Annotated in this window: 55 protein-coding genes, 5 pseudogenes and 1 CRISPR repeat array (1 of these 61 only partly in view); of the genes and pseudogenes, 33 read left to right on the top strand and 27 right to left on the bottom strand. The window is 67.8% G+C overall.

Annotation, left to right across the window (positions count from 1 at the left end; translation table 11 throughout):
- Nucleotides 1-74 precede the first annotated feature (74 nt).
- The 3 genes and pseudogenes from AC0693_RS36905 to AC0693_RS36915 all read right to left on the bottom strand — a co-directional run.
- A pseudogene (locus tag AC0693_RS36905) lies at nt 75-674 on the bottom strand (transposase family protein); the annotation flags it as partial.
- Between the two features lie 297 nt (nt 675-971).
- A complete protein-coding gene (locus AC0693_RS36910) occupies nt 972-3,194 on the bottom strand; it encodes a UvrD-helicase domain-containing protein (RefSeq protein WP_478804348.1) in 2,223 nt (740 codons plus the stop codon).
- Nucleotides 3,191-4,021, bottom strand: coding sequence for a hypothetical protein (locus AC0693_RS36915; RefSeq protein WP_478804349.1), 831 nt, complete (start codon nt 4,019-4,021; stop codon nt 3,191-3,193). The genes AC0693_RS36910 and AC0693_RS36915 overlap by 4 nt, the downstream gene beginning before the upstream one ends.
- A 188-nt stretch (nt 4,022-4,209) precedes the next feature.
- Here AC0693_RS36915 and AC0693_RS36920 point away from each other — a divergent pair, with 188 nt between their 5' ends.
- From AC0693_RS36920 to AC0693_RS36945, 6 genes are all read left to right on the top strand, one after another.
- Nucleotides 4,210-4,419: a PadR family transcriptional regulator gene (locus AC0693_RS36920; protein ID WP_478804397.1), complete on the top strand. Its 210-nt coding sequence runs from the start codon at nt 4,210-4,212 to the stop codon at nt 4,417-4,419.
- Between the two features lie 267 nt (nt 4,420-4,686).
- Entirely contained in the window at nt 4,687-5,436 is a 750-nt protein-coding gene (locus tag AC0693_RS36925; protein ID WP_478804350.1) for an aldo-keto reductase family protein, read from the top strand.
- On the top strand, nt 5,417-6,262 hold the full coding sequence (locus tag AC0693_RS36930; RefSeq protein WP_478804351.1) for a hypothetical protein: 846 nt from the start codon (nt 5,417-5,419) through the stop codon (nt 6,260-6,262). Before AC0693_RS36925 ends, AC0693_RS36930 begins: the two co-directional genes overlap by 20 nt.
- 146 nt (nt 6,263-6,408) lie before the next feature.
- Nucleotides 6,409-6,996 carry a hypothetical protein gene (locus AC0693_RS36935; RefSeq protein WP_478804352.1) on the top strand — a complete coding sequence of 196 codons (588 nt, stop codon included), beginning with the start codon at nt 6,409-6,411 and terminating at the stop codon, nt 6,994-6,996.
- A gap of 69 nt (nt 6,997-7,065) precedes the next feature.
- Nucleotides 7,066-7,917: a hypothetical protein gene (locus tag AC0693_RS36940; protein WP_478804353.1), complete on the top strand. Its 852-nt coding sequence runs from the start codon at nt 7,066-7,068 to the stop codon at nt 7,915-7,917.
- 76 nt (nt 7,918-7,993) lie between these two features.
- Nucleotides 7,994-8,659 (top strand): hypothetical protein, encoded by a 666-nt coding sequence (locus tag AC0693_RS36945; protein WP_478804354.1) that lies wholly within the window; start codon nt 7,994-7,996, stop codon nt 8,657-8,659.
- 63 nt (nt 8,660-8,722) lie between these two features.
- On the opposite strand, the gene AC0693_RS36950 is transcribed toward AC0693_RS36945, so the two are convergent.
- From AC0693_RS36950 to AC0693_RS36965, 4 genes and pseudogenes are all read right to left on the bottom strand, one after another.
- The gene (locus AC0693_RS36950; protein WP_478804398.1) at nt 8,723-9,469 is read right to left on the bottom strand and encodes an HNH endonuclease family protein; all 747 of its coding nucleotides are present in this window, start codon (nt 9,467-9,469) and stop codon (nt 8,723-8,725) included.
- A gap of 57 nt (nt 9,470-9,526) precedes the next feature.
- The gene (locus AC0693_RS36955; RefSeq protein WP_478804355.1) at nt 9,527-9,757 is read right to left on the bottom strand and encodes a hypothetical protein; all 231 of its coding nucleotides are present in this window, start codon (nt 9,755-9,757) and stop codon (nt 9,527-9,529) included.
- Nucleotides 9,758-10,231: 474 nt separating this feature from the next.
- Nucleotides 10,232-10,887: pseudogene (locus tag AC0693_RS36960) on the bottom strand (IS5 family transposase); the annotation flags it as partial.
- A 167-nt stretch (nt 10,888-11,054) separates the two neighbouring features.
- The gene (locus tag AC0693_RS36965) at nt 11,055-14,111 is read right to left on the bottom strand and encodes a hypothetical protein (protein WP_478804356.1); all 3,057 of its coding nucleotides are present in this window, start codon (nt 14,109-14,111) and stop codon (nt 11,055-11,057) included.
- Nucleotides 14,112-14,695: 584 nt separating this feature from the next.
- Between AC0693_RS36965 and AC0693_RS36970 the strand changes: the two genes are divergently transcribed.
- From AC0693_RS36970 to AC0693_RS36980, 3 genes are all read left to right on the top strand, one after another.
- A complete protein-coding gene (locus AC0693_RS36970; RefSeq protein ID WP_478804357.1) occupies nt 14,696-15,118 on the top strand; it encodes a hypothetical protein in 423 nt (140 codons plus the stop codon).
- A gap of 168 nt (nt 15,119-15,286) precedes the next feature.
- Nucleotides 15,287-15,586, top strand: a complete 300-nt coding sequence (locus AC0693_RS36975; RefSeq protein ID WP_478804358.1) for a hypothetical protein — start codon at nt 15,287-15,289, stop codon at nt 15,584-15,586.
- A gap of 168 nt (nt 15,587-15,754) precedes the next feature.
- Nucleotides 15,755-16,827, top strand: a protein-coding gene (locus AC0693_RS36980; RefSeq protein ID WP_478804359.1) for an IS630 family transposase whose coding sequence is annotated in 2 segments (ribosomal slippage) — nt 15,755-16,265 and nt 16,265-16,827 — 1,074 coding nt in all. Because the reading frame shifts where the segments join, the coding sequence is not laid out codon by codon here.
- Between the two features lie 105 nt (nt 16,828-16,932).
- Here AC0693_RS36980 and AC0693_RS36985 read toward each other — a convergent pair.
- The 3 genes from AC0693_RS36985 to AC0693_RS36995 form a co-directional block, all read right to left on the bottom strand.
- Nucleotides 16,933-17,196, bottom strand: a complete 264-nt coding sequence (locus tag AC0693_RS36985; RefSeq protein ID WP_478804360.1) for a hypothetical protein — start codon at nt 17,194-17,196, stop codon at nt 16,933-16,935.
- A gap of 97 nt (nt 17,197-17,293) precedes the next feature.
- Nucleotides 17,294-17,938 carry a hypothetical protein gene (locus AC0693_RS36990; protein ID WP_478804361.1) on the bottom strand — a complete coding sequence of 215 codons (645 nt, stop codon included), beginning with the start codon at nt 17,936-17,938 and terminating at the stop codon, nt 17,294-17,296.
- A 425-nt stretch (nt 17,939-18,363) separates the two neighbouring features.
- A complete protein-coding gene (locus AC0693_RS36995) occupies nt 18,364-18,600 on the bottom strand; it encodes a hypothetical protein (RefSeq protein ID WP_478743055.1) in 237 nt (78 codons plus the stop codon).
- A gap of 806 nt (nt 18,601-19,406) precedes the next feature.
- On the opposite strand from AC0693_RS36995, the gene AC0693_RS37000 reads away from it, so the two are divergent.
- On the top strand, nt 19,407-19,619 hold the full coding sequence (locus tag AC0693_RS37000) for a cold-shock protein (protein ID WP_469320827.1): 213 nt from the start codon (nt 19,407-19,409) through the stop codon (nt 19,617-19,619).
- 668 nt (nt 19,620-20,287) lie between these two features.
- Here AC0693_RS37000 and AC0693_RS37005 read toward each other — a convergent pair.
- Complete coding sequence (locus tag AC0693_RS37005; RefSeq protein WP_478804362.1) at nt 20,288-20,470, bottom strand: hypothetical protein; 183 nt, start codon at nt 20,468-20,470, stop codon at nt 20,288-20,290.
- Between the two features lie 97 nt (nt 20,471-20,567).
- On the opposite strand from AC0693_RS37005, the gene AC0693_RS37010 reads away from it, so the two are divergent.
- The 3 genes from AC0693_RS37010 (at nt 20,568) to AC0693_RS37020 (ending at nt 23,708) form a co-directional block, all read left to right on the top strand.
- A complete protein-coding gene (locus AC0693_RS37010; RefSeq protein ID WP_478804363.1) occupies nt 20,568-21,140 on the top strand; it encodes a dihydrofolate reductase family protein in 573 nt (190 codons plus the stop codon).
- 183 nt (nt 21,141-21,323) lie between these two features.
- Nucleotides 21,324-21,890: a YcxB family protein gene (locus AC0693_RS37015; RefSeq protein WP_478804364.1), complete on the top strand. Its 567-nt coding sequence runs from the start codon at nt 21,324-21,326 to the stop codon at nt 21,888-21,890.
- A gap of 192 nt (nt 21,891-22,082) precedes the next feature.
- Nucleotides 22,083-23,708: an ISL3 family transposase gene (locus AC0693_RS37020; protein ID WP_478804365.1), complete on the top strand. Its 1,626-nt coding sequence runs from the start codon at nt 22,083-22,085 to the stop codon at nt 23,706-23,708.
- Between the two features lie 4 nt (nt 23,709-23,712).
- Here the strand turns inward: AC0693_RS37020 and AC0693_RS37025 are convergent, their stop codons facing one another.
- The 4 genes from AC0693_RS37025 to AC0693_RS37040 all read right to left on the bottom strand — a co-directional run bounded on the left by AC0693_RS37025 (nt 23,713) and on the right by AC0693_RS37040 (nt 27,079).
- Nucleotides 23,713-24,501: an SMI1/KNR4 family protein gene (locus tag AC0693_RS37025; protein ID WP_478804366.1), complete on the bottom strand. Its 789-nt coding sequence runs from the start codon at nt 24,499-24,501 to the stop codon at nt 23,713-23,715.
- An 83-nt stretch (nt 24,502-24,584) separates the two neighbouring features.
- Nucleotides 24,585-25,505 (bottom strand): helix-turn-helix domain-containing protein, encoded by a 921-nt coding sequence (locus tag AC0693_RS37030; protein WP_478804367.1) that lies wholly within the window; start codon nt 25,503-25,505, stop codon nt 24,585-24,587.
- Nucleotides 25,502-25,771, bottom strand: coding sequence for a hypothetical protein (locus AC0693_RS37035; protein ID WP_478804368.1), 270 nt, complete (start codon nt 25,769-25,771; stop codon nt 25,502-25,504). The genes AC0693_RS37030 and AC0693_RS37035 overlap by 4 nt, the downstream gene beginning before the upstream one ends.
- 1,041 nt (nt 25,772-26,812) lie before the next feature.
- Nucleotides 26,813-27,079: a hypothetical protein gene (locus AC0693_RS37040; protein ID WP_469320628.1), complete on the bottom strand. Its 267-nt coding sequence runs from the start codon at nt 27,077-27,079 to the stop codon at nt 26,813-26,815.
- Nucleotides 27,080-27,178: 99 nt separating this feature from the next.
- Between AC0693_RS37040 and AC0693_RS37045 the strand changes: the two genes are divergently transcribed.
- Nucleotides 27,179-27,355 (top strand): hypothetical protein, encoded by a 177-nt coding sequence (locus AC0693_RS37045; protein ID WP_478804369.1) that lies wholly within the window; start codon nt 27,179-27,181, stop codon nt 27,353-27,355.
- A 168-nt stretch (nt 27,356-27,523) separates the two neighbouring features.
- Here the strand turns inward: AC0693_RS37045 and AC0693_RS37050 are convergent, their stop codons facing one another.
- Entirely contained in the window at nt 27,524-27,967 is a 444-nt protein-coding gene (locus AC0693_RS37050) for a hypothetical protein (RefSeq protein WP_478804370.1), read from the bottom strand.
- A gap of 13 nt (nt 27,968-27,980) precedes the next feature.
- Between AC0693_RS37050 and AC0693_RS37055 the strand changes: the two are divergent.
- From AC0693_RS37055 to istB, 3 genes and pseudogenes are all read left to right on the top strand, one after another.
- Nucleotides 27,981-28,169, top strand: a pseudogene (locus AC0693_RS37055) (transposase); the annotation flags it as partial.
- Nucleotides 28,170-28,293: 124 nt separating this feature from the next.
- Nucleotides 28,294-29,496, top strand: a pseudogene (locus AC0693_RS37060) (Mu transposase domain-containing protein); the annotation flags it as partial.
- Complete coding sequence (istB, locus tag AC0693_RS37065) at nt 29,496-30,284, top strand: IS21-like element helper ATPase IstB (RefSeq protein ID WP_478804371.1); 789 nt, start codon at nt 29,496-29,498, stop codon at nt 30,282-30,284. The pseudogene AC0693_RS37060 and the gene istB, both read left to right, overlap by 1 nt.
- A 113-nt stretch (nt 30,285-30,397) precedes the next feature.
- Here istB and AC0693_RS37070 read toward each other — a convergent pair.
- The 3 genes and pseudogenes from AC0693_RS37070 to AC0693_RS37080 all read right to left on the bottom strand — a co-directional run.
- Nucleotides 30,398-30,644, bottom strand: a pseudogene (locus tag AC0693_RS37070) (transposase); the annotation flags it as partial.
- Nucleotides 30,645-31,046: 402 nt separating this feature from the next.
- Nucleotides 31,047-32,474, bottom strand: a complete 1,428-nt coding sequence (ltrA, locus tag AC0693_RS37075; RefSeq protein WP_478804372.1) for a group II intron reverse transcriptase/maturase — start codon at nt 32,472-32,474, stop codon at nt 31,047-31,049.
- Between the two features lie 813 nt (nt 32,475-33,287).
- Nucleotides 33,288-33,950, bottom strand: coding sequence for a hypothetical protein (locus AC0693_RS37080; protein WP_478804373.1), 663 nt, complete (start codon nt 33,948-33,950; stop codon nt 33,288-33,290).
- A gap of 309 nt (nt 33,951-34,259) precedes the next feature.
- On the opposite strand from AC0693_RS37080, the gene AC0693_RS37085 reads away from it, so the two are divergent.
- The gene (locus AC0693_RS37085) at nt 34,260-34,619 is read left to right on the top strand and encodes a hypothetical protein (protein ID WP_478804374.1); all 360 of its coding nucleotides are present in this window, start codon (nt 34,260-34,262) and stop codon (nt 34,617-34,619) included.
- Nucleotides 34,620-34,938: 319 nt separating this feature from the next.
- Here the strand turns inward: AC0693_RS37085 and AC0693_RS37090 are convergent, their stop codons facing one another.
- Nucleotides 34,939-35,241: a hypothetical protein gene (locus AC0693_RS37090; protein WP_478804375.1), complete on the bottom strand. Its 303-nt coding sequence runs from the start codon at nt 35,239-35,241 to the stop codon at nt 34,939-34,941.
- Between the two features lie 224 nt (nt 35,242-35,465).
- Nucleotides 35,466-35,645: a hypothetical protein gene (locus tag AC0693_RS37095; RefSeq protein ID WP_478804376.1), complete on the bottom strand. Its 180-nt coding sequence runs from the start codon at nt 35,643-35,645 to the stop codon at nt 35,466-35,468.
- Nucleotides 35,646-35,880: 235 nt separating this feature from the next.
- On the opposite strand from AC0693_RS37095, the gene mobF reads away from it, so the two are divergent.
- The 6 genes from mobF to AC0693_RS37125 all read left to right on the top strand — a co-directional run bounded on the left by mobF (nt 35,881) and on the right by AC0693_RS37125 (nt 41,442).
- A complete protein-coding gene (gene mobF, locus AC0693_RS37100; protein ID WP_478804399.1) occupies nt 35,881-37,620 on the top strand; it encodes a MobF family relaxase in 1,740 nt (579 codons plus the stop codon).
- Complete coding sequence (locus AC0693_RS37105; RefSeq protein WP_478804377.1) at nt 37,617-37,949, top strand: hypothetical protein; 333 nt, start codon at nt 37,617-37,619, stop codon at nt 37,947-37,949. Before mobF ends, AC0693_RS37105 begins: the two co-directional genes overlap by 4 nt.
- 307 nt (nt 37,950-38,256) lie before the next feature.
- Nucleotides 38,257-38,796 carry a P-loop nucleotide/nucleoside kinase family protein gene (locus AC0693_RS37110; protein WP_478804378.1) on the top strand — a complete coding sequence of 180 codons (540 nt, stop codon included), beginning with the start codon at nt 38,257-38,259 and terminating at the stop codon, nt 38,794-38,796.
- Nucleotides 38,797-38,883: 87 nt separating this feature from the next.
- Nucleotides 38,884-39,339 carry a hypothetical protein gene (locus AC0693_RS37115; protein ID WP_478804379.1) on the top strand — a complete coding sequence of 152 codons (456 nt, stop codon included), beginning with the start codon at nt 38,884-38,886 and terminating at the stop codon, nt 39,337-39,339.
- 72 nt (nt 39,340-39,411) lie between these two features.
- Nucleotides 39,412-40,245, top strand: a complete 834-nt coding sequence (locus AC0693_RS37120; protein ID WP_478804380.1) for a transposase family protein — start codon at nt 39,412-39,414, stop codon at nt 40,243-40,245.
- A gap of 681 nt (nt 40,246-40,926) precedes the next feature.
- Complete coding sequence (locus tag AC0693_RS37125) at nt 40,927-41,442, top strand: hypothetical protein (RefSeq protein WP_478804381.1); 516 nt, start codon at nt 40,927-40,929, stop codon at nt 41,440-41,442.
- A gap of 313 nt (nt 41,443-41,755) precedes the next feature.
- Here the strand turns inward: AC0693_RS37125 and AC0693_RS37130 are convergent, their stop codons facing one another.
- The gene (locus AC0693_RS37130; RefSeq protein ID WP_478804382.1) at nt 41,756-41,947 is read right to left on the bottom strand and encodes a hypothetical protein; all 192 of its coding nucleotides are present in this window, start codon (nt 41,945-41,947) and stop codon (nt 41,756-41,758) included.
- 228 nt (nt 41,948-42,175) lie between these two features.
- Between AC0693_RS37130 and AC0693_RS37135 the strand changes: the two genes are divergently transcribed.
- On the top strand, nt 42,176-42,886 hold the full coding sequence (locus AC0693_RS37135) for a replication-relaxation family protein (protein WP_478804383.1): 711 nt from the start codon (nt 42,176-42,178) through the stop codon (nt 42,884-42,886).
- Nucleotides 42,887-43,296: 410 nt separating this feature from the next.
- Complete coding sequence (locus tag AC0693_RS37140) at nt 43,297-43,773, top strand: hypothetical protein (protein ID WP_478804384.1); 477 nt, start codon at nt 43,297-43,299, stop codon at nt 43,771-43,773.
- A gap of 66 nt (nt 43,774-43,839) precedes the next feature.
- Here AC0693_RS37140 and AC0693_RS37145 read toward each other — a convergent pair whose 3' ends face one another.
- Nucleotides 43,840-44,190: a hypothetical protein gene (locus AC0693_RS37145; RefSeq protein WP_478804385.1), complete on the bottom strand. Its 351-nt coding sequence runs from the start codon at nt 44,188-44,190 to the stop codon at nt 43,840-43,842.
- Nucleotides 44,191-44,550: 360 nt separating this feature from the next.
- On the opposite strand from AC0693_RS37145, the gene AC0693_RS37150 reads away from it, so the two are divergent.
- Both AC0693_RS37150 and AC0693_RS37155 read left to right on the top strand, forming a co-directional pair.
- On the top strand, nt 44,551-45,147 hold the full coding sequence (locus AC0693_RS37150) for a hypothetical protein (protein ID WP_478804386.1): 597 nt from the start codon (nt 44,551-44,553) through the stop codon (nt 45,145-45,147).
- A gap of 482 nt (nt 45,148-45,629) precedes the next feature.
- Nucleotides 45,630-46,727 carry a PASTA domain-containing protein gene (locus AC0693_RS37155; RefSeq protein WP_478804387.1) on the top strand — a complete coding sequence of 366 codons (1,098 nt, stop codon included), beginning with the start codon at nt 45,630-45,632 and terminating at the stop codon, nt 46,725-46,727.
- Between the two features lie 416 nt (nt 46,728-47,143).
- Here the strand turns inward: AC0693_RS37155 and AC0693_RS37160 are convergent, their stop codons facing one another.
- Nucleotides 47,144-47,401, bottom strand: a complete 258-nt coding sequence (locus AC0693_RS37160; RefSeq protein WP_388276698.1) for a hypothetical protein — start codon at nt 47,399-47,401, stop codon at nt 47,144-47,146.
- A gap of 297 nt (nt 47,402-47,698) precedes the next feature.
- On the opposite strand from AC0693_RS37160, the gene AC0693_RS37165 reads away from it, so the two are divergent.
- The 4 genes from AC0693_RS37165 (at nt 47,699) to AC0693_RS37180 (ending at nt 52,067) form a co-directional block, all read left to right on the top strand.
- Entirely contained in the window at nt 47,699-49,252 is a 1,554-nt protein-coding gene (locus tag AC0693_RS37165) for an AAA family ATPase (RefSeq protein WP_478804388.1), read from the top strand.
- Complete coding sequence (locus AC0693_RS37170) at nt 49,252-50,100, top strand: HNH endonuclease (protein ID WP_478804389.1); 849 nt, start codon at nt 49,252-49,254, stop codon at nt 50,098-50,100. Before AC0693_RS37165 ends, AC0693_RS37170 begins: the two co-directional genes overlap by 1 nt.
- Before the next feature lie 93 nt (nt 50,101-50,193).
- Nucleotides 50,194-51,462, top strand: coding sequence for an IS256 family transposase (locus AC0693_RS37175; protein ID WP_478804400.1), 1,269 nt, complete (start codon nt 50,194-50,196; stop codon nt 51,460-51,462).
- A gap of 92 nt (nt 51,463-51,554) precedes the next feature.
- Entirely contained in the window at nt 51,555-52,067 is a 513-nt protein-coding gene (locus AC0693_RS37180; protein WP_478804390.1) for a hypothetical protein, read from the top strand.
- 80 nt (nt 52,068-52,147) lie between these two features.
- Here the strand turns inward: AC0693_RS37180 and AC0693_RS37185 are convergent, their stop codons facing one another.
- The 3 genes from AC0693_RS37185 to AC0693_RS37195 all read right to left on the bottom strand — a co-directional run bounded on the left by AC0693_RS37185 (nt 52,148) and on the right by AC0693_RS37195 (nt 54,200).
- Nucleotides 52,148-53,533 carry a hypothetical protein gene (locus tag AC0693_RS37185; RefSeq protein ID WP_478804391.1) on the bottom strand — a complete coding sequence of 462 codons (1,386 nt, stop codon included), beginning with the start codon at nt 53,531-53,533 and terminating at the stop codon, nt 52,148-52,150.
- A 179-nt stretch (nt 53,534-53,712) separates the two neighbouring features.
- Nucleotides 53,713-53,904 carry a hypothetical protein gene (locus AC0693_RS37190; protein WP_478804392.1) on the bottom strand — a complete coding sequence of 64 codons (192 nt, stop codon included), beginning with the start codon at nt 53,902-53,904 and terminating at the stop codon, nt 53,713-53,715.
- A complete protein-coding gene (locus AC0693_RS37195; RefSeq protein ID WP_478804393.1) occupies nt 53,901-54,200 on the bottom strand; it encodes a transposase in 300 nt (99 codons plus the stop codon). The genes AC0693_RS37190 and AC0693_RS37195 overlap by 4 nt, the downstream gene beginning before the upstream one ends.
- A gap of 88 nt (nt 54,201-54,288) precedes the next feature.
- Nucleotides 54,289-54,805: a CRISPR direct-repeat array (repeat unit 28 nt; unit sequence GGATCACCCCCGCGTCGGCGGGGAGCAC).
- A 430-nt stretch (nt 54,806-55,235) separates the two neighbouring features.
- Here AC0693_RS37195 and AC0693_RS37200 point away from each other — a divergent pair.
- Nucleotides 55,236-55,380 carry the 5' portion of a hypothetical protein gene (locus tag AC0693_RS37200; RefSeq protein ID WP_478742657.1) on the top strand. The gene runs 305 nt beyond the window's last position, so 145 of the gene's 450 nt are visible here — the first part of the coding sequence; its start codon is at nt 55,236-55,238; its stop codon lies off the right edge, out of view.

Raw genomic sequence — 55,380 nt, forward strand, 5'->3', positions numbered from 1 at the left:
ACCCGCCAATACCGGGGAATGAACAACATCAACTGACGGACCGGGGGTCAAAACTCAACCGGCCAGGGTGGGTCACGATTCAAGCGCCGCCGACATTCCTGCAGGGGCCTGCGTTTGATGCCCGTGGTCAGCCAGGGCCCGCCGCCTTGGTAGGCGAGGTCGGCCAGGATGGGGACGCCCTGGCGTTCGCAGATCCGAATGATTTGGTGGGTGCGGGCAGCGGTCAGGTCGTGGGCACGGCCCGGTAGCGCAGGTGAGAGCCACAGCAGCCGGCCGTCCGGGTCGGTGACCACCTGCACGTTCACTCCGTGCCGGCGGTGCTTGTGGGAGTAGTCCGCGCGTGAGTCGCCGACCCGGTCGCACTCGGCCAGGGTGCCGTCCAGCAGGACGAAGTCGGGATCGGCCTCGCGCAAAGCCTTCAACAGCCCCGGCGCACGCGCGGCGAGCAGGCGGATGACCGCGCTGGTGTAGGCGTGGGCAGTGGACTCGCTGATCCCGAACCCGGCAGCGATCTTCGCCAAGGTGGCGTGCTCGCGCAGGTACACCAGTGCCACCATCGCTCGCTGAGACGGGCGGAGCTCGCAGCGCCGGTCACCCTCACGGGTGACGACGAGCATGGTCACCCATTCCACAAGCGCATGCGGCAGGTCGAGTGCGGCAGGATAGATGACCAACGAGGCCCCCGAGCAGCGTGGTTGAGACGTCAGACATCTCGATCAACTGCTCGAGGGCCTTGCTCATTGCGGCCCGCGGGCCGTCACCTGATCGGTGGCCATCTCGAAGAAGCTCACTGAACCTTGACCGATCTCACCGAACTGTGACCGACCCCGCTACTGGTCGGCAGGCTCTTGCACCCTGGGACCTGTCGTTAAAGTGATCTTGGCTGGTGGATCATGACTGGGTAGTGCGCAGATTGCGCCAGCAGGGTCCGAAGCCAGGCCGGAGTCGCGGTGGAGCACTGGTATCGAGGGCTAGAGACGACTTCCCTGGTTCGATTCCATCAGTTGGTTGTTGCATGCACGCAGAAGGACTTCCGGCGCTCCGCCATCGTCGTCCTCGTTAACAAAGACACGCACTTCCCTTTGTGCGCGGCTGAGCGCGAGGTAGAGGAGCGACAGGTACCGGATGCGTTCATTGGCGGTTGGTGTGGACGAGTTCAGATCCGGGATCCCCGCGACAAGCACTGCGTCGAACTGCAGCCCCGCCAGATGCTCTGCCGTTCCGACGACCAACCCGCGACGCCGGTAGCCGAGACCCTCGATGTCGGATCGACCAGTGACGGTGGACACATTGAACTTGCCAGACTGCCCGATCCGTGAGGCGAGCCTGCTGAACCTTGACCATTGGCGGAAGTCCACCACCGCGAGCGCTAGCCGGCCTGAGGGATACAAGTTCTGTACCGCGCGGACGATGTCATCCTCCTCACCAGCTCGAGAAGCAGAGGAGATCAGGTACGGCGAGGAGCCGTCCGCCTGCGCAGACTCCACCCTGGAGAAGTCGATGTCCCACTCCTGGCCGAGGTCGAGGGTCGGGAACTCGTGATGCACATGCTTGATGAGTTCGAGGATCTGTGGTGTGAATCTGTGGATGGTGGTGAGTTCGAAGTTCGTCACATCGCCGAGGTCGTCCTCGGGCACACCACTTGACGACTTGGTCCCGTCGGCAGCCAGACCGATGAACGCCTCGGACGGTGACTGCCGAGGGTCCACGGCCATGAATACGCGGGGGTAGACCGACGTATCCCGGGTGAGGTAGTGGAGCACCTGTCGCTCCAGCGGGTTGAATAGATGGAATTCGTCTACGAATACCAAGTCGTATCCATGAACTCGTCGGGCACGGTTCCACGTATTCGTCGACAGGTGGATCAGGAAGTCCGCAAGTACCTGATCGGATGTGGTGAGTGAGCGTTCGTCGAGGCTTGCCCAATACCGTGTGTACAACTCGAAGACGACCCGCTGGTCTTCACGGCTGAGAGGTAGCATCCATGCCGCCCGCGGCAGTTGGTAGTACCGTAGTTCGGCTCCAGCCCCGGGGAAGATTGCCGCAGCGCCGATGACGGAACCGAACTCGATGAGCAGGTCCCAGGCGAGCGCGCGCCGTACGTCATCGTCGTTTGAATCGAACCTCGCCCGCAGCCCTACGCTGACCTGCCCCTTATAGGTGATCCAGTCACCATTGATGAACTCATCCAGCACTTCCTGGATCTCGTCCAACTGGGCCTGCTTGCCGCTAAGGCTGTCCTCTCCAATCAGGCTGAAACCAGAGGATTCATCCTGCACGTACTGAGGGGAAATCATCGTCGCAAGCTCGAGCAGGGGGAAAACGTCGATTTCCTGCAAGAGCCCGAGGCCCATCGAGTCGATTGAGTCTGAGATCTGAGCCGCCAACGCCCAGCTATGGGTCACGATGAGCACACGCACACCCTCTCCAGCTGCGCGTGCGTTGAGTACCTCTCGAATTGCCTTGAGTGTCAAGGCGAGCGTCTTGCCGGAGCCGGCCGGGCCTCGAAGGCGGATCGACTTTTCCGTCTCGGCCTCGATAAATGCGCGCTGCTCGTTGCTGACTGCCTCCAGCCATTGTTGATATGACCAGCCCTTGGTCGTTGACTGTTCGAGCGCCGGAAGGCTCATCTCGACATCTGCGGGTTGGGAGCGTGCCTGGCTGAAGTACTCCTGAGAGGCGGCGACGGCCAGTGGCCATTCTGCTTTGATGTCGGGCGCGGTAGGCCGCGAGGAGTCGAACTGCTCCAGCGTTGATTTGTTGTCCGCTGTAGTGGCCGCCCAGAAGATGATGTCGGCTCTGTGTCCAGGGACAACCTCCGTAATCCATCGACTCCCGTAAGCATCCTTCTTCGATGTTGCCCTGAAAGCGATGTAGTTATTATACTTATATTGGTGCCACTGCTTAGGAAGGGAAAGGGGTCCCGGAGTCCTGGCCCTTTCAGCGAAGCTCTTCATCCGGCTCAGAACTTCTCTTCTTAGGCTTGCGAGATGCTCTGGGACAAAAGGCTCTTTGTTGTTCTGATCGCGCATGATGACGACGCGCTGCGCTTCTTCATCGTCATCCACGGAGAGGATGAAGTCAGCCGCCTCGGTGCTGAATTGGAAGAGAACGGCTGACGAGGAGACGGCGTCGGGGGATAGGCCGGTAGCCAGCTCACTCAGCGCGCGGACGGTCGCAACCAGCGGCTTCACGTGAGATCATCTCCAAGATAGTCAGCGTGCAGATCGCGAAGGTCTTCGTACTGCTCAGGGAGCCCGATGGACATGAACACCATGGCGAACTTCTGTACAAGGGCGTGAGTGAACCGGTCTTGCATACGCGAGATTCGGCGGTATGAGACGTTTTGGTGCGACGGCCCGAGCGAAATCGCGGGCTCCCAGACCTGTTCGATGTGGCGGAGATAGGCGAAGTATCCCGAGTCCTGTCCGGGCCCGATGGCTGTCAGGAACAGTGCGTCGCCAGGGGGCTGGGCGTAGGGCTCCCGAAGTTTCTCTTTCACCCGCTTGACTGCAGTCTCCCGTTTTGGGGAGTTAGCGCCGATGAGTTGAGCCTCTACGAACAGGCGCATGCTCTCCTTGAGGCTATCTGCCTGCGTGTCTATCATGCGGATGGCTTCGAGAGCGGCTTTGGCTCTCTGCGCCTCTGCGGGCTGCAGGGTGAGCGCGCTGACGATGTCCACGGGTTCTTGCTCGCTCGGCCACGCCCTAAGCCGGCGTTCGGTGATGGTGGGGGCGGCAGACTTCGAGAGGATCTGCCGCAACTCTCTCACCTGCTGTTTGGCCAGCTGTTCGCGGAGTTTGGGGATTTGCATCTCCGCCAGGTACTCCTCTTCCGCGAGCATGGGAACGCAGGTGACGCGGCCTTGGTGCTTCGCATGGGCGAAGTCGCAGTCGGCCGTCACGACGAGTAGGTGCCGCTGCCACATCGTTGCATCGGAGGCGACGGCTTCCAGGACGTCACCCTGTCGCAATGGGTCTGTCACGCTGACCTCACGGAATTCAGCGAACGGCTCGTCCACGGCATGCCCCTCCCACCCATCGGTTCACATCGTGCCGCCAACGTATCCGACCGCGGTACCGTGCACGTGAGCTTCCGGAAACCGCGTAGTAGTGCCCAACCCCTCCTCTCTCAGCGTTCCTGGCCGGCCCCGCCAGCGAGCACTACGGGCTCCAGGTCGCCGATGCCGCAGGCCTCCCAGGAGGCACGATCTACCCGATCCTGATCCGCCTGGAACAGTGCGGATGGCTGATCAGCCGTTGGGAAGACATCGATCCTCAGGAGGGAGGGCGTCCGCCCCGCCGCTACTACCGCCTGAGTGATCGCGGGGCGCAGGCTGCCAACACCGCGTTGGCCAAGGTGAACAGCCGCAAGCGCCGTACGATCCTGCCCGCGCACCCTCAGGGCGGCGCTGCGTGAACGAGCTGCTGGAAGTTGCTGCGCTCTCCTTCGCGACTGCTTGGCTCACCGCAGCCGTCGCGGCGGGGCGAGCTGCGAAGAGGGGACAGCCGGATTACCTGCGGTACTTAAGGAAGGACTTCGCGAAGAGTTTCCCGAAGACGTTCATGAAGGAGTACGGCCGGGAGCCGACCCAGGACGAGTTCCAACGAGTATGGGAGCTCATTGCGGAGCCAGTGGAATCTGAGTTCGAAAAGGCGCCGATCAAGGCACAGCGGAAGGTTGCTCTTGCAGTGGCGATTCTGCCCGCCGACGAAGACCGGCTTCTACACCCGCGCCCAGGGCCACGCGGCCGTCGAGGCCGGGGTGCTCCGCGCAGGGCAGGCCGAGGGCAGGTACAGCCTCGCTCCGGACTTCATCGACTGGCAGACCCGCCGCTCCGCAGCCGTTCTCGGCCGCGCCGACATCGTCTTCGCCCACAACCCCGAAACCGTCGGTCACGGCGACCGCGACCGCCTGCACGCCGAACTCCGGACGGCCTTCGAGGCACTCGAAGACCTGGTCGGCTCCGGCATGATCGGCGGATACGGCATCGCGACCTGGTCCGGGTTCACCGAGGACGCCTTCACCGTCCCCGAACTCCTCGCCCTCGCCCGCGACGCGGGCGGCCCCGGTCACCACCTGGCCGCCATCCAGCAGCCGGTCAGTCTGGTCATGGCCCAGCCGATCACCTGCGCACTCGACGGGCGCGGCCCCCTGGTCCAGGCCCGGTCCGCCGGACTCCTCACCTTCGCCTCCGCGCCCCTGCACGGTGGGGAACTCCTGGACCTGATCACCCCCGAACTGGTTGCGTTGATCCGGCCCGGCACCCACCCGGCCGCGGCCTGCCTGCTCGCCGCCGGTTCCTGCCCGAGCCTGGACGTCCTGCTGGTCTCGGCCAGCACGCGCGACCACTGGGACGCCGCCGTATCGGCACTGGACCACCCGCTGACCGACACGGAACTCAGGAAGGTCCTCGATGTACTCGCCCCCCGATGACTCCACCCAGGACCGGATGGAGTCCGCGCACGCCGAAGCGGCCAACCGCCTCGCCATCGCGACGAGCCGGCCGTACGCGTGGGGCTGGAACGGCCGCACCATCAGCTCCCGCGCGGGCACCGACCACTGGCTCCGCATCGAAGCCACCCCCGACGACCGGGCCCACGCCCGCTTACCGCACGAGGGCATCACAGGCGCCGAGCACATCCCCGACGCCGTACCGCGCCCGCGCCTGCACGCCACCGTCCGCTGGACCAAGGACGGCTGGACCTACGACGCCGACCTGATCTCGTACATCCCCCAACCGGCGATCTCACCGGCCACTCCCGAACTTCTCGCCGACCCGGGCCTCACCGACGGCTGGTGGACCGCTCTGCACAAAGCCCTGGACGTACTGGCCGGGGTGCCGACGGAGCGCGAGGCGGTCCGGACTCTGTGGATGCGCCGCTCCTTCCCGCTCTTTCTCGGCATCGACGCCCCAGACCGCATCGAGCGGGTGACCGGGCACGGCGACCTGCACTGGGCCAACCTCACCAGCACCCCACTCACCGTCATGGACTGGGAACGCTGGGGCAGCGTGCCCGTCGGCTTCGACGCGGGCCTCCTCCACGCCTACAGCCTGCGCGTCCCCGACGTCGCGGCACGCGTACGGAACGAGTTCACCAATGTCCTCAGCACTCCGGCCGGAAGGATCGGGGAACTCGCAGCGCTCTGCGAAATGCTCCAGTCCGTCGCCCGCGGCGAATACAGCGACATCGCCGCACCCCTCAAGAGCCGGGCCGAAGCCCTCACCGGCCGCAGACCACCCCTCCCACCCCACCGCTGAGAGGCACGCCGCCTGCAGCCTGAGCCCTCCTCTCCAGCGATGAAGCTCAGGCCGCAGTCGGACGCCAGGTCAAGCGGTCTCTGCCGCAAGGGTGATGACGTCGAAAGCCGCTGCAGGGTGAGCGGCCGCTCTGCTTCACTTCGCCCATGAGCGACACCCGCGAGGCCCTCGACCGCGCCGTCACCGCGCTAGCCACGGGCTCGGACCAGACACAGAGCCAGTCCGTCCGAGCCCTGGTGTCGATCGCACTCAACGAGCCCGCCCACCGCCAGCAGGCGCTCACTGCCCTCGAAGACTTCACCGCGAACGGTGCCCGCTCGGACGCGGTGGTCTCGGCGCGCACCGCGCTCTGCGGCTTCGACCCGAAGCGTGCCGCCCGAGCCCTCCGGACTCTCGAAGGCACAGCAGTCGCATTCCTGACCACCTCAGTCGTGGCCGGGTCCTCCTTCGGCAGCAGCGGCGTAACGCGGGTCCTGATCACCGTGGGCATGTGGATCGTGCTGCTGACGGCGGCATCGGCCTTCCGTCGCCTGTGGCAGCCCTACCTGGGGGCCTGGGTGCTCCTGCCCAGGGAAACCAGATGGCTTCGCGGCCTGCTCGTTGTGCTGCTCACCGTCTTCCTCACCAGCGGCCTCCGAGCCGTGCCGGACTCCTCTGGCGGCGCCCTCCTGTGCGCCGCGGGGGCGGGCCTGACGGGATGGCTCCTCTGGTCGCAGAAGCCGACGGGCCGCTGACAACGGCGCGGTGACAGCAGGCCGCGTGGGCCGTTAAGCAGTTCAACTGCGACAACGAGGTCAACGACCATGCCCACCAGCACCCTGTCCCGCGCCGACGGGACAGAAGAGACGTACACCTACTTCGACGGTGTCATCCGGGCGGTACACGCCGACGGAACCCGCTGCCCCCGCACCGGCAAGGGCCGCCACACCCAGCGCCCGCCCGACCCACGCTGCCCGGGACGCACGAAGTACGTGGCGACCTGCCGCGTCTGCAAGTGGGAGAGCGAATCTCCTTCGCACGCCAAACTGCGGGCCGAATCGAAAGAGCACGCCCGGGAGTGCGATGACCGGCAGCCGTACATGATGACCGCGCAGGAGTTCGTGAACCTCCCGCCAGCCGAGCAGGCCGCCCACCGCGCGTGGAACGAGATGCGCAACGCGCTGCCTCCCGAGCAGCGACCGCCTGCCCTCACCGTCGCACAGCACCGCGAACGCACCATGGCCACGCCCCCCGCCGAGCCCCTGCTCCCGGCGTACACGGCACCGCTTCCCCGGGCACGCGGCCTACTCAGTCAACTGGAACAGGTACCGGACACAACCGATGCGGCAGCCCATTCGGCGGCCGTGGAGGTAGCACGGGCCGCCGGGCGGGTCTACGTCGGCATCAGCCGGACTGACCGCGGCTGGTGCGTCTACGCGCAGCCCGACACCGACCCCGGATTCCGACCCCATCTCGCCGTCACACGGATCCTGGGACAAGCCGTTGCACGGCTGGTTCGCGAGGGCGACGGGCTCGGGGGAGGAAGCACCACGGCCGCGACGGCCGTGACCGGCGTACCCGACGAGTACCGGGCCCGGATCTACGCCCTGGCCTTCCAGAACGCTCTCGCTGGAGACCTCGATCGACTCCTGCGTCTCTGGACGGTCTGGCGCTGACCGGCGCTCGTCCCTGCGGGTTCCGCAGTCCCTCGGATGAGGCGGATTCGGTCGATTGCCCACAGCCGACTCGCGGGTGCGAGATCGTCTCTCCAGGGGCGGGGATCCCGCCCACGGCGCGGTGTGGGAGGTGCTGGTGGAGAAGGACGAGATCTGGACGTCCGAGGAGTACGGCAAGTCGCACAAGGGCCGGGTCGGGACACTCCTGGAAGACGGAAGCGGTCCCAAGCTGGTGTACTTTGACTCAAGCTCCGGCGGCTTCGGCTGGGAGGTCAGCCACTGGTCCGTCTACGACGGCGGAGCGCATCCGCAGCGCCCCCGCGCGCACGCTCTGCAGGGGGAGTGCTCGTGTGGCTGGCGGGGCGAGCCGCGCGTCGTGGACTGGACGACGGCCGGCGATCTGCCCCTGCGCGAGCATGGCTGGGAGACAGCTGGGGAGTGCCGGGACGACTGGGACCGGCACATCACAGCCGTCGCAGCCACCACCGTCCCCCTGCCCGCCGACCTGGAGACGCTTCTCCAGGATGTCGCCGCGGCGATCGAGCGACTTGGCCAGGACGCGCCGACCGCCGCGCTGAAAGCCGCCCGCACCCTGGAGCTGCTCGCCGCGCGCACCGCCCACGACGCCGCCCACGACGCCCGCGGTGAGGACCCGGAGAAGGTCGCCGCCGCCTTGGGGCTGAACGTCGACGACTCCCGTGCACTCATGGCCCGCTATGGCGGCTGGGGCCACTACGGCTGACCGACCCGCGCCTGTCCACAAGCGCCCGCCGGGCCCGAGCACCCTCGGACCCGGCGGGGCCGGTTACGGCGCGGGTTCGTAGACGACGGTGGTGGCAGGGCAGTCCTCGGCGATCCCCAGGAGCGCTTGGACCTCAGCTTCGTCGGCGGTCAGGTCCCAGCGCAGCTTCGTACCCACCCAGCTCGCGGCGTACGTGCAGTGGTACGAGCCGTCCGAGGGCAGCCACTCCGCCGGATCCTTGTCCGCCTTGCTCCTGTTCGAAGCCGCGGAGACCGCGATGAGCGTGTCCGGCGAGGCCTGGTCGTTCGCGTAGGCCTCCCGCCGCCCAGCGCTCCAGGACGCCCGTTCGGAATCGAAAACCTCTGCGAGCGGTACGAAATGATCTACGTCAAGACGTCCCGCGTCGGTAACGACCAGGTTGTCGTAGAGGCTTCGCCAGGACCCGCCGGTCAGTTTGCAGCCCGCCGCTACCTGCGGTGCCACCACCGCCTCGGACAGGATGACTTCCCGCCGCGTGTCGCACCCGTCGGTGGCGTTCAGTCCGCGGTTCCAGTGCTTGTACAAGGTGCGGCTGTAGCCCTCGCGGTGTTCGGCGGCGACGGGGAGCCGGTCGATCGCCTCGAACAACGGCAGCGGTGCCCGCGCCCCGGGCGCTCCGGGCGCGCCGGTTGCACTCCGGCCGGCGACGTAAGCGGGGGAGGAGACCAGGTTCTCCCGCGGGGTGTTGGCGGCGGCCGGTGCAGTGGTGGCGAGGAGCGGGAGGGCGGCGAGAGCGAGCGCGGGCAGCCCGCGGCGCAGGCGGTTAGTGATCACGCCCCGGGTTGTAGCGGGCGCAGTGGTCGGCCTGGAAGGGCAGTCAGGGGCACCTCACCCGACCGGGTGGCCGGATTCACCGGAGAAACGCATCTCTTCCTCATGCTCGGAGTACCCGCCTTCCCCAGGGCTCCGGTGGACATCCGCGTAGACGAGGACTTGCACGCTGTCCTCGCCCGGAGTGCGCCGGAGCCGGCATGGCCCGCTGGAGAGGAAGAGGGCTGAGATCCGGTGGGCCGCCTCGACGGCAGCCTTCTCGTGTCCCCGGATCTCGATCGTGATCACGCTCGTGTCGCTCATGCCTGCGGGAACTGGGCCGAGGGGAAACCGGTTTCACCGCGCCGGAAGGGTCCACTCCATCGAGTGCCGCCTGGCACAACATCCGGCTGCGCAACGGGAGCCGCGACGGTGGACGACGTCGGCGACGTGGAGCGGCCGCCGCGGCCAAGAAGACTCGTCCATCGACAGGTTCCCTCGGCGCTCATCGCGCGGTCGCCCATCGCCCGCGATGCGCCTTCCCTCGGCGCCCGCACCACGTCGGCCTGACGGCTGCGGCGGCAACGCGTGTACGACGCCGCCGACAAACGGGTGAATGCGCAGACTCGTGCATCACGCACGGTTACAACACGAACTGTGTACAGCTCGGATACAGCGCCTTGGGATCGCAGCAGCCAGCCAGTCCGTACCCTGCAGATCGACCGGTATACGCCCTCGAAGGGGCTGCGCAGTAACAGCGTTGACCGGTGCCGCTACTGCAATGCCCAGCCCGGAACCGTGGGCGACACCGCGCCGGGCGATCAGTGGTTTGATGCCGCGCCTCCACAGAAGGCGGCGGTACTTGTCGAAGTCGTAGCCGCGGTCGGCGTACAGGCGCCGGGGCTTGCGGCGGGGGCGGCCGCGCAGGCCGCGGATCGGCGGGACGGCATCCAACAACGGGAGAAGTTGGGTGACGTCGTGGCGGTTGCCGCCGGTGAGGGTGACGGCGAGCGGGGTGCCATGGTGGTCGACGATCAGATGGTGCTTGGAGCCGGGGCGGGCGCGGTCGACCGGCGAGGGGCCGACATGGTCTCCCCTTTGAGAGCCCGGACATGCGAGCCGTCCACAGCGCAGTCGTCCAGGTTCAGGGAGCCCGCGCGACGCAGTTCGGTCAGCAGGGCGGCGTGCAGGCGCGGCCAGACTCCGGCCTCGGTCCAGTCCCGAAGCCGGCGCCAGGCCGTGACTCCGGAGCAGCCCACGGTCTGGGCGGGGACGTCGCGCCAGGCAACGCCGGTCCGCAGCACGTACATGATGGCGGCGAGAGCAGCCCTGTCCGGTACGCGAGGTCGCCCGGGATGGCGGTGGCGTCGCGTGGGAGTGGGTGGCAGTAGCGGAGCCACCCACTCCCACAGGTGGTCCGCAATGAGATCGGTACGCACCTGGCCACCCTGCTGACCAAGATCGGCGAGCGCAAGGCCCACAGCTCGACTCATTCGGGATTGACGGACGTGTGAGCCGTGGATCTTCGGCGCACCCACGTGATGGGTGTTGCTGTTCAGGCGGGGCGGGGCTGGCCCGGGCGGTGGCCCGGGCCAGCCGTTAGACGCTAGGGCTTGGCGTCCGGAGCGGCCTTGGTGTCCGAGGCGGCCTTGCCGCCCTGGTTCAGCATGCCGCCGAGGGCGCTGAGGTTGCCGGCGCCGCCGACGCCTCCGGTCACGAGGGGTGCCGCCTTGGCAGCGGCGTCGACAGCGATCTGAGCCATCTTCTGCAGGTGCTCGGTGGCGGTCTTCATGGCCTCCTGGGCGCGTTCGCCGGCGGCCTTGTCGTTGCCGGCGGCGGCTTCGATGCCCTTGGTCAGCACCTGGCCCATGGTGTTCAGGCCGCTCATGTCGCGGAAGAGGTTCGCGGTGGCGATGGCCTGCACCGTTTGCAGGCCGACCGGGTCGGGCATCGCCGCGAGCGGCGTGAACTTCGCCTGGGAGGCACCCATGCCGGCCGCCGTGACATCGAGGTCCTTCGCCCGCCCTCCCATGGACACCGGCGCGATGTCGGCCGGTGTGATCTGGATGGGCGAGTCCTTCCAGTTCCAGAAGCGGGTGAGGTCGATCTTCTCGGCCGAGTTGGCCCGCCCGAGTACGGCCTCGGCGAAGACGCCCTTGGTGGCGATGGCGATCGTGTTGGTGACCGGCGCCCCGAACGTGTTGTCCGCCGGCTGGCGGGACTTGGTCCACGCCTCCCGTTCCTGCTCACTGTTGAAGTTCCACCGGAAGCCGAGGTAATTGCCGGTGGCGGCGATCGGCTTGGGGTCCAGCAGCGTGCCGAGCAGGACCGGCGCGGCGCTCGAGCCCGCCGGGGTGTACGAGTAGTTGGCGAGGATACGGCTGAGGGTCAGCTCGTCGGCGTTGGCCCACACGGCCTGGCTGTAGTGGCGGCGGTTGTCATTCAGGTGGTCCAGGACCGTCTGCGGCACATTCCCGCCGCGCACATAGAACCCGAGGGAGGCGAGGTAGGTGCGGGTGCCGGACTTCACCGTCGAGCCGAACAGCCCGCAGATCGCCGCGCCGCCGGCGTCCTCGGTCAGGTCGGGCGCCGCGGTGGTGGTCGCGGCGATCCCGAAGTTGACCACCCCCGAGGTCATTGTGAGGCGCAGCCCGGCGAGGCTGCCGCGGGCGGCCGTGCCGGACCAGGCGTCGACGGCGAGCAGCTTGTCGGCGCCTGCGAAGGTGTGGGAGGCACGCTGCTGTATGCCGGAGCCGCCGGTGTCGCCGCAGCGGAAGGTGTGGCCCGGGAAGACCACCTGGAGGCTGCGGATTCCGAACTCGTCGTACCAGACGTCGATCTTGGACGCGTAGGGAGAGTCGGCCTTCGAGGGGACGTCGAAGGGGACCGGCGCCTCCCGCGGAGCGGTGAGCAGCCGGAGCAGGCGCCCGGTGTTCTGCAGCGCCCAGTACTCCCCGCCGACGGAGGAGACGACATCCACTATCCCGGAAAATGCGGAAAAGTACTTGCCAGCAGTCCAGGTCGTGGCACCGGCCTCCACCATGACGGCCTTGCCGTCGGCGGTGACGCCCCAGAGAGTGCCGTCCGGGCCGGCGGACAGGCGCCTCACGCTCGGGGCAGGGGTCCGCTCCGTCCAGGTGGTGCCGGTGCGCTCGAAGGTACGTCCCTCCCGGCAGTACCACACCTTGTCCCTGCCGACGACGGCGATGTCGTCGGCCTTGACGTTCAGGTTCTGCCATGAGCCGTTGAGGGCGCGCTGCCAGAGCGTGTTGTCTACGCCGACGAGGTAGAGCGTGCCGTCCGGGCCGCACGCGAGGCTGAGCCCCGCCCAGCCCTGCGAGTCGACTCGCCAGGTCGTCCCGTCGAAGTGTGCGAGCGCGTTGTCGGTCCTGAGCGCCCACACAGTGTCCTTGCCGGGGGCGATGCGGGCCAGGTCTCCGTTCAGTCCGGTGGTCGGCAGCGGGTTCCACTGCCGGCCCACCGGATCGAAGCGGACCGGGCTGCCGTCGTACTTGCGCACCCCGTACACGCCCATGGCCGAGGCGGCGACATCGGCCAGATCCACCCCTTCGAATTCCTGGACGACCGACGGCGCCTCCGATGCCGTGCACGCGTCGAGCTTGCGTACGGTGGTGTCGAACGGGTTCGCTGCCCGGATCTTCGCCGCCCAGTCGGCCGGCGCGACCGACGCGAGGACCTCCTTGTAGCGTTGCAGGCTGGTGTAGTTGAAGTTGAGTTCCTGCAGCGGAATGAACAGACAGCGTTCCAGCTTGGTCGGCTTGGTCACCACGTTGTAGACCTGAACGACCTCGTAGTACTGCACCGACATCGCGTGCATATGGTTGTAGTTGGTGACGACCCGGGTGAGGACCTGCTCCTTCTCCAACTGCGTCGTCTCGCGCACCACCGTCATGTTCCGGCTGCGGGCGGCGGTCGCCAACTGCTGGGTCCGCGCACTGATGCGCTGCGTTGCCTCCTCCGCGACCGACTTCACGCCGGTCGAGCGCGACACCGCGGTCGTGAAGCCCGAGTTCGACGAATTGCTATAGGAACCGCCGGCCCCCAAACCGAAGAACGCGATGCCGATGCTGCCGCCGCCGCTGGAGGACTTGCTCACCTGGGACGCCTGGGAGGTGCCGTACTGCTCCTCGTGGGCGATGGCGTTTGCGACCTCGCTGATCGACCGGTTCTGGTCGGTGGTGCCGGCGAGCGTTTCGGCTTCGGAAGCCGTCTCGCTGCCGGTGGCCTTGGTGGTGCGCTGCCAGTCGACGACCGCGACTTTGGTGCTCTCGCCGGGCGCGAGCGCGAGGCTGTGCAATAACCGGCCGAGCGTGACGCCCTGGGCCGACCAGCTCTGCTCCGTCGTGACGATCATGCCCTCGGCCGGGCGGTCGTAGAACGGCAGGTTCTCCTCGCCGAGGTCGATGGCGCCGGTCAGCTTGCGCGCCGGCTTCGCCCCGGGGATGTCGGTGAGCACCACCGAGCGGTACCGGACGATCTCCACCGGGTAGCTGCCCGTGGTCGGAAGCAGGTCCTTGGGCGTCGGACCGTCGAGCATCGCCTTGTCCACTTCGAACGGGGGCGAGGTCCCCGCCGGGGCCGTTGTGCCGGCCGGGGTCTTCGCCGGTGTGGTGGCAGGTGTTCCGGTGCTCGGGGTGGTCATTACGGTCCCGTCTGCGAAGAAGGTGGAGAGGCCGTCAAGGCCACCAGGACCGGGAGCGCCTGGCCATCGGCATATGACGCCTTCCGAGTCGCTCGAAAGCTTCACATCCTGATCACAACAGCGTCAGACTTTGTCGAATTTGGCCGGAAACAGTGCCCGGCTGCGGAGGCGCGACCGCAGCGCCCGCTCCAGGAACCGGACACCCGCGGGCCCTGGGGCTGGACTTCCACCCCGAGCACCACAAGCTCGTCGGCCTCGAACCGCAGCGCCTGCATCCGGCGAGGCCGGATGACATGTGGCCGGGCGCCATCCAGAACACACAGGGCCACAAGTGGACGCACGCCCCAACGCCTTGCCGTCCGGAACGGAGACCCGCGCGGCCACCGGCTCCCGCTCGGTCGGGGCGGCAGCACCTGCCCTTCGGAGGCCCCGAATCTCTTTATGAAACGATCAGTAAGAGCCACTTTCACGTGAACGCCGACAGCAGGGGGCACCTCCTGTCAAGGGGGCTGGAGATGTGACGTGTCGCCATGGGAAGATCACGAGCGGTCGGCAAAGCGTCGTCCAGAGGGAGGGGACAAGCCATGGCAGGCGAAGCGTCCAAGGCGAAGGAAACAACCTCGGACACCTGGGTGACTACCAAGTCTCAGGCGAATGGGCAGCTCACGTCAGAGGCGACTGACCTCGGACTCATCCCGGCATCCGAGGTCAACCCCGAGGACATCGGCTCACTCAGCCTGCGTTACGTGGACGGTGTGCCGCAGCTTGTTATCAGCGGCGGGACTGTCCTTCCGGCGGGACTGACGGCCGTTGACGGCGCGGGAAGCGCTGTTGCGACGTACGCGGCAGGTGTAGCGCCCAGCGTCAAGACCGGTCGCATCACCAGCAACCTCCAGATCTCGCTCGGCGGTGCTGACGCCCATATCGACTTGAACGCCACCAACGGTGATCAGCTGTACTACTACGCCATCGACAGCGCGGTAGACGACGATCCGAGCGAAGACTGAAACTCGCATCAGCGCCACAACGGCGCATTCGTAGTCCCTTCATGCGGTGACACGGGCGGCAGAGCGGTTGAACGCTCCCGTCCGTGCCCGAGCCCTTAGGGGCGTGGCATGCCGCAATGACAAGATCACGAACGGTCGGCATGGTGTCGGCCGCGGGAGGAGACAGACATGTCTGAGAGCGAAGTGACGTCCGAGGTGACCGACTTGGGACTTATCCCGGCATCCGAGGTCAACCCCGAGGACATCGGCTCACTCAGCCTGCGTTACGTGGACGGTGTGCCGCAGCTCGTTGTCAGCGGCGGGACTGTCCTTCCGGCGGGGCTGACGGTAGTGGATGCAAGTGGGCAGCCCGTAGGTGGCTACACCGCAGATCCGATGGCGGTGAAGATGACTGCGGAGTCACCAAGGAGGCTTTACGTGGGTGGCCTTAGCTACGTAGTAGACGATGACGAGCTCCGTGGGCTCTAGGGATCTGCGCCTCTACATCGACAACGACTACCCCGACCCGGTACGGACCGCTCGAAGCCCGTACCGGGGGCGAAGTCATGGTCAGGGCGGCGCCCACCGCTGGTTACTGAGGATTTCGGGTTGTCGTCGGGTAGTGACGGTTCGTGATCCCTGCGGTATGCCGGTGAGGTGAGGTATCCAGAGGGTGGGGGCCTGACCGCTGAGCGTCGGGCGTTTCGTGAGGGGATCCGGCTTCAGGCCGGCGTGCGGTTCGCGGCGGGTGAGAAGACCGCGGTGATCGCGAAGGATCTGCGGGTGAGTGTGCGGTCGGTGGAACGCTGGCGCCGTGCCTGGCGCGAAGGCGGCATGGAGGCCCTGCGCTCGAGGGGCCCGGCGAACTCCCCGACCGTCACCGACGCCCAGTTCGCCGTACTCGAGGAGGAACTCGGCAAGGGCCCCTCGGCGCACGGCTTCGAGGATGAACGCTGGACTTTGGTCCGCGTTCAGACGGTGATCCGCCGCCGGCTGCGGGTGAGCCTGTCGGTGGCGACGGTGTGGCGGCTGCTGAAACGGCACGGCTGGTCCTGGCAGGCACCCGCCCGCAGAGCCCTCGAGCGTGACGAGCACGCGGTCGAACTGTGGAAGAAGGAGGTGTGGCCACGGGTGCAAGCCTCGCGGCGGCGTCCGGGGCCTGGATCGTCTTCGAGGACGAAGCCGGCTTCTCGATGACTCCGCCGCGTGCCCGCACCTGGGGCCGGCGCGGGCACACCCCCGTCATCCGCGTCCGTGGCCGGTCCCGCCGACGGACCTCGGTCGCCGCCCTGTGCTGCTACAAACCCGGCGAGAAGAGCCGCCTCATCCACCGGCCCCGCCAGCATCTCCTGCTCAAGGGCGCCCGCAAGAGTTTCTCCTGGCAGGACTACCGCGACCTGCTGGTGAGGGCCCACATTCAACTCGGCGGCCCCATCGTGGTGCTCTGGGACAATCTCAACACCCACCTGGCCGCCGGACTGAAACGCTACGAAGCCGAGCACGACTGGCTCACCACCATTCGCCTCCCGGCATACGCGCCAGACCTTAACCCCGTCGAGGCCCTCTGGTCCCTCGTGCGCAGAGCCACGGCCAACACCGCCTTCGCAACCCCCGACGACCTCGACCGCACACTCCGCCGCGAGTTACGCAGAATCCAGCTCCGCCCCCACCTGATCGACGGCTGCCTCAACGCCACCAACCTGACCCTCACCCCACCGACCCCAACCTAAAAACCTCAGTAGACGTGCGTTGACCGGCCACAGATGACTACGACCGACACCGCGCGGCACACGCGGCGGCGACAATCGCCGGGTGGAGAACGCGGGGATCAGGAGTCAGTTCTGGGCGACGTGGGCCGTCCAGCCGTAGGGGAGTTCGGAGCCGTCGAGCAAGATGCCCTCGACCGTGCGGGTTTCGGGGTCGATGTCGGCTTGTACGCCCTCGCCTTCGTAACGGGGGTAGCCGGTCGCGCCCAGATCGCCGGTGAGATCCACGAGAGCCGTGCGCAGAATGCCTTTGGTCCCGGCCTCCGGGCTGGATGGGCGGATTTCGACGGTGAAGTGGCGGGGGACGGGAGCGTTTGCGCCAGAGGAAGTCATGCCGCCAGGTTACTGTTTCTGATCCATAGACTCCGGGCCTCTCTCTGCCCTTGCAGGGCCGAGGGCTGCGTAAAGGGCCCTTTGAGCATCGCCCGGGTCAGGTTCCCTGGGGCCCTTGCGGGCGCTTGGCGGGGCCCTCGGTGGGGCTATGGAGGGCGTTTTCGAGGGCGGTGCGGAGGATCATGCCGGTGGTGATGATGTGGGCGGCGATCCGTTCGCGTTCTTCGAGGGCTTCGGCGGTCGCGGTGCGCCTGGCGGTGGTGCTGGTTCCCCACCGGTCGGTCCAGGTCTCCAGGGCGCGTACGTGGGGTTGGTTGGTCCAGTAGACGCCGTGGTGGAGGGGTGACCAGAGTTGGTTGGGGAGGGTGACGCACAGTCGTGCGGTGAGGCCGGCCCCGTTGTGGGGGCCGGTGCCGCCGGGGGTCTGTCCGGCGTGTGGGGCGCCGTCGGGGATGGCGGCCCCCGGCCGTAGCCACCCGCGGTGTTCCAGCTCGGCGCGGAGGGCGGGGGCCAGGGCCCGCCACCGGGTGACCCGGTGGCGGCCGTTCTCGCGGAGCCGGTCCCGCTCGGTCCGGATCCGGGCCCGCGCCTCACGCAGTGCTGCGCCCCGCAGTGTGAGGACCCCGGCGTCCTGCTCCGCGGTGGCCTGCCACCGGAGTTCGTTGGCTTGGTGGGTGGCGACGAGGGTGTCGAGGCGGTCGAGGTCGTCGGGGCGTACGGCGATGACCACGGTGTGTCCCATGCCCCCATCATCCCCGTGCACCCCGAGGCGCTGTTCGAGGTCTCCCCGCAAGCCGGACTCAGAATCTATATAGATACTTGCTATAGCCCTGTGCGGTTGATGCGCTGCGGGGGTATCGCCGGGCTACCCCAAGCATGCAGCCGGCCTCGGCCGGTGACGTGCGGTCAGTGAGTGTCGTGGTCCGGTCCTGTGCCGAGTTGGCGGCTGGCCGGGGGAGCGGGGCACGGCCGCGGGTTCCTCGGCGGCGGCTTGCGGCACCTCGGCCGGCTGTGGGCCGTGCGGGGGAGTTGAGGGGCGTGGGCCGGTGCAGGGGCGGCGTTCGGGCATGCGCTCAGTTTCCCCGGCCGGGGTACGGCCCGGGAGCGGCTGCAGGGGCCGCCGTGGTGGCGGCTCCTGCGAAGTGTGTGGTGGTGGATGGCTCTGGGTTAGCGGACGTGGGAGGAGCCGACGCCGGAGATGCCTCCGATGTCGAGTGTGGGCACAAAACTGTTGCTGTCGCCGGTGAGGACCGAGTCGTTCTTGGTGAAGATGTTCTGGTTGGTGGAGCTGTCTGTGTTCGTGGAGCCCGAGTCGCCGGAGCCGAGGATGCCGTCGGCGTGGGCGGGGACGGCCAGTGACAGGGCGGCGCCGGTGAGAGCGAGAGCTGCGAGGGTGCGCTTCATGATGGGCTTAACGGCCGGACCGTATGACGGTTACGTGCCCTTGGTGGGCATCCCTGTGAATGGGTCGGTAAATGGCACTGGTTGGGCGTCAGCCGGGCCCGCGCGGTTGTCCCTGCTCTCACTGCATAGTGTTGCTGATCTTGGCTGTCATGGGGTGACCAAGCTGCTGCCACAAGCTGCACAGCAGCAGGGCGGTTGGCTGTCATGAGGTTGTCCATTCCTAGACTCTCAAGGTTATGGAGATGCTGCTGGTCGATGCTATTGGGCGGTGGTTTTTCAGTGCTTCGGCGTTTCGTCTTCAGCGGATGCTGCGTCGTGTGACCTGCGAGGTTGTGGCCTCACTGAAGGCGTGATGCCGACTTGCTGCTGAAGAGAGACGCCGAAGTAGGGGGGCGTCGGGCGCCGAGCCTGTAGGCATCCGTGGGAGGGGGCCCGATTCACCGCGTCGTGGGGGTTCCGTGACGGTCTCGATGTCGCGGGGGTGCGTCCGGAGCTGGTGGCGGAGGTCAGCGCCGATCGGGCCGTGGACCGGGGTGGAGTCTTCCGGGACCCGATGCGGTTCCAGCGGCTGCGGTTGGACGTTTCGGCACGGGATGTGCCGGGGTTCGGGGCGGGGGCGGTCGCGGGGTGAGTAGTGGCTGCGGCCGGTGGCGCGACCGGAAAGATCGGCATGGCAAGCGGTCTGTCCGACCGATGGTAATCAGCCAAGACGTCCCGGTTCCGTGACCTTCGTTCCATTAGCCGGGATGATCAGCCGTCGGGCGTCCTGTGCGTCCGGTCGCAGCACGTGATTCAAAGGAGCGGTTATGTCTGAGCGCCAGGTCGGCACCGTGAAGTGGTTCAACGATGAGAAGGGGTACGGCTTCATCACCCCCGAAAGCGGCCCTGACCTCTTCGTGCACTTCAAGGCGATTCAGACCCCCGGCTTCAAGGTCCTCAAGGAAGGCCAGAAGGTGAGCTTCGTTGCGGTGCAGGGGCAGAAGGGCATGCAGGCGGACGAGGTCATCCCTGAGGCCTGAGTTCCTGACCACGGATCCGCGAACCGTTCCGGCCCGGCACCAGATCGGCTGCCGGGTCGGTGTAGCCCAGGCGCCTGCTTGCGACGGTGGTCAAACCGCGTCGTTCAGTGAGAAGTGTCTGTGCGCACCAGACTTTGGCCGCCATGCGGGCCGATCCGCCGAGGGGCTGGCCGGCTTGCTGCGCGCCCGGGGGGATCGGATCCCACTCCGGCAGCATGCCGCGCGCTTCCAGCTCGGCTTGGAGTGCGGGTGCGAGTGCTCGCCACCGGGTGACCCGGTGGCGGCCGTCCTCGCGGCGGCGGTTTCGCTCTGCTCGGATCCGCGCACGGGCCGCCCGCAGCGCTGCGCCGCGCAGGTGGGGCAGGTCTGCGTCTGCCTCGGCGTGATAGGCGCCATGGATCTTTCACAGGCTGGCGACACGGGTGTTCGGCGGGTTGCGGGGCGTTGAGCTGGGCTGACTGGGCGGAGAGTGACGTTCTTCCAGTGCAGGTCGGTGTCGTTTCGCAGGTAGCCAGGGTGGCGTGCGTGTGGGTGTCGCTTCCCTCAAGGCTGCCGTGCCGCTGTACGCGAACGCCCGGACGCCGCTCTTCGTACCGCCGGCGCCGGCGTCCGGGTCCCGGCGGCGCCCCGGTGCCGCCGCTGCACCACCACGCCGGTCGCCGCGGCCCTCAAAAAGTTGAGCCAGGACCCGAACTCGTGGGCAAGCCCAGCGCCCCTCTGAATTTGGTGCTGACCGTCGGCTTGCCGTCGTGGTCGGCGGCTGCCGGCTCGTCCAGGAGTTTCACGTCGATTCGGCCGTTGAGAATCGCGGGAAAGACCGGGCACGGACCGATGAGTTCGTTCATGATCATCAGTCATAGGTTGGTCGGTGTGCCGCAGCCGAAGGTGGGGCTGAAGCGTCCACCGATCCGACCCGCCAACCGGACACGAGACACTGAGGAACCGTAGATGCGTACCCTGATCAGCACTGCCTTCATCTCGCTCGACGGCGTCGTGGAGGCGCCGGGCGGCGAGCCCGGCTACCGGAACTCCGGCTGGACCTTCAAGGACATCGAGTTCCTCCCTGAGGCGTTCGAGATCAAGGGCCGCGAGCAGAAGGAGGCCGCAGCGATGCTGATGGGCCGGACCAGCTACGAGGCGTTCAGCCCGGTGTGGCCGGACATGGTGGACTTCGCCGACTACAAGGTGATGCCGAAGTACGTCGTCTCCACCACCCTCACCGAGGACGGCCTGGTGACGAACTGGGGCGAGACGACGATCCTGCGCTCACTCGACGAGGTTGCTGCCCTGAAGGAGACTGAGGGCGGCCCGATCATCGTCCACGGCAGCGCCGTCCTGAACCGGAGCCTCTCGGACGCTGGCCTGATCGACCGTTACCACCTGCTCGTCTTCCCGCTCCTGCTCGGCGCGGGCAAGCGCCTGTTCAGTGCCACGGACAAGGACACCCAGAAGCTGAAGCTGGTCGAGCACGAGGCGTACGCGAACGGTCTGCAGAAGAACGTGTTCGACGTGGTCCGCTGACACGGCTCCGGTACCCGCCCGGTCGACCACGGCACCGCTCGAAAGGTCCTCACATCAGCAGCGGAAACACCGCAGGACTCACGGGCTGTGACACCACACCACAGTGAGGCATAGGGGCCCTGACCAGGAAGGTACACCTGGTCAGTGAGGTGATCGGAAGGAAACGGTTTAAGATTCCCGTTCATGAACACCACGGGCGGGGATCCGCTTTTCCGGATACACGAGGCGGCGTCGGCGGGGCAGGCGGTCGAGCTGCACTGCACGCCGACGGCGGCGGACATGGCCGCGGCGCTGCGCGCCCGCAACAGGACCCCTGCCGGGCGCCGTCAGCGCCGGCCGTACCTGCTTCTGAGCGTGCTGGGCCCGGTCCTGGTCACGGTGCTGATCGTGCAGGACGGCGGGACGACGCCGGTGACGACGGGAATGCTCGCCGGGGTCCTGTTCGTCTGGGCCTACCTGCTTTTTGGCCACCGGCTGATGGCCCGGGCCTTCCGGGGGGCGCTGGAGGCGGCGGGGGACTGCAGGATCGTCGTCGACGAGCACGGGGTGGCCGTCACCGGCTCCCGGTCCTCGACACATCACCAGTGGACCGCCCTTGGCCACTACGCCGAGACCCCGGCACACTTCGCCGTGTTCTCCGGTGACCGGCGGGCGATCCAGGTGATGGTGCTGCCCAAGCGCGGTCTCGCTGACCCCGCGGACGCGGACCGGCTGCGGGCGATCCTGGACCGCCACCTGACGCGGGTCTAGGCCGTCTCGTTGGGATCGTGCCAGGCGAGCAAGATCCCCAGAGACGACCCGGGGCGCGGAGAGAGACTCCGGCGCGGAGCCGGTGCCGGAAGGTGATGGCGCTCGCCGAAAACGGCTGTGGCGAATATTTCGTGATGGGCAGTCCTAAACATCCGCCACGACCCGTGATGTCCGTTGTCCAGCATCGTGTAGGTGGGGGACGAACGCTTCTGGGATCTGGTGTGGCCTGATATCGAGGGGTTGGCTGTCGATGGGTTGGAAGTCGTCGGGGATGTGGTGTGGATCGACTTGCATGCCCGGCAGCAGACGGTCATGTGCCCGTCGTGCGGCATGTTGGCGGCGCGCGTGCACAGCACGTTCATGCGGCGGCTGGCCGATCGTCCGCTGGGCGGGCGACGGATGCTGCTGCGCCTGAAGATCCGCCGGTTCTTCTGCGACAACGACCTGTGCTCCCGTCGGACCATGGCGGAGCAGGTGCCGTGCTTGACCACGCCTTACCGGCGCCGCACCCTGGCGGCCGCCCGGATAGTGCAGGCGATCGGGCTGGCCGTGGGTGGCCGGGCCGGCGCCCGGCTCGCCGGCTACTTGCCGGTGCGGGCGAGCCGAGACGTGATCGTGCGGGAGGTCCGGCGGCTCCCGGACCCACCGTCGGGCCAGGTCACGGTCCTGGGAATCGACGAGTTCGCGTTCCGCAGAGGCGCCACCTACGGCACCGTGCTCATCGATGTCGAGACCCGACGACCCATCGATCTCCTGCCCGACCGCACCGCGGACACGGTGGCCGCCTGGCTCACCGCACACCCTGGCATCAAGGTCATATGCCGGGATCGATGCAGCACGTTCAGCCAGGCCGCCACCCGCGCCGCACCTGACGCGATCCAGGTCGCAGACCGCTGGCATCTGCTTCACTCGCTGGCCCGCGCCGTCGAAAGAACCGCCCACCAGCACCGCGCCTGCCTACGCAAAGACGCCGAAGTCGACGATCTCGACCCACGCCAGGCACCACCATCCTCCGCGGCCTTGGCGGCGCTGATCGAGCCACCGGAACCCGCCGACCCGCCGGACAACCAGCTCCTGGCCCGCGTCCGTCAGTGGCACACCGACATCCACCACCTGCGCGAACGCGGCTGGACGATCAGCGCCATCGCCCGCCATCTGGGCCGGGACCGCAAGACCATCCGCCATTACCTGACCACCGACCTCGACCAGATCCTCGCTTCCGCACGTGAACGCCGCCCCAACGGCCACATCAACCGCTTCAAGCCCTACCTGCAGCAACGCTTCCGTGAAGGCGCGACCAACGCCGCGGGCCTCTTCCGTGAGATCCGTGAACGCGGCTACCGGGGCAGCCGCGTCGTGGTCACCAAGTACATCGCGACCCTCCGCGCCGGCACCGCCGCCCCCGAACCACGCCAGCCGATACCCAGCCCCCGCCGCATCACAACCTGGATCATGCGTCACCCCGACACCCTGACCGACACCCAGCGCGAACAGCTCACCCGAATCCTGGAAGTCTGCCCGGACCTTGCCACCGCCCGCGACCTCGCCCACGAGTTCAGCGCCATCGCCCGCGAACGCCGAGGACAGGACCTCACTCACTGGATGGCCCGCGCACTTGAGCAAGGACCACAGCCGGTCCAGGGCTTCGCGGCCTTTCTCCAAAACGACTGGGCAGCCGTCGTGAACGGCCTGACACTGAAATGGAGTTCAGGGGCGGTCGAGGGCCAGGTCACGCGAATCAAGCTGATCAAGCGCCGATCGTACGGACGAGCTTCGTTCGGTCTCCTGAGAACCCTCGTCCTTGCTCAGCCGCCATGAAGTCTCAGAAGGGCAGCTCGACGTCGTAACCGTCGGTAGGGGCCGTCAGCGCAAGCGAGGCGGCAGGCCACTCACCTGGGATCACGTCGAGAGCGCGTTGAAGATCAGTGTCTGTCCTTCCGATCACGACCAGGTCCATGCCCACGAGTCCAGGTTCGAGCCGGAGCAGCAGGCCAGGCGAGGAGAACCACCGCACGGGCGGTCCCATCGGCTCGAACCATGCCGGGTGCGGCGGCAGCGGAACCGGCGCGAATTCCGCCTCCACGGAGGCAACCACCTCGCTCGATGCTCGACACGCACGTCCTTGTGGCCCGCCCGACCTGGCCATAACGGCTTCGCTCAGAACCATCTCCACGCAGGCCAGCGAGACACGGTCCAGAAGCGAGCACGTCGTGAGCTCCGGCAGATGATCGGAGAACAGAGCTACGGGCGGGTCTTCCCTCGACAGGTCGGTCAGGCGCACCCCCCAGCCCGCACCACCCTGGTTTTCGCTCCGGAAGACCAGAAGCTGACCAGAAGGATCGAGAAGCAGCTCATCCGGCTCAAGGAGGGGATCCTGCCACGCAACGAGGTCACCGCGTCGGCCGAACAACCCGTACGCCTCCCGCAGAGCGACCGGAAGCGGCAGCTCTAGCCGCTCCTCCGCCTGCTGCACCTCTCCGGTGGAGAACCCATCAGACGAGGTCAAAGGGGTGGCCCAGGACGCTGCGAACTCTCTGACGAACTCCCAGGCCCCCGCTCGGTCTGGGCAACCCCCGGCCAGTGCCTGGGCCACGTCGAACCTGTCATCCATCCGACCGACCCTACGCGGCCATGAGGACACCAACATCCACCGGCTCCAACGTCACCATCACGAAATATGCGCCACAGCCAAAATTAGGGATCGGCATCAGGGCTCAGGCGCTCCGGGAGCTGGCCGGTCCACGTGTCGTAGATGGGCTGGGCCCGTGCGAGCGCCGCGAGTTCGGCGCGCAGATCGCGGCTGGCCGGGCTGAGGGCGCCGGCGCCCTGGGGCTGGCCTTCGCCGGCCTCCCTCTCGTCGAGGAGAGCCTCGGCTTCGTCGATCTGGCGCTGGTAGTCGGCTTCCCGCTCGTCGTGGAGCTGTTGCTCGTACCAGTCGCGTTCGGGCTCGGCGAGCCAGGGCCGCGCGGCTTCGTCGCGGTCTCGGCGGTCGGCGGCCCACTCGGCCTGCGCGCAGCCGTAGGCGAACGGCCGGGGCGGGCCGTCGAGTATCCGGCGGTGGCCGGCCAGGAGCGCGGCGGTGGCCGCCTCGCCGGCGTCGCAGGCGGCGGCGAACGCGGCGAGCTGGTCGGCGGTGGGCATCGGGTCGCCGGACAGGAGGCGGTGGAGGGTGCTGCGGGAGAGAGCGGGCCCGGCTCGGTCGGCGAGGGCCCGCAGGCTGGTGTGGGGAGCGGTGGCGCGCACGCGGTTCATGGCGCGGACGAGTCCGGCCGGGGTGGTGAAGGCGCCGGGGATGTAGGGGGCGGGCCGGCGCGGCGGCGGGTTGACGGCGCGATCGGCTCTCCTCCAGAGGCGCTCGGCCTTCCTCTGGTCGGCGCCGGCGCCGCGGGCGAAGGCCAGGGTGGCGGGCAGGGTGGGGAGCCGGCCGTCGAGGGCCTGGCGCAGAGTGCACTCGGAGACCTTGTACTCGGGCCGGCCGTCGCCCCGGGCGCGCCGGGCGAGGGTGTAGAAGGTCAGGTTCCCCTTCGCCGCGCGCAGCCAGCCGCGGAGGGTGGCGAGTTCGGCCGGTTCCGCGCCGGGACGGGAGCGGGTGGTGCGGTTGGGTGTGCGGTTCACGAGCGGGGACTGGTGAGCGTGTGGAGGACGGCGAGGAGGCGGCCGCTGGCGCGACCGGGGAGCAGCACCAGGAGGGTGCCGGCAGTGAGGGTGGTCAGGAGGGCGGGGACGGGGCGCTCGAGGATGGCGAGGACGGTCACCGCGGTGATGGCGGTGATGACGATGGCGGCCTCGGCCGTGCCCAGACGTCCGCGGGCGGCCGGCGAGTTCGGGGCGGCGGCCGGCGGCGGCGCGGCGGGCTCGGGGGCGGGCGGGGGAGTGGACATGATGGCGCCTCCGTACGGGAGTTGGGGTGGGCCAGCGGGCCCGGCGGGAGCTCTGATCGTGGCAGAGCGAAGCCCTCGGCGCGAGCTGCCGTTCGCGGCCGCACTGGCCGACGTGGGTTTCGACCTCGCAGCATTTGTCCAGGTCAGATACCAGAAACGAGAGAGGGCTGTCCCAGCCGCGGGGAGGTCTCCCTGCCGCCTGCGGAGCCCCGACAGGCCGGTATCCCGTGCGAGCTGCGGTGGTTGCGCCGGCCGACCGGGACCTGGTGTGTGCGCCGCCCCCGCTGCGCCCCGCCCCGGGGCTGGCCAGCCGCGCCCCGGCGGAAGGCCGGGGTCACCGACGGGTTGCTGGCCTGCCCCGGCCTCCGGCCGCCGCGGGCCAGGCCATCGCGCTGCTCGGCGGAGCGGGGGCTGGCGAGGGTGCTCACGCGGCCCCCCGTCTAGGCTGGATTCCAGGGCGTGGCGGGGTGCGGGCAAGGGGGCGCACAGTCGGCTGGGGTGCGCCCTGTTCCAGGTGCTGCCGGGCTCGTACCGTGCTGGTGGGAGGCGGCGATGAGGGTGTGGCCCGGGTGGCCGCTCTGGTGCGGGGTCGCGGACGTAGTGCCTGCTCCACAGCCGCCAGCCGCCAGCCGCCAGCCGCCAGCCGCCAGCCCCCTCCGCCGCGAGCCCCCGGCCGGTTTCCCGAGTTGGCGGGGACGGGGTGTCTGCTGGAGGGGGGTCCGCGGGTTGGGGGACGCCGGGGTGCTGAGTCCGCCGCATGGTGCGCGGGCACAGCCGGTGCCGGTGGTGCCGGCCGCACGGTGGCGGGCGCCCACCACGGTGGGCGGCCGGCCCCTCGGCGGGCACCGTGGCGGGCTGGCCGCCGGCCCGGCCCCGGTCCCGGCCGGGCCGGGCCGATGGACGGGCGACCGGGCTGGGACGGCTAGGGCCTGTCCGGCGGGTCTTGATTGAGAGCTGCCAATAGGCGTAGGACCAGGGGGTTTGCAGCGTTCTTGCACGGCCCGGCAGGTGAAGACGCTCGGTATTCCCACCCGTAGGGCACTACGACGGCAGTTCCTCCACGTACCGCTTCGCGAACGCGAGCGAAACGTAGGGATAGCTCTGCCGTACCACCTTGATCGTAGCGACGGTTCCACGTTCGTCGCGGACTTGCTGGATCTTCTCCTTGTCGACCTGGGCCCGGAATCCTTCGAAGGAGCCGTATCGTTCGCGGAACGCCTTCTTGCGTTTGTTCGAGGAGCGGTCGGTTGCGATTCCCAAGGCCCCCGTGGCAGCAAGGGCAATCACCCCTGCGACTGCCTCGATCATGATTCTCCTCCAGCCAATGTTCCTTGTCCGGACAGCGCTTAGTGCCGGATCCGGATCCACATTACAGACCGTCCGGCTGCTCGTACTGGGCATACGCGGTTGTGGTTCGCGCTACTCGTACTGGACCTCACCAAGAAGAGGAAGGTCGGCACCCTCCGTGTGGACGAGCTGACCTGGCTGGCCAAGCACCGTCCGCCAAACGCCCTGATCGACCGCGCCGTCGTGGCAGCCGTCGTTACCGGCAACCGCTACACCCCCAGCGATTTCTCGGCGTAGCAACCGGCCCAAGCCGGTTGCGCAGCCACGCGGGACCCCGCGCGCCCCCGACGGCCCCCAGGCCTGCTGGCGCATGTAACCAACCGTGGTGAGGCACATGGCCGCGGCCGCAGCGACGGCTTGCAGCCGCGGCGGTGCGCCGGCCAGCCCTTAGGGAGGACCGCGGGCTCAGGGCTGGTTGACCGACACCCGGAGGCGGTCCAGGCGCTCTTTGGTCGCCTTCTCCCCGTACGCGGCCACGTAGCGGGCGAGGGCCGACAGGGCGAACACCGTGATCATCTGCGCGTCGTCCAACGCCCGCCGTGGTGCTGGGCCGTCGGCGGCGAGGGCCAGGACCGTCTCCGCGACGGTCTCGTCCATGGGGATGCTCTCCAGCCACGCGAGCCCTGCCGGTCCCATCACGGCAGGGCCGTACGGGGAGAAGCCGGGATCGGCGAGGACGGCGTCGTGCAGCAGCGCCGATGCGTGCCGGCGCATCCAGTCGGCGGTGGCAGCGCACCGGGTCCCGGCCCTAAGGGCGTCCGCGAGAGCGGCTGGATCCGCGGCGAGGTAGCCGAGCATCAGGTCCAGGGCGGCCGTTTCCCCGGCGAGCTGCTCCGTGCTGGTCGTCATGTCCTGCCCAACGAGAAAGCGGGTCTGTGGGTCCGGCCTCGGCACTCAACGCTGGGTTGTCGAGCGTGCCTTCGCCCACCTGCACTGGTTCCGTCGGTTGCGGATCCGCTGAGAGATCCGCGACGACATCCACGAAGCCTTCCTCACGCTGGGATGTGCACTCATCTGCTGGCGACGCCTGTCACGGCTGGCCATGGGGTAGCCCTTACCTGACCGAGAAGGGGCCTTGACCCCGGATCCTGAACACACGAGACACTGGATCCTGAGGATCTGAGAACGGACATCTCGTGGTCATGAAGAACTACCCGCCAGAGTTCAAGGCGGACGACGTCAAGGCCGCACTTCGGGCAGGCCAGCGGCGAGTCTACCGGCCATGGATCGCCGAGCCAGGATTGTGGATGCAGTGGGACTGGGGCGAAGGCCCCAAGATCGGCGGACGTCGTACTTCCCTGTGGTGCGTGTGGCTGTCATGGTCGCGGTTCCGGGTCGTGATCCCGGTTTTCGACAAGACGCTGCCCACGATCGTGGCCTGCCTGGACGCGACGCTGCGGCGGATCGGCGGGGTTCCGACCTACGCGCTGACCGACAACGAGAAGACCGTCACCGCCACCCACATCGCGAACATCGCGGTCCGCAACCCCGACATCGTCGAGGTCGGACGGCACTACGGGATGACGATCCGTACCTGTCTGCCGGCCGACCCCGAGTCGAAGGGCGGATCGGAGGCCACCGTCCGGATCGCGAAGGCCGACCTGGTGCCCACCGACGCCAATCTCCTCGATCAGTACGCGACCTTCGGGCAGCTCGAGGCGGCCTGCCGACAGTTCTGCGACGACGTCAACGACCGCGTCCACCGCGAGACGCGCCGCAAGCCCGCCGAGATGCTCCTCGAGGAACGAGCCCGGCTGCACCGGCTGCCGAAGGAGCCGTTCACCGTCGCGTTCGGCACCACCCGACGGGTCTGCTGGGACGCCACCATCTCCGTCGAGGGCGTGCGCTACTCGGTCCCGCACGAGCTGATCGACACCCGGGTCTGGGCTCGTTTCCACGGCGACGAACTCATCGTCACCTCCGTCGCCGAGGCCGGCCCGGCCGAGGTCGCCCGCCATCCGCGGTCCACTCCGGGCAACCCGGTGATCGCCGACGAGCACTACCCACCGCGCGAGAACAAGGAGAACGACCGCAGGCCGCGGGCGAACTCCGCCGAGGAAGCAGCCTTCCTCGCGCTCGGGCCAGGGGCGACATCCTGGCTGGTCGAAGCCGGCGCTGCGGGCGCCCGACGGGTCAAGCCGAAGATGGCCGAGGCCGTCGCGCTGGCCAAACTCCACTCGGCCGCCGACGTCGACCGGGCACTCGGGTCGGCGGCGATCGCCGGGCGGTTCGCCGAGAACGACCTGATTCGCATCCTGACCTACCAAGCCGGTCTGGAAAGCATCGAACCGACCCGGGCCTCCGAAGAGCACAGCCTGCAGCCGGGCACTTCCGCCTGGTCCAAATTCGGCCTCGCCGATGAGAAGGACGAGAACTGATGGCCACCCCGATCCGCGTCACCGGCACCCACGGCAACCCGCTGGCCGAGGCCATCGAGCTCACCAAGCGACTGAAACTCCCTCACATGCGGCGGGCGTTGACCGATCTGATACCCACCGCCAAGGCCCAACGCTGGGACCCCGCCGAGGTCGTCCGCGTCCTGCTGGCCGAGGAAGCCGCAGGTCGGGATGCCGCCAACCTACGGACCCGGCGCAAGCGGGCCGGGTTCCCGGCGGGGAAGACCTTCGGCGACTGGGACGAGACGGCGTCCTCGATCCCGCGGCCGACTCAGGACTCGCTGAAGATGCTCGAGTGGGTGACTCGCAAGGAGAACCTCTGCATCTGCGGGCCCTCGGGGACCGGGAAGTCGCACTTCACCGAGGCCCTCGGCCAGGCCGCGATCGAGGCCGGCATGACGGTCGCCTGGTTCACCATCGAAGATCTCGGAGCCCTGGTCCGGCGCCACCGCGCGGACGATTCCCTGGCCAGGGCCATGGCCCGACTCATCCGCACCGACCAGATCATCGTCGATGACATCGGCCTGCTGCCCGTCAGCCCGGATGCCGCCGAAGGGTTCTACCGCCTGGTCGACGCCGCCTACGAACGACGGGCACTGGCCGTCTCGAGCAACCTCCACCCGTCCGGCTTCGACGAGATCATGACCAAGACCCTCGCCACCGCAACCGTCGACCGGCTCCTGCACCACGCCCACGTCGTGGTCACCCAGGGTGATTCTTTCCGCCTCAACCAAGCCACCTCTGGCCAGGGGGTGATCCCCTTGCGCTAACCCACCCACCAACAGCGGGGAGATATCTGGCCGCCGTTGGGGAGGGCTTATCGGCCGCCAGCGCGTTGATTATCTGGCCGCCAGCGGGGAGCACTCAAAGGCCATTGACACTCTCACGCGACGAAGCGCTTGAGGCACCTGAAGATGTCCTTCGTCTTGAGTCCTTCGAGGGGTGCGTCGTGCGACATAGTCGCGGGTCCGCGAATCGTGCCGCATGCGGACCAGCACGATGGTGTTCAGCGCGCGGTTGGCCTGGCGGTCTCCACCACGGTTGAGTCGGTAGAGGTCTGCGCGTCCGGATGAGGGTGGCACGGGTGCGGCGGCGCACAGGTGGGCGAAGGAGGCTTCTGAGGCGGGCCTGCGGCCCGGCATCACCCGGCTGGGGAGGGCCCGCCTGCCGAGAGGCTGAGCCGACCCGGTGTGTGGGCCGGCCTGCGGTCTCTCGGGTTCGGGGCAGTGGTTTGAGAGACAGAGAGCCTCGGTGTGTGGATGCTGGGCAGTGACTGTTTTGGGTGTGGTGTCGCTTTCATGGGCTTTTATTGTATTTGGGGCGATTTTTTCTCAGTTTCGTGAGTTCTTATCCATGGGCCGGGCCGGGGCCGGTGCGATGGGTGGGTGGATGAGGGTTGGTGAAGTCGGCCCGGGGCGCGGTGCCGGTCTTTCGACCGGTCCGTTTCCCCGGAGCCGCTTCCCGAACCGGGCATGCGACTTGTCACCGCACCCGGCTCTCCACAAGCCCCGAGGGTCTCGTGGTGGTTGTTCTCATCCTTCGGTGGGCCAGGGAGTGGGGATGGCTGCGCCCCGGTAGCGGTAGCGCGTGGTGCCTACCGAGATGGGGTTGAACAGCTCCCTGTTCTCGCTGTGCCACCACGATCCGGCGCCGTACTGGCGGCGGATCGTCTTCCAGGCCGTCATGGGGTGCTTGCGCTGAACCCATCGCCATACCGTGTGCCACATGTAGTGACGCAGGTAGGAGAAGGTCGCGAAGGACACCCCGGGCCGGAAATAGGCGCACCAGCCCCGTACTGCCGGGTTGAGCCGGAGTAGCAAGGCGTCGAGCGGCTGATTCGTGCCGACCTCCCGGCACAGCTTCTTGACCTTGGCCATGACGGCCCGCAGAGCCTTCTTGGCCGGGTAGGTATAGACGTAGTACCGGTTGGTGCCTGGTTTCCGGTGGCGCTGGATGTGCCAGCCGAGGAAGTCCAGGCCCTGCTCGATGTGGGTGATCAGAGTCTTCTCCGGCGACAGGCGCAAGCCCATCGTGGAGAGGACTTCCGCGATCTCTTCGCGTAGCGTTTCGGCGTCTGCCTTGGTGCCGTGAACCATCAGGCACCAGTCGTCCGCGTACCGGACCAGCCGGTAGTTGGGCAGACCTCGGCGTCGACGCCTCCGGCGCTCGTTGAGATCAGTTCCGGCACCTCCCGACGCCTGGGCGATGTGCTCGTCCAGGACCGAGAGAGCGACGTTGCTGAGCAACGGCGAGAGGATCGAACCCTGCGGGGTTCCGGTGTCGTTGCCCCGCAGCAGACCGTCCTCGCTGAGGATGCCCGCCTTGAGGAACGCCTTCACCAGGGACAGGACACGTTTGTCCCCGACGCGTGCCCGCACCCGCTCCATGAGAGCGGTGTGCGAGATCTCGTCGAAGCAGGCCTTGATGTCGCCTTCCACGATCCACTCGTACTTCTTGGACGTGAGCAGACGCACCTCTGCCACCGCGTCATGAGCCCGGCGGTTCGGGCGGAACCCGTAGGAACACGGGAGGAAATCCGCCTCGAAAATCGGCTCCAGCACCAGCTTCAAGGATGCCTGCACCACCCGGTCGGTGATCGTCGCGATCCCCAGACGGCGCAGCTTGCCGCCCGCCTTGGGGATCATCCGCTCCCGCACCGGCATGGGCTGGAAGCTACGGTCCTTGATCTTCGACCGCAGCACGTCGAGGAACTCCTCGACACCGACCCACAGCGCGATGGACGACGCCGTGCGTCCGTCCACCCCGGCCGTGCGAGCACCCTTGTTCCCCCGCACCCGATCCCAGGCCACCAGCAGGAAGCCGGGATCGGCAACGAGGTTGAACAGGTCGTCGAACCTGCGATGAGGATCATCACGAGCCCAACGGTGCAGCTTGGTCTGGATCTTCAGTACCTGACGCTCCGCCTCATACAAGGCGCGCTCCAGCTCGTCGGTATTCACCGGCGACCCTCCCGACATTCCAGTACTTCGGCCACTGACTTGCTGGCCCCCTTGGCCCTGCGACCGGCTTTCCCGGTCTCCACGACGGGTCGTTACTCCCGTGACTACTACGGGGCCTCCGCCCCACCCACGGCCATCAGTCGGCAACGGACCTGCCCACCGCCGGACCGGCTGTCCGGCAGCTCGGGCGACCGCGGATGGTTCCCACGTTCACCACACAATCGATCGGTCAGGGAGGCGCCCAGCTCTACTCCGGCAGCATCGCCACGCCTACGCCGCAGGCCTTCAACGTGGCCTCCCCACCGGAACAGGAAACCGGCTTCGGAGTTGACCCACCCGTCCGAGAACAAGCAGGTCACGCGCTGCATACCGGCCCGTATCCACCAGATTTGAGCCGGCTCACTGCTTACGGAGCTTCAACCACTGGTTCGCTCTCGCTACACCTTCTGACCTCGCTAGACGGGCCCGCACCGTCCGGTAGTCCCGGCACGTCCCGCCGTTGTCGGGGCCGCTTGCCACCCTCCCCGGCGTTCCCCGGATCAGGCTGCCCCCAGCTTCACCAGACCGCTGCGACGGCCCGGCGGAGAAGGTCTTTCACCTCCACTCGATTGCGTAGCGCCTCGTGGCGCACTCCTGTCTCACCAAAGGTTGACCAATCTCACCGAAGTTTGACCGGCTCCGCCGTCGATCGCTGCTCGGTCCGCGCGATGCAGAGGTCGGCTCGTTGTCGGCCCTTGCATCCCGGATGTCCCACCTGCGGTGGTTCGGATACTGCCACGAGCCAGGCGGCATCCCGGAACGTTGCCTGGGGTATCAGAAACGACGCAGAATGCGGCTGATGTCCACATGGGCCGTCAGCAGCGACAGAATGCCCGTCAGAGGCGGCCTGTCGTTCCGGGCCTCTTCCCAGAGCTGGTAGAGCCTCCGCGTGTTGGCAACGTCTGGGATCCCGCACTCGTTGGCGAGCCTGATACCTGCTTGCAGTTTCGCGAACTGGTAGGCACTCACGAAGCGAGCAACGAAGCCAGCTACAAGCAGGAGGAAGCTCGCGGCAATCACGATTAGCGCCGTTATGGCGACATCCGATCCCTTTGTCAGGTCGGCCTCAGTGTGTGGCGCCCAGGCGATAACCCTAGCCAGGCCATAGACCAAGGCCGCCCCGGCGCCCAGAAACAGGTACTGCCAAACGACGTGGCGCTGAGCAGTGCGGCGCAACTGCTGGTAGCGCGCGATCTCGCGCTCGACGCGCCTCTTTTCGTCAGGGACAAGCGGTGCGCCAGAGCAGAACTCGAGGAAGCTCTCCTTAATGGCATCGGCATACTCTTCCGCCAAGGAGCGCGCCACTGTGGCGTTGGCGCGAACCCCGGCTTGGAACTCGGCGATCAGGAGAAGCAAGAGAGCGGCCATGGTTGCAGAGACGATGGCCGCATAATCGTTCGACATGGCGATGTTGCTCTGTGCGAGGAGCATGGGCATGCCTCTGATGATCCCCGCACGGGGGACAGGCCGGGGCAGGTTCTCGATGGCTGGTCTTCTGACAGCGCCTCGCAGGGGCTCTCGCATGGGAGTCCCTGCATTGGTTGTCGTGAGTCTTGCTCCTCCGATGGCCGTTGGGTGGCGATACCGAGTCGGGGCAGCCGGTCAAACTTCGGAACGCACACACCGCGATTGTCCCGTCTCAGCAGATCTGGTCCTTGTCTCGGATGATCTGGTCCGATTCACTCGTCGTCTCAGATGATTTGGTCCGTCGGTTCTGCTGTCGGTGTGGGATGGCAGGCTGCGCCCATGAGTTATGACCTTGCTGTGTGGGAGGGCGAGCGGCCGACGGATGACGCCGCTGCGGCCCGGTGCTTCACCGATCTGTACGACCAGTACATCGACACGGAGGATCCTGCGGTTCCTCCGGTGGAGCGAATAGCGACCTTCGTCTCCGCTCTCTTGGAACGGTGGCCAGATCTCACCGAGGACGAGGACGACACCTCGCCGTGGTCAACCGGCCCGCTGATCGGGGAGGCCCACGGCCCGCTGATCTACTTCCCTATGCGCTGGAGCATGGCCGTGGAGGCATCTGCCTACGCGGCGGAGGTCGCTTCGTCGATGGGGCTCAACTGCTTTGACCCGCAGGCGCAGCAACTCCGGCCCTGACGAGCCCAATGCCTGCGGCACGTCGAAACAGCAGGGACGGGCCAGATCAACTGAGACAAAGCCCGGCATCCGCGCTTCCGCAACCAGATCACCTGAGAGTTCCGGTGATCCGGCGTCTCAACTGATCTGGTCGCCGCAGGTCAGGGCCCTACCCGCAGACCAGACCATTTGAGACGGGACAGCGATCACCGCGTTCCCGGCCAGCGGGTCCAGGGAAGTGGAGTGCTTCATGTTCCGTCCAACGAGTCCGGCTAGTCCGCGTGATGCTGGCACCCCATGATCGCCTTCGACGGTCCGGCTCGTCGTCCGCGCCCGGCAGTCAGGGCCCGGTGAGGATCGAGTGGGTGCCGATACGGCGCCAGATCACGTGCGGGTTGCCGGGGCGCAGCTGAGGTCCGTACTCCCAGGTTGCTCGTCCTGCGGGGCCGGCGCCCGTGGACCAGGTGAGTTCGTAGATGCCGGGGGCGCGCTGAACGCGCCTGACGCGGAGGCCGGCATGGAAGCGGCCGGTGCGCAGGTCGTCGACGAAGGCCGCCACGGTCTGGCGGAAGCGGCGGCGCTGATCGGGGGTGAGGCGGTCCAGGTCGGCGGTGAAGCGGGGCAGGGCCTCATAGGTGGGCACGCGGTCTCCTCCGGGAAGCACGAAACCCCCGGCCGCGGTGGCCGGGGGCGAGCGTGGCTGTTCGTGGTGAAGGGCGTCGGTGGGCGCTGTGCGTCTGGCTCAGCGGTGGTCAATTCGCAGGCGTGTTGCGCACGGGTTGTGCTCGATGTCGCTGGAGTTGGTTGGGTTGGGTTCGCGGGGCGGTGGTGTGCATGTGGTCGGGGCGCAGCATTCGCACGGTGCCATCAACTGTCGCCGTAGTACTCCCGCATCACCGCCAGCCGCCGTTCGGGCCGGGCCGCCTGGCAGCTGGAGCATCGGCGCCCGGTGACGCGCTCGGTGACGGGGAAGTCGGACTGCGCGGAGCGCACCTGGAGCGGGTCCAAGAGCGGCGGTTCGTGGCAGAGGGGGGCAGGGCTCGCCATACCTGGTGGTGTTCATGCGCGGGAGAGTGCACACACCCGTGGCTTACCGTCTCGGGATGCCTGGGCGACCCGCCTGACGGGACGCTCCGCCAACATCTTGCTGATGGCTTCCCGGCGGGCGGGATGAACCAAGATCGCGCTTCTTCGCAGGTCATGGGCGGGTTTTCATGACTCGGTGATCAGTAGAGAGGACTTCCGTCCGGGGGACGGGTGGCGGTACCTGTTCCGTGGTGTGATGGTCGGCGACGGCCGGCGCCCTGCGGGCAAGCCGCTGCGCGCCGCCCAGGAGGAGGCCGGTGTCCCGCCCGGTGTGTGGAAGGGCCGGGGCCTGGCCGCGGTCGGCCTGGCGGCCGGGGACGTGGTGACCGAGCGGCAGGCCGAACTCCTCCTGGGCGAGGGCCGGCACCCGGACGCCGACCGGATCGAGCGCGAGCGCCTGGAGGCGGGCGACACCCCGGCGAAGGCGCGGCGGGCGACCGTGCTGGGCAGGCCCATCGAGCACAACCAGTCGCCGAAGACGGAGCAAGCCAGACAGCGCACGCCCTGGCTGGCGATGGGTCTGGTGTTCCGGCCCCCGCCGACCGTGCACATCGCGTGGGCGCTCATGGACGACGCGACCAGGCTGGTGCTGGAGATGTGCCAGGACATCGCCCGGGACAAGACGCTGGTCTGGCTCGAGGACGCGGTAGCGGAGATCCGGTGGAAGAGCGGCGGCAAGAACCGCGCCCAGGTCCGCGACGGTCTGATCATCGCGGTCTTCCGGCACTACGAATCCCGCGCAGTCGATTCGCGTCCCCTGCTCCACGATCACGCCGTGGTGTCCATCCGCGCCCGGCGGCCGGACGGCACGTGGGGCAACCAGACGGCCGATGCCCTGATGACCCATATCGTTGCGGCCGATGCCCTCTACACCGTCTACTTCATGGAGGAGGTCTCCGCCCGGCTCGGGTGGGCGTGGGAGCCGCGCGAGGTGACGCCCGGCCGCCGCCCGGTCATGGAGATCGCCGGGATCGACCGACGGCTCATCGGCTGGCAGTCGACCCGCCGCCAGCAGATCGAGGACGCGCTCCCCGTCCTGGTCGCCGAGTACGAGGCACGGCACGGGCACGCACCGGGGGAGCGGGCCGCCTACGCGCTCGCCTGCCAGGCCGCCGACCAGACTCGCCGCCCCAAGCGCAAGGAACTGCGCTCGCTCTCCCAGCTACGCGCCGCCTGGCGGAAATCGGCGACCCGGGCCTACGGAGCCGACGTCGTCGACCGGCTCGCGGAGCGCGCCCGAGCAGCGGCCGCGGCGATATGGGCACGGGTGCGCCCAGCCGTCGACGTCGCCCTGGCGGCCGTCAACATCGCCGCCGTGGTGTACGTGATGCGCGGCGCCTTCAAGCACCACCACCTCCTCGCCGAAGCCCGCCGCCACCTCTCCTACGTCCTGCGGGGCCGACCTCATCGGCCCGGTCTGGACGAGGAGATAGTGCAGGCGGCCATCGACGGCTACACCCGCCCGGCCGGCCAGCGGATGCTGACCGCCGACCTGCGTGCCTTGTACCCGCACGACACCGAGGACCAGGCCGTGCTCCGCGCGCTGACCCGCAAGCGGTCCGCCGCCCCGTACGAGCGGGCCCGTCTCGCCGCCGGGGCGCTAACCGCCCGAGTCCACGCCCTACGCCGCGCGGACCGCCTGAACTCCCGGCCCCGGCCGCACACCCTCACCGTGCCGACCACCCTGGGCCCCCGCCCGGGGCGGAGGGCCGGCCGAGACCTGGAGCCGACGACGGACGTCGCCGCGGTGGAGCTGACCAGCCGGACGCTGGAGGCCGCCGCCGCCGAGATGGCCGCCCTGCTCCAGGCCGGCGTCCGGGAGCGAGCCGCCGCCCGCCGCCCTTCTCCCAAGTCCGCGGCGGCCCCGCCGCCGAGCGCCCAGCAGCCTGTCCAGCCCGCACAGGGACGGACACCACCCACCGGAGGAGTCACATGACCACCACGCCGCCCGCGGACCCGAGGATCGAAGCCGTCGCCGCCCGGCTGAAGGAGGCCACCCAGAAGCGCGCCGAGGCGTACGTGCCACCGACGGACTGGCAGCCGATCTGGAAGCGGCCCCGGAAGCCGAAGACCATCAAGGCGAAAAAGGAGGAGCTGGCCAAGCAGCGTAAGCGGCTCAAGGCGGCCGGTGTCCGACGGTTCTACGGCTCCCAGGCGCGCCGGCCCCGGCCCCGGCCCCGGCAGAACCGCATCGGCAGCGCCGCGGCCCGCCGCGACGCCCGCGCCCTGTCCCGGATGCGGCACTCGAACGCCTGGCTGTGGTGACGACGTCAGGCATCGCCCACCGAGCGGGCCGCCCGATGCCGACACTGAGTGGAACCCATCGAGTGGCCTCCACCCAGTCGGCGCCGCACTCAGTGAGCCTCCGCCAACTTGAAGTCACAGGTCAAAGGGCTGGTGTGATCGATCCTCGGGGTACTTGTACTGGTCGTGGGTAGCTGTCCGCGTAGTAGATCGTCTGTCAGTGGTTGGGTTTCGAATTTCCGGTGCTTGAATCAGCGGCTGACGTGTGCTTGCCGACCAGTCACAGGCGTAACTCTGAAGCCCGAGCTGTTCGACGTACGATGCCGAGATGGACGCAAACAGCCCTTGGGACGCTCACGCCCTCCTCCTCAATGGCACCGTGGGCGTGGGGAAGACAACCGTTGCCGAGGCCGTGGGCGACCTTCTCGCCGACGCCGGGGTCCCTCATGCCGTCGTGGATCTCGACTGGCTGCGCAAGTCGTGGCCTGCGCTTCCCGGTGACCGTTTCAACTTCGGCATGCTGCTGAGGAATCTGCAGAGCGTCACCGGTCACTATCTCGACGCCGGAGCGAAGCGCCTCGTCCTCGCCGGTGTAGTTGAGGACCAGGACCAGAGGAAGCTACTGGCCGATGCCGTGGGTGTTGAACTCGCGGTCTGCCGGCTCCAGGCTGAGCTGGCGATCATCCACCAGCGACTGGCCCAGCGCCACGACAGCGAGCCCGAAGCACTGCAATGGCACCTGAACCGGTCCGGTGAACTGGACGGAATCCTCAGCCGGTCCGCAGTCGACGACTTCACTGTCGATGTCGGCACAGACTCCGTCACTGACGTCGCGGTATCTGTGCTCAGGGCAGCGGGCTGGACGTGACCGTCGGACTGCAGCCGTAGTCGTCACGGAGGCTCGATCACACCCAATTTCCGGGAAGCCCCGTCAACGGCCTTCTATGATCTGTACATGCTGGATCCCGAGCTGCTGGAACGGATCACTGCACGGCGCGCGGAACTGGACGAACTCGAAGAGCAGCTGGCCATACAGCTGGCGGAAGTGCGGGCCGAGCGGGACGAACTCGCCGTCGCCGAACGTGTCCTTGAACGGATGTCTGGGCAGCTTGCTGAGGAACGGGCCTCGGCCGCGCCCATGCCCGGGCAGGTGGCCGGACGAGCGGTGATGCTGATTCCGCACCGCGAACCGGGTGTCGAGGAGGACTCGCTTCCGCGGGACTACCAGCGCATCATCACCGCGGTGCGGCAGGCCGCCGGACCGGTCATGGCCCGCGAGGTCGGTGAGGTGGTGGGGGTGGACGTCAGCGTGAAGGCCAAGCTGGAACCGCTGCGGAGCAAGCTGGTCAGACTTGTCGATCGCGGCTGGCTGCGGAAACTGCCCGACGGCCGATTCACCACCCGTCTGTGACTAGGAACACCGCCGCTTGGAGTTGCTTCGAACGGGCGTAACCGGGCTGCCCCCGGTGCCCGTTGGGATTGTGTGACGAATACCAAAGCGCTCCCCGAGGACACCTGCTCGCTTGTCTACCAGTGCCGTCTGGCGCTGTCCTCGCGCACCGTCAACCATCTCGCCGATCTACTCAGGCGCCATCTGAAGGCGATCCGGTCCCGATGGCGGATCCTGCCGCCGGGGAAGATCGCGGTGATCGTCCTGGCCGTACTGCGGCATGACCAGCGGTTGGCCGACATGGCCGGCGGCAACGACGTGTCCGAGTCCACCGTCCGCCGCTGGCGCGACGAGCTCATCGGACTACTCGCCGCCCAGGCGCCGCGCCTCGACCGCGCCCTGAAGAAAGTTGCCAAGCAGCGCGGGGAGCTCGTCTTGATCGACGGCACCCTCATCCGCACCCGGCGGCGCACCGGCAAGGCCGACCGGCGGAACTACTCCGGCAAGCACCGCAGCCATGGCCTGCACTTCCTCGCCCTGACCGACGAGAACGGGCGCCTGATCTGGATATCCGCCGCCCGGCCCGGCCGCACCCACGACAACACCGCCGCCCGCCACGACCACATCCTGGCCCACCTGCGCGCCGCCGGCCTCGGCGCCCTCGCGGACCTCGGCTTCCGCGGCCTGGACAACAACATCCACGACCCAGTGATCGTCACCGGCTACGCCGCCACCCGCACCCACAAGCTCACCCAAGGCCAGAAGGAAGCCAACCGAGTCCTCGCCGTCGGACGCGCACCGGTCGAACATGGCTTCGCTCACCTCAAGAACTGGCGAATCCTCACCAAACTCCGTGCCGATCCCGCACACGCCACCCAACTCCTGCGCGCGTTGCTCGTCCTGACGAACCTCGAAGTCAACCGCTGACAAATGATCTTCTCCGTGGACTCACGCCCACGACCAGCACGAGTACCCGGAGGACCGATCACACCAGCCCTTTGAACTGCGACTTCAAGTTGGTGGAGGCTCGGTGCGGTGCGGTGCGGTGCGGTGCGGTGCGGTGCGGTGCGGTGCTCAGCGGTGGAGGCCACCCCGATGGGCGGGTGCGCACCACCGCCGTCCCCGGTGCGATGATCACGCTAGGCACAGACCTGGGGGGAAAGAATGCCAAAGCCGGAGAACCGCGCTGTCGTCGACCCAGAGATACCTGAGAACGATCAGAAGGTGCTTCTAAAGGTCGACGACGCCTTGCTGCCGTCGGCGGATGGCAGCCGAGCACCAAGCCCAACAGCGGACGAGGTACGGCGCCATCGAAGAGCGACGGAGCGCGTACGCAACCCGAAGCAGCAGCAGAACCTTTCCCTCGGCCCTGTAGGGAGCGGCTGCCTCGCCATCTTCTTTGGGGCATCCGCCCTTCAGTTGGCTAGCCCCCCTGCCTCTTGGTGGGGCGTGGCTTTGGGGGGTACCGCTGCAGCTGTCGCCCTTCTGGTCTGCATGGGGCAGATCATGCTTCGGCGTGACGACACCCGACACCGGCGGACGGCTATCCATTACCGCAACCGATACGTCTGCCCCTGTGACCTGGATCAGCGACAACGGAGTCTTCTGGTGCGCGCCTCAACAGCCGCAGACACCATCCTCACCTCGCAGGCGCACAAGCGTCAGCTCATCGACACCACGCGAAATCAGGTGGAACTACCGGCGACGCTGTGGAACATCGCGCATGATCTCGCTGCGATCGACCGGCTTGCAATGAAGCACAGGGCAAACAAGGCCAGCAGCGCTGGTGGCGGTGTCGATGCTGCGCTCGTCACTAGGGAAGTAGCCATCGAGGCCAGCCGCCACGCTGTTGAGACTCGCGTGAAGGCGCTGGAGCAGTACGCGGCGAAGGTGCTACGTCTCGACGTGCTCTGGGCGCAGCAACGGCAGCTCGAAGCCCTCGAAGCCGACTCGGACGAGTACCTCAAGCTTTTGGCGCAGACCACCGGGGACAAATTCACGGTCGACCGCCTTCGAGCAGCTGAGAATGAGGCGACGGAGATGGCTGGCCCGTTGCTCGAAGCAGTCCTCGGAGCGCGGCAAGCCGCTGAACTGGCGCTTCCCAAGGCGAACAGCCCAGCTTGACGGGTTCTGGCTCTGGCGAGGCTCGGCTGCTTTTGCTGCGCGACTTGAAGATCCGGTCTACGACCATCGCGGCAGCCGGTAGGAGCCGCAGGAGGGATGCACAGGCGCGATGGGAAAGTCCGGTTCGCCGGATCCTGCATCGGTGAGTGCACCGCTTTCCTCACTGTTGCTTGTCGGCGGGCTGGTGGGTGTGTGGGTACTTCCATCGAGGCGACGGGAGCCTGCACCGGGCCGGTCACCGAGCGCTGCGTCGCTCCCACGGAGTGATCACGTTTCGATATCGGGCGTCACACCGTCGACTTCGGCGACACCTCTAGCAGGTGAAGGCGGGATTCCGTCCGGAGTCCCGCACCACCCTCTTGAGGAGCCTGATCATGACGTACGCCAGCAGCGCCCGGCAGTCCGATCCGGAGCCGCGCCCGACCTGGCCAAGGAGTGCTGAGAGCCCCGCAGCCGGTCCGGAAGCCAGTGCCGCGAACAGTGCCGTGAACGACTCCAACGTCATCCCCATCACCGCAGGTCACACCACCCGCCAGGGGCCTGTCCGGCACGCCGACACCTCTCTGCCTAACCCTGAGACACCAGCGAAGGGGAAGAAGTCCACTCCCACGGCCGGGAAGGTACGGGCCGATGTGTTGCGGATGCTGGGGTGTGTACGGATAGCCACGGTCCGGCAGATGGCCCGGGTGATCACAGGGGAGGGGTCGGACGGCCGGTCGTAGTGCGCAGGGCCATGGTGGAACTGACGGAGCTCGGGCTGGCGGAGGCGAATGGCAAGGACGGCAAGCACCAGATCTGGAACCTCAAAGGGCAGAAGGCTCTGGCCGACGGCAACGAGCTGCCTCCCCGACTGAAGGCCGGCACTGGAGCAAAGGCCGTACGCGCCGGGTTCGGCCCGCACGCCGTCGCGGTGACCGACACGATCCTCGCCTACACCGACACCGTCCTCGGTGGGCGCCGGGAGTACCTGACCGACTGGCAGGTGGAGGTCAACCACGCCATCAAGGAGACTGGCCTGTCCTTCAACACCGACGCCGTCCTCGCCGTGCCGACCAAGACCAGCGAGGTCCGCCTCTTCGAGCTCGACAACGGGTCGATGAGCCGGGCCCGCCTCGCGAAGGAGGTCTGGGACTACGAGCGCTATGCCGGGCACCGCGTCTGGGAGGGAGCCCGTGGCACCATCGGCGGGACGTACCCGTTCTGGCAGCGCCATCGCTACACCCGCTCCACAACCTTCCCGCGGTTGCACGTCGTCCTGGCGGGCAAGGCGGAGCATCTCCTCGACAACCGGCTCCAGGCGCTCACGGCCGCTGTGAAGGGCATCACCATCGCGGTGTGGGCGAACACCCTGCCCCGACTGAAGCGCGGCGAGCCCTGGTACGAGATCGGCGTCGACGACCCGCACGAGCGCCGCGCCCGCTACCCCGAAGCGGTCGGCCGCTGACTGGTGCCGGGCAAGCCCAAGGGGAGCCTGGGCAAGCCTTCCCGAGGACGGGCTTGCCCACCCCGGCCGGAGGCGCTGCGGGCAGGCGGCATCGGTCACGGCCTTCGGGTCTTCCTGGCGTGGGCCCGGCTGACCGATGACAGGGGACCGATGACTGGTCACCCGTCTCGGCCGGGAGCTGCAAGGACCGGTCACAGCGCTGACGTGCTGGTTGACCGATCGCGGAGACGGGCCGGTCACAGCCGGCCTGCCGACCGGTCACGGCTTCGGCTGGGCAAGCCCTCGACTCTGAGGGCTTGCCCAGCGTCCGGATCACGTGGCGGGACGGCTTCCGAAGTCGTGGCGTCATGGCTTGGGACGCGGCGGCCCGGAGCCGGCCGCCGCATCCTCGGTGGCCGTAGACCGGAGTCATGAGACGACACCAGCAGAACAACGCCGGGCTCGTACCGAGCCTCCCGGGGGACATGTGGCACGCCCTCGCCTCCCTCCACGGGACTCACGTCGATCCCGTCGGCCACCTCGTACCCCTCGACCGCCCCGATGCCTTCCTCTCCCTCACCCGGCCCGGCGACATCGGCTTCACAGCGCGAGTGGAGCTGTCCGGCGGGGAGACGATGGACCACCTCCACAAACTGATCACCGCAGTCACCCGCGGCATCACCTACGAACTGGGCGCTGCCGCGCCCGGGACCGCGCTGGAGGTCATGTTCGGCAAGCGCCACCAGCTCGCCCTCCACACCGGCCACGTCGACGGCCTCACCCGGCTCCTGCGAGATGCCGTCGACACCGTCGACGCGCACAGCACCTCCGGCGACGGACCGTGCTTCCACTGTTACGGCTCCGGGCTTGCGCATCCTCTGTGGGGAGTCGAGGCCGAGCAACCCTGAGCGCCTGGGTAAGCCGTAGGCGACCCTGGGCAAGCCCTTCCGTGCGGGGGCTTGCCCATGCTCCTCTCACGGGCCCAGCTCGGCCTTCGTCAGCGCCGCCAGCCCCCGGCCCTGGCCCTTGGCTGCCGGCCCGGAGCGCGCCCGCTTCTTCGCGGCCGGCGCCCTTCTTTCCGCCTGCCGACCGGGCGCCGGGGAGGCGGCCTTCTCGCCGGTGTCCTTGGGACTCCGGGCCAGCTCGACACTGGCGCGCAGGGCCTCCATGAGGTCGAGAGCACCGGTCGGCTTCGCCGCCGGTTCGGCCTTTGCGACCGCCTCTCCGGCCGCCTTCGCCTTCACCAGGGCCTCGACCTTCTCGCGGAAGGAGTCGTGGAAGGCCTCCGGCTCCCACTCCATGGCCAGGGCGTCGATCAGCTGCATGGCCACAAGTACCGGTCGGCACAATCGCCTTGCGGATGCGCCGGGGCGCTGCATCTGCTCGTCCCGGACGCCAAGCAGTCTCTCCCCGAAGACCCGGCGTGGCAGGCGCCGACGCGCCGGGCGGGCAGGATGGGTCCGGCATCGTCCTACGGGTCGGCAGAGGCAGTCGTCCGGGGAGGCGAAGGCACGCGAACGCAGGTCAGCGGCCCTTTACGCTGCTGCAGGGCCTTGATCGTGGGCTCTGGTGTTGTTCGGCTTTCAACGTGTATGTTGAGCGCCGCCAGCTCCCGGCGTCAGTGTGAGAACCCCACTTCACCGCACCAAGTTGGGGCCACCTCTCGCTTGCCACTGGAGCAATCCATGACTGTGCCCACCCCTGCGCCCGGCTACCCGCAGCAGCTCGACGCTGCTCCCGCCCCCACAGCACCGGGAGCCCACCCTCCCTTTGCTCCGCGGCCGGAGGCCGGCCCCGGCAAGGTCGATGGGCAGCTCAACGCCAAGCAGAAGACCGTCCTCGGGTGCGGAGGCATGGTTGCCTTCTTCCTGATAGCCGCGGTGGTCGCTGCTGCTGTGTCACCCTCCGAGGCCAAGTCGGCCGAGGCCAAGCCCGCTCCCACCGTCACTGTTACCGCAACCGTCACGGTCACCGCACCTCCGCCCGTCGCGGTCAAGGCCCCCGAGCCGTCGCCCTCGCCGACGCAGGAAACAGCGCCGCAGACGGGGCAAGTCCCTGACATGACCGGTAAGTCCGGTGACCTGCTCGTGGAAGCCCTCAAAACGGCAGGCTTCGCTGACGGTTACAAGGCCACCTCGTTCCACGACGCCAGCGGCCAGGGCCGCACGGTACTGCTCCTGACCAACTGGAAGATCTGCGAGCAGGACCCGAAGAACAAGGCCGTCCCCGTCACCGAAAAGATCTCCGTAGGCGTGGTCAAGTTCGGCGAGGCCTGCCCTTAACCACCACAACTGAACCGCCCGGCCGAGCCACCTGCACGGCGCCGCGGCCGGCCTCCCCGCACCGGGGCGGCCGCGGCGATGTTCGCCGAATGCCAGCTGTGCGGATTCCGGCTCAGCGGCCATGCCGCGCCTGGACTCTCTGCTCACAAGGGAGGCCGCAGCCCCGGCGGGCTCAATCGGCCTCGCTGTTCGCCGTTCGCCGCAGAAATTCAGCAGCGGCGCATCGGATCATCCCCGAAGCGGAGAGCAGGCAGACGCGGCCGGACAGACCCGGGTGACCGAGCACCGTTGAGTCCTGACCTGTCTGTTTGCAAGGGGCGTCAGAGTTGAATCACGGCGCTTGCTCGCCGGTCTCGACGTCCCGGCGGGTCCACGCCCGTCCTGGGCGGAGGGTTCGTATGTCGGTCGGCGCGAAAGCGGTTCGTCTTTCTCGCTACGATCCGGCTGTTACATCGATACTTTCTGTTACTGAGGAGTCTGCAGTGGCCTACGGCCAGCCGCCCTGCCCTTACGCGCCTCCACCTGCCCCGATACGCCGCTGGTGGCAGACCTCGAAAGCCCGTCTCGCGTTCATTGGCGCGGCGGCCGTCACCATGGCGATCGTCGAGGGACTCGGCATCCTCCTCATGTTCGCCTCCATCGCTCTGATCTGGATCAGCACGGGCGGGCTGCGGCATCCGTGGAAGGTGTGGCAGCGGATCGCCGCAACGGTCGGCACCCTGCTGCTTTGCCTGATCGTGGCCGGCATCGCGCACCCGGTGAAGAAGAAGGACGATGCGAAGCCGGCGGCGGCACCAACGGCGGCTGCCACGTCGAAAGCACCGGCGACTCCCGCACCTGCGGCTGCGCCACAGCTGGGGGACTACGCGGGCAAGGCGCTGAGCGAGGCACGCAAGGGCGCCGAGGCGGCCGGGTATACGGTCGGCAACCGTGATGCTTCGAACGAGTCCCGTGAGGTCGTCCTGGCAGAGAACTGGACCGTGTGCTTCCAGAAGATCTCCAACCTGGCCGAAGGAAAGAAGGGCGTCGACTTCTCCGTGGTGAAGGAGGGCGAGCCGTGTCCGAAGGAGGACGGCGGCGCCCTGCCCTGGCCCGTGATGCCGAACGTGGTGGGCGCCACCTACAACAAGGCGGTGGCGGACCTCAAGGCGGCAGGTGTGCCGCTCGAGCGGGTGAAGCTCGAGGACGTCTACCTGGACACTGACACGCCCACCGCTGAGCAGGCCACGAAGGACGGCGAGGAGTGGCACGTCTGCTTCCAGGACCCAGGCAAGGACGGCAAGGTCACCTCGACCACGACGGTCCGTCTGGACCTGGGCCGGTGGAGCGACGCATCCCTGGTGAAGACGTGCCCCGCTGCGAAGGGCACCACCTACCAGATTCCGGCGAACGATCCCGACTACAAGCGTTCCGAGCCCTCGGGAGGCGATGACGACTCGTCGAGCCAGGGCGGGTCGACGGGGGGCGGTGCGAAGACCGTGCATCCGGGGGCGTTCTGCTCGCCGGCCGGAGCGGTCGGCTCGGCGAACGGGAAGACGTACACCTGCAAGGGACCAGGTCAGAACCGCTGGCGCCAGTAGCCTGCGCCCACTCGAAGCCCCTCCGGCCGGCGGCCGGAGGGGCCCTCCTTGTTTCGGGGTACGGGCGGAACAGTCCCACCGCCGGAGCCACCAAGAGCGTTCGATGAAGCCAGGGGCGCAGGTGCGGGCGAGACGAGCGGCGCTGCTCGACCACCCGGGCCTTCCAGCGCGCCGCAACCCGGCTCCCTCGGCTCCCGTCGGGCCATCGGCAACCCGCCCCCGCAACCGCGAAATCGACGGGACCGGACCGCCTCGAGGCCGGGCTAGAACACTGCACCCCGGCTCCGCCCTGCGTCGTCCCTGTGGCCGCCGCTCACGACGAGACCCTCGCGCTACGGACGACCTGACCTCCACCCGCCCTAGCGACGCGCAGGGACGGGCCCGTCGCTCGACAGGCCTTCTCGGAGGCTCACCTTCTACACGGTCGAGTGCCCCCGGTCGACCTCGGCCTGGGCTCCTGAGGCTTCCGATTCGGCGATTCGGCGATCCATCTTCTTGTCCTGGGCGTACTTGCGGTACCGGTTCACCCCGTACGCCACCCCCGTCGCCGCAGCGGCGAGGGCCGCGTACGTGACCGCCTCCTTGTGCCCCTGCGTCCGGTAGTGCTCCCTCAGAGCGTCAGGGCCACCCAGTTCGCCGGCTTCCTGAGTCAGCCTCGTCCAGACATTGCCCATGCGCCCACTCCCCAACTTCTGCCGCGCCTGCTCAGGCTGCGGCACCCCGCCCTCGGTTGGATGCTATCGGCCTGCGCTGCCCTCTGACCGCAACTTCACCAACCGGGGCGCCCACAGACAAAAACCCCGCCGACAGGGGCCAGACTCCCCAAAGGCAACCCTCGAGCCCTTCGACGAGACACCCGTACCACCGGCGGGTCGGCGAAACCTTTCAGTGCCGTGACGGGTGGATCATAGGATCGGCCAGTCCCGCCCGAGGACTTCTGCGGGTATGGCCAACAGAAAGCGAACAGTGCTGTGCATTTCATAGTCGTCGAGACAGACGCGCCTATCCCGGCGGCGGCGAGGCCGACGGCCGTCCTGGAGACGGACCGATGGGACGACTTCGGATACCGCACCCGCTACACCCTGACGATCATCGACGCCGACGGCGAACGGCACGAGATCGGCAGCGTCAAGATCGCCGATCGCGGCATGGCGGAACACGAGAACGGCGGGATGCTCCTGCCAGCCCGGTTCACCGCACTCGACGACACCTTCTTCTCCCTCGGACAGGACGACACGTATTACGAGCGGCTGCGCCAGCTCGGTGACGGCATCCGCGTCAGCGTGCTGGCCGGGCTGCGGGACATCGCCTTCGACGAGCGTGCCTTCGACATCGCCATGAGCCAGCCCGTCACCCGGACATCGCTGCTGCGGTTCATCCGCATCGGCATGGTGCAAGAGCAGTTCCGCCGTATCGCCCGCGGCGGGGACCGCCTGGCCGCCTTCCACGTTCTCTACCAGGCGCCCGCTCCGGCCCCTGGCGGAGAAGGCGGGCTCACTCTGTCCTTCCGTGTCGAGCCGGAAGCAAGCCCCTCCAGCAACATCCACGTCATCACCGGCCGCAACGGCGCCGGCAAGTCAGTCCTCCTCAACCGGGTGGCCCGGGCCGTTGCCGACCCGAACGCCGACCCCGAAGCGGTCGGCCGCGTCATCGAGGACAACCGCGACCAGAGCCGGTCCTTCGCCAACCTCGTGAGCGTCTCCTTCAGCGCCTTCGACGACCTGCCCTTCCTCCCCGAGGACGACGAGTCCTTCCCCACCATCCACGTCGGCCTGCGCGCCCCTTCAGCCAGCCGCACCCCCCGCACGAAATCGCAGTGGCAGCTCAAGCGCGACTTCGCCGACAGCGTCGAAGCCTGCCTCACCGGCGAACAGGCACAGCGCTGGCTCAACGCCCTGCACACCCTGACCTACGCCGGGAGCGGCCTCCTGGACGAGGACTGGCTGGAGGACTTCCAGGCCACCGACAATGCCAGCCGCCGCCGCGCCAAGGCCCGTAAGCTGTTCGCCTCCCTCAGCTCCGGCCACAAGGTCGTGCTGCTCACGGTGACCCGGCTGGTGGAACACGTCGGCGAGCGCACCCTGGTGATCCTCGACGAACCCGAAACCCACCTCCACCCTCCCCTGCTGTCCGCCTTTATCCGCGTCCTGTCCGACCTGCTCACCGACCGCAACGGCCTGGCGATCGTCGCCACCCACTCGCCGGTGGTCCTGCAAGAAGTCCCCGCCCACTGCGTGTGGATTCTGCGCCGCTACGGCGACCGCGTCATGGCCGACCCGCCCGGCATCGAGACGTTCGGCGAGAACGTCGGCGTCCTGACCCGCGAAGTGTTCGGCCTGGAGGTCACCGCCACCGGCTTCCACCGCGAACTGGCCACCCTCGTCGACGACGGCCACTCCTACCAAAGCATCATGGAACGCTTCGGCGGCCGCCTCGGCGGCGAAGCCCGCATCATCGTCCGGTCCCTGATCGCCAACCGCGACCTCGGCGACGAAGCCTGGGTCATGCCGGGGGACGACGCCTGATGAAGCCGTTGCCCAAGCCCGTCCTCGACGCCCGCACCGTATACACCACGTGCATCTCGAAGACCCGTCCCGCGAAGAGCAAGGCACGCCTGAAGGGCCTGGAGGACCTGGTCGCCGCCGCGGCGGCCGACTACGAACAGGCCGCCGCCACAGCGGCGCTGCACACCCTGGGCCACCTGAAGAACCAGCCCGACGGCGACGACGAGGACGCCACCGCCAACAAGGACCTCACCAGCTGCTACACCTCCCGCATGGCCCGCAAACGCAGCGTCGGACGGACCCTCTACGAGCAGCTGCTGGCAGCCGCCAAGGGACTGTGCCCCCTGTGCGGGCACGGGTACGCCAACACCCTCGATCACAACCTGCCCAAAGCCACCTACCCCCTCCTCGCCGTCACCCCGGCCAACCTGGTACCGGCCTGCCTGACCTGCAACCACGCCAAAGGCGAAGACGCGCCGGCCAGCGCCGCCGAACAGACCCTCCACCCCTACTTCGACGACATCACCAGCCACGCCTGGCTGGCCGCCCGCCTCACCGCACCACCCGAGCCCGGCGTCTTCTTCTACGTCGATCCCCACCCCGACTGGACTCCGATACTGACCGCGCGGGTGAAGCAGCACTTCCGCACCTTCAAGCTCGGCAAGCTCTACTCCGCCCAGGTCGGCACCGAACTTGCCGCGCTCAACGACTACCTGCGCGGCAAGCCGTACGCGGCCATCGTGGACGAACTGCAACACCGTGCGGCCAGCCATGGCAACCGCAACACCTGGCAGGCAGCGCTGTACCGAGCCCTGGCCGCCAGCCCCTGGTACGTCAGATCCGGCTACCTCAACGAATGGGACGACTGACCAGCTGTGAGTGGGTGGGGTGGTGGCAGCGGGACTGTAAAAGAAACGGTGTACCTCCGATCATGGAGGATTGCACCTGTGACCAGCGAGAACATAGCCACACCGTCCGAGGCGGAGGCCGCTTCGGCGGGCGTGGATGACCGGTTCCTGAACGAGCTCGTGGCCCGGGCTCAGGCTGAGGGCTTGCAGCTGACGGGCGAGGGCGGCCTGCTCCAGCAGCTGACGAAGCGGCTGCTGGAGTCCGCCCTCGAGGGCGAGATGACGGACCATCTCGGCTACGACCGGCACGACCCGGCCGGGAAGAACGGCGGCAACTCAAGGAACGGGAAACGCTCCAAGACGGTCGTCACCGACGTTGGGCCGGTGGAGATCGACGTGCCGCGGGACCGCGAGGGAGCGTTCGAGCCGCAGATCGTGAAGAAGCGTCAGCGCCGGCTGACCGGTGTCGACGAGATGGTCTTGTCGCTGTCGGCGAAGGGCCTGACCCATGGCGAGATTTCCGCGCATCTGGCAGAGGTCTACGGAGCCGCGGTCTCCAAGCAGACCATCTCGACGATCACCGATTCGGTGATGGAGGGCATGGCCGAATGGCAGGCCCGCCCGCTCGACCGCGTCTATCCGGTCGTGTTCATCGACTGCATCAACGTGAAGATCCGCGATGGCCAGGTCGCCAACCGCCCCATTTATATGGCGTTGGCGGTCACGGCCGAAGGCCACCGCGACATCCTCGGCCTGTGGGCCGGCGGCGAAGGAGGCGAGGGCGCCAAGCACTGGCTCCGGGTCCTGACCGAACTGAAGAACCGCGGCGTCGAAGACGTCCTCATGCTCGTCTGCGACGGGTTCAAGGGCCTGCCCGACGCGTTCGGCGAGGTCTTGCCCAAGACCGTCGTCCAGACCTGCGTCGTTCACCTGCTGCGGGCGTCGTTCCGCTATGCCGGCCGCCAGGACTGGGACAAGATCGCCAAAGCCCTGAAGCCCGTCTATACCGCTCCGACCGAGGACGCGGCCACCAGCCGGTTCCTCGAGTTCTGCGAAGAATGGGGACAGAAGTACCCGGCGATCGTGCGGTTGTGGGAGAACGCCTGGGCGGAGTTCGTCCCGTTCCTGCAGTTCGACGCCGAGATCAGGCGGATCGTCTGCACGACGAATGCGATCGAGTCCGTGAACGCGAGGATCCGCCGAGCGGTCAGGGCCCGCGGCCACTTCCCTTCGGAGAACGCTGCGCTGAAGTGTGTCTATCTCGCGGTGATGTCCCTGGACCCGACCGGCGCCGGCCGCAAACGCTGGACCACCCGCTGGAAGCGAGCCCTCCAGGCCTTCGACATCGCCTTCGACGGACGCCTCACCAACAACCGAATCTGAACCTACAAACCAACCCAGTTACACCGAAAACTTTACAGACCCTCCCTAACGAGCTGTCGAAAGTCACGGCCGAGGAAGTAGCTCTCCACTTCGTGCGCATCTGGGCGGAGGCCGTGATCAGGGCCGCTGATCGCGCCCGAGCGATACACGCGAAGGATGCGAAGGACCAACGGAACTTCGAGCGAAACGAGGACTGGAGTCCCAGCGAGGATGATCTCTATGCGAACAGCCGCGTTCAGTGGGCTGAGGATCACACTCTCGTGTGGTCCGCTCACCAGCTTGAAATTTGGCGTGCGCGCCTCGCCAAAGAGAGAGGGCAGGAGATCCCGCCACGTGATGAGGTTCTGGCCCAGGTGCGGAACGTCTTGGAACACTTGGATGATCCGGATCTGACGAACTGGACTGCCACGATTCCGGAGGGAGCGGATCGGCGCCGGAGGTGGTCCCTGAGGTCGCTGCCCAATGAGGAACTCGAGCTCGGAGTCCAGAGCGGGAAGCTGTTCGGACTTCTGGAGAGCGAGAACCTCGACGCCGTTGCGATGGGCGTCGTGAAGTCGGTGCAGTCCGAGCTGGACCAACGAGAGAGGGACATGCTGGAGGCCTAGCTCACGGGCTGACTGTGTTTGCACCCCGTGCGACGCCGCTGCGGGTGCTGCCTGCCCACGAGGCAGAAGGCGCCGATGGACTATTCGCGGTCCGTGAGCAGCCCGTCGAGCGAGAGGACGTGTTCGTCGGGCCGGAGCTCGAGTGTGCCGCTGACGACAGCATCGTGGTTGGTACAGGTAGCGGTCCATGAGGCGCTGACTGCCCCCGCGGGAGCGGCGACGGCGAGGATGAAGTCGTCCACCTGAGTCTCGTCCTCGGGGCGCAGGTGGCCGACCTGGAATGTGACGGTCGTGGCTTCATTGGTGCTAACGATCTCCGGTTGGCGGACGTTCGGGGGGTTGAGCAGCCCGATAGGCCGAACGTTGAGCCACGGAGACGGGGTGTTCTGCAGCAGCCAATAGGGCTTCTCGCCGGGGTGGCCGGTTCCGAACGGGAGGGGCGGGTCAGGCATCCGGCAGTGAGGCTCATCGGCGTTCTTCGACCACACGGGGAGCAGAACTGAAACCCGTGACGGCAGCCGCAGTTTGACTCGGAAGTCCTTCAGATTGAGCACCGTCAGGTTCTGCACCCGAATGCGCAGTGGTGCGATCCTGCCTGCTGCCGCGCGAACGGCCGCTTCCTTGAGCCGGCCCTCGCACTGGCGGATGTAGCGATCGACCTCCCGTAGATAATCCTCCGCCGTCCTAGGGTCCGTGCCGCACAGCATGCCGCGGAGCACTTCACTCACGTCAGCGGCCTTGTCGGCGTCACGCAAATCCCCACACGTGTCCTCCTGCGCAGCCGCAATCAGACCTTCGTGGCACCGGTTCCTTTCTGCTTCCAACCACGCTGTGCGTGCCCGTGCATCCCAGTCCACGACAGCCATCGGGTCCGAGGCCGCCAGCCTCACGTCCAACTTCAGCGCGGGGCTCGCGGCGCGCCGATTCAGGTTGTCCATGTCCTCCGGCGACGCACGGTCAGTGCGTCCCGGGTGGCGGACGAGCACGGAAGCAGCCAGCGTCTTCACGTGCTCCTTGCGGGTGACGTGGATGGGATCGCCCATCTGCGGAGGGTCTACGTCGACAACGAGCACGCGGACGGGACCCTCGCCGAAGTCGACGGCGGCCAAGACAGTGGGTTGCCAGGCAGGGCCGGTACCGTTCCTTCCCAAATACGCCTCGGTGTTCCGGTACAGCTCGACAGAGTCGATCTCCGCGATGCCGGGGGCGTTGCCCGGCTCGACGCCGACGACCACGTAACCGTGACCCCCGACAAAGCGGGCAGCCACGTCCGGCATGCGGTTGGCCAGCCCGAGAATGGCCCGTGCGACGCTGAATTGACCTTCCTTGGTCGTCAGGTCCAGAGGGCCCTTCCACTCCAGCCAGATCGATTCATCGGAAGAGTCGGCACCGAACACGGCGTGGACGAGTTGGATCTTCCGGTCGATGTGGGTAGCTGGCCGGGAAACGTCGAAGACGAGTGCCATCGTCGCCTTCCTTCTAGTGCTGGGCGGGATCGCCGCCGGACGGATCGACTACCTCACGGACCAGTGAGCGGCAGAGAAGTCGCAACGGTTCACCCACCGCCGAGGCTAGGACCCTCACAGAACCCGCCTCCACACGTTTCTTGTTCTCACTTACGTCGTAGCCACACCGCCTCGGTGAGTCAGCGCAGGCCGTGCGCCGCGGCGATGTGTGGCCGGTGGGCGAGGAGGGCATCGGCCGCTTGCCGGCCTGCCCGGTCCGCAGCAGTGCGGCGCCAGTAGTAGAAGCTGGAACGGGCGATGCCCAGGATGTCGCAAAGCCGCTTCACGCCGTGACGGCGCTGGTGGTCGGCGACGAACTGGAAGCGGTTCACCAGCGCGTCTCCCCGGCGAAATACTTCGCCGCTTTCCGAAGGATCTCGCGTTCTTCCTCCAGCTCCCGGATCTTCTTCCGCAGTGCGGCGTTCTCCACCTCCAGCGGCGCGGCCGCCTCGGCCGGCCCCTCGGCACGGCGTCCCCGCGGCCGACTCGCCCCGGCCGCCCGTACCCAGTTCCGCAGAGTCTCCGGATTGACCCCCAGATCGGCGGCGACCGACCTGATCGTCGCTCCCGGCCGCGACTCGTACAGCGCGACCGCGTCCGCCTTGAACTCTGGCGGGTAGTTCTTCATGACCACGAGATGTCCGTTCTCAGATCCTCAGGATCCAGTGTCTCGTGTGTTCAGGATCCGGGGTCAAGGCCCGATCACCGCCCCGACCGGATCACCCCCGCGTCGGCGGGGAGCACGATGCGGCCCAGATCCGAACGCTGATCGATGCCGGATCACCCCCGCGTCGGCGGGGAGCACTCGCAGATAGGGCAGGGGCTGGGCCAGGCCTATGGATCACCCCCGCGTCGGCGGGGAGCACCGGACAGCGAAGCGGCCGGTCCCGCTGATCGCCGGATCACCCCCGCGTCGGCGGGGAGCACGAGCTGAAGACCGACGGCCGGCTGATCGGCGACGGATCACCCCCGCGTCGGCGGGGAGCACGTGTGGGTGTTGGCGCTCACGGGGTGTTCTTCCGGATCACCCCCGCGTCGGCGGGGAGCACTCTTGACGGAACACACCGAATAGGCTCCCCGACGGATCACCCCCGCGTCGGCGGGGAGCACGTCGTCGTCGTGCTGGACAGGGATGGTCGACACGGATCACCCCCGCGTCGGCGGGGAGCACGAGTGGGACGACGTGGTCTCGCTGGCGCGGGGCGGATCACCCCCGCGTCGGCGGGGAGCACGCTTCGCCACCTGCATCTGTCTAATCGGTTTGCAATCTCTTTACCAGATTCAGATCGGCGGGGGTGCGCATCATGAGGGCAGAGTACGGCTATGTCCGGCCAGGCGTTGTCGGTGCACTCTGATTGAGTCCGTGTAGAGCAGGCGGGGGAGGACGGGCAGGTTAGAGGAGGCGCTGCTGCCATACCCGGCTGTGAAGCGTCTCCTCAAGGCTGGGGCGAAGACCGCAGAAGCCATGTCCGCAGCCGTCAACGCCCACTCCGGGCAGCCCCGCGTCGGCGGGGAGCACCGTTGGTGGTGGTGGTGACGGTGACGTGGTGCGTGCGGATCGCCCCCGCGTCGGCAAGGAGCGCTTCTGGCGGGGAGCGGACTTTTGTGTTCTACGGTCTTTGTTTGACGATTGGTGGTTCTGGGATTGGGGCAGGGTGTGGCGATGTTGGTGGGGGAGCAGGAGCTGGATGTCCGGGTGGAGTTCCGGTCGTTCGGCTTTCAGGAGTCGGATGACACCGTGGTGCCGGTGCCGTTTCCGGACGAGTTGCGCTGGGGTGTGTTCCTGCAGGGGCATGTCCGCCGGTTCG

It is taken from the genome of Streptomyces sp. NPDC043876, assembly GCF_056435825.1.

What these genes read in the sequence shown, in the direction of transcription:
- mobF (WP_478804399.1), top strand. Translation starts at nt 35,881, where the DNA reads ATGGTCGGCGACGGCCGGCGCCCTGCGGGCAAGCCGCTGCGCGCCGCC.
- AC0693_RS37000 (WP_469320827.1), top strand. Translation starts at nt 19,407, where the DNA reads ATGTCTGAGCGCCAGGTCGGCACCGTGAAGTGGTTCAACGATGAGAAG.
- AC0693_RS37170 (WP_478804389.1), top strand. Translation starts at nt 49,252, where the DNA reads ATGAAGCCGTTGCCCAAGCCCGTCCTCGACGCCCGCACCGTATACACC.
- AC0693_RS37145 (WP_478804385.1), bottom strand. Translation starts at nt 44,190, where the DNA reads ATGCAGCTGATCGACGCCCTGGCCATGGAGTGGGAGCCGGAGGCCTTC.
- istB (WP_478804371.1), top strand. Translation starts at nt 29,496, where the DNA reads ATGGCCACCCCGATCCGCGTCACCGGCACCCACGGCAACCCGCTGGCC.
- AC0693_RS37115 (WP_478804379.1), top strand. Translation starts at nt 38,884, where the DNA reads ATGCTGGATCCCGAGCTGCTGGAACGGATCACTGCACGGCGCGCGGAA.
- AC0693_RS37040 (WP_469320628.1), bottom strand. Translation starts at nt 27,079, where the DNA reads ATGATCGAGGCAGTCGCAGGGGTGATTGCCCTTGCTGCCACGGGGGCC.
- AC0693_RS37185 (WP_478804391.1), bottom strand. Translation starts at nt 53,533, where the DNA reads ATGGCACTCGTCTTCGACGTTTCCCGGCCAGCTACCCACATCGACCGG.
- AC0693_RS37195 (WP_478804393.1), bottom strand. Translation starts at nt 54,200, where the DNA reads ATGAAGAACTACCCGCCAGAGTTCAAGGCGGACGCGGTCGCGCTGTAC.
- AC0693_RS37025 (WP_478804366.1), bottom strand. Translation starts at nt 24,501, where the DNA reads ATGGATGACAGGTTCGACGTGGCCCAGGCACTGGCCGGGGGTTGCCCA.
- AC0693_RS36940 (WP_478804353.1), top strand. Translation starts at nt 7,066, where the DNA reads ATGCCCACCAGCACCCTGTCCCGCGCCGACGGGACAGAAGAGACGTAC.
- AC0693_RS36975 (WP_478804358.1), top strand. Translation starts at nt 15,287, where the DNA reads ATGTCTGAGAGCGAAGTGACGTCCGAGGTGACCGACTTGGGACTTATC.
- AC0693_RS36930 (WP_478804351.1), top strand. Translation starts at nt 5,417, where the DNA reads ATGTACTCGCCCCCCGATGACTCCACCCAGGACCGGATGGAGTCCGCG.
- AC0693_RS37015 (WP_478804364.1), top strand. Translation starts at nt 21,324, where the DNA reads ATGAACACCACGGGCGGGGATCCGCTTTTCCGGATACACGAGGCGGCG.
- AC0693_RS37085 (WP_478804374.1), top strand. Translation starts at nt 34,260, where the DNA reads ATGAGTTATGACCTTGCTGTGTGGGAGGGCGAGCGGCCGACGGATGAC.
- AC0693_RS37140 (WP_478804384.1), top strand. Translation starts at nt 43,297, where the DNA reads ATGAGACGACACCAGCAGAACAACGCCGGGCTCGTACCGAGCCTCCCG.
- AC0693_RS36970 (WP_478804357.1), top strand. Translation starts at nt 14,696, where the DNA reads ATGGCAGGCGAAGCGTCCAAGGCGAAGGAAACAACCTCGGACACCTGG.
- AC0693_RS36985 (WP_478804360.1), bottom strand. Translation starts at nt 17,196, where the DNA reads ATGACTTCCTCTGGCGCAAACGCTCCCGTCCCCCGCCACTTCACCGTC.
- AC0693_RS37135 (WP_478804383.1), top strand. Translation starts at nt 42,176, where the DNA reads ATGGTGGAACTGACGGAGCTCGGGCTGGCGGAGGCGAATGGCAAGGAC.
- AC0693_RS37105 (WP_478804377.1), top strand. Translation starts at nt 37,617, where the DNA reads ATGACCACCACGCCGCCCGCGGACCCGAGGATCGAAGCCGTCGCCGCC.
- AC0693_RS37095 (WP_478804376.1), bottom strand. Translation starts at nt 35,645, where the DNA reads ATGGCGAGCCCTGCCCCCCTCTGCCACGAACCGCCGCTCTTGGACCCG.
- AC0693_RS36935 (WP_478804352.1), top strand. Translation starts at nt 6,409, where the DNA reads ATGAGCGACACCCGCGAGGCCCTCGACCGCGCCGTCACCGCGCTAGCC.
- AC0693_RS37160 (WP_388276698.1), bottom strand. Translation starts at nt 47,401, where the DNA reads ATGGGCAATGTCTGGACGAGGCTGACTCAGGAAGCCGGCGAACTGGGT.
- AC0693_RS36965 (WP_478804356.1), bottom strand. Translation starts at nt 14,111, where the DNA reads ATGACCACCCCGAGCACCGGAACACCTGCCACCACACCGGCGAAGACC.
- AC0693_RS37005 (WP_478804362.1), bottom strand. Translation starts at nt 20,470, where the DNA reads ATGATCATGAACGAACTCATCGGTCCGTGCCCGGTCTTTCCCGCGATT.
- AC0693_RS37130 (WP_478804382.1), bottom strand. Translation starts at nt 41,947, where the DNA reads ATGACGTTGGAGTCGTTCACGGCACTGTTCGCGGCACTGGCTTCCGGA.
- AC0693_RS36990 (WP_478804361.1), bottom strand. Translation starts at nt 17,938, where the DNA reads ATGGGACACACCGTGGTCATCGCCGTACGCCCCGACGACCTCGACCGC.
- AC0693_RS36995 (WP_478743055.1), bottom strand. Translation starts at nt 18,600, where the DNA reads ATGAAGCGCACCCTCGCAGCTCTCGCTCTCACCGGCGCCGCCCTGTCA.
- AC0693_RS37050 (WP_478804370.1), bottom strand. Translation starts at nt 27,967, where the DNA reads ATGACGACCAGCACGGAGCAGCTCGCCGGGGAAACGGCCGCCCTGGAC.
- AC0693_RS37110 (WP_478804378.1), top strand. Translation starts at nt 38,257, where the DNA reads ATGGACGCAAACAGCCCTTGGGACGCTCACGCCCTCCTCCTCAATGGC.
- AC0693_RS37080 (WP_478804373.1), bottom strand. Translation starts at nt 33,950, where the DNA reads ATGCCCATGCTCCTCGCACAGAGCAACATCGCCATGTCGAACGATTAT.
- AC0693_RS37010 (WP_478804363.1), top strand. Translation starts at nt 20,568, where the DNA reads ATGCGTACCCTGATCAGCACTGCCTTCATCTCGCTCGACGGCGTCGTG.
- AC0693_RS37035 (WP_478804368.1), bottom strand. Translation starts at nt 25,771, where the DNA reads ATGTCCACTCCCCCGCCCGCCCCCGAGCCCGCCGCGCCGCCGCCGGCC.
- AC0693_RS37150 (WP_478804386.1), top strand. Translation starts at nt 44,551, where the DNA reads ATGACTGTGCCCACCCCTGCGCCCGGCTACCCGCAGCAGCTCGACGCT.